Source organism: Micromonospora sp. DT201, from assembly GCF_049841575.1.
Classification (GTDB): Bacteria; Actinomycetota; Actinomycetes; order Mycobacteriales; family Micromonosporaceae; genus Micromonospora.
Map to the genome: position 1 here is coordinate 56,299 of NZ_JBNCKP010000011.1, position 56,811 is coordinate 113,109.

General features: G+C 72.0%; 52 protein-coding genes (2 of these 52 cut by a window edge). 20 read left to right on the top strand and 32 right to left on the bottom strand.

What is annotated here, in order from left to right:
* The 6 genes from ACLQ28_RS19220 to ACLQ28_RS19245 form a co-directional block, all read right to left on the bottom strand.
* Positions 1 to 1,414 carry the 5' portion of an L-aspartate oxidase gene (locus ACLQ28_RS19220; protein ID WP_425687658.1) on the bottom strand. 284 nt of this gene lie to the left of the window's left edge, so only the first 1,414 of its 1,698 coding nucleotides appear in the window; it begins with the start codon at positions 1,412 to 1,414; its stop codon lies beyond the left edge, outside the window.
* Between the two features lie 108 nt (positions 1,415 to 1,522).
* Positions 1,523 to 2,416, bottom strand: coding sequence for a septum formation family protein (locus ACLQ28_RS19225; protein WP_425687659.1), 894 nt, complete (start codon positions 2,414 to 2,416; stop codon positions 1,523 to 1,525).
* A gap of 98 nt (positions 2,417 to 2,514) precedes the next feature.
* The gene (gene panD, locus ACLQ28_RS19230; protein ID WP_425687660.1) at positions 2,515 to 2,943 is read right to left on the bottom strand and encodes an aspartate 1-decarboxylase; all 429 of its coding nucleotides are present in this window, start codon (positions 2,941 to 2,943) and stop codon (positions 2,515 to 2,517) included.
* 44 nt (positions 2,944 to 2,987) lie between these two features.
* The gene (panC, locus tag ACLQ28_RS19235; RefSeq protein ID WP_425687661.1) at positions 2,988 to 3,836 is read right to left on the bottom strand and encodes a pantoate--beta-alanine ligase; all 849 of its coding nucleotides are present in this window, start codon (positions 3,834 to 3,836) and stop codon (positions 2,988 to 2,990) included.
* 173 nt (positions 3,837 to 4,009) lie between these two features.
* A complete protein-coding gene (locus ACLQ28_RS19240; RefSeq protein WP_425687662.1) occupies positions 4,010 to 4,966 on the bottom strand; it encodes a Rossmann-like and DUF2520 domain-containing protein in 957 nt (318 codons plus the stop codon).
* A gap of 130 nt (positions 4,967 to 5,096) precedes the next feature.
* Positions 5,097 to 5,663, bottom strand: coding sequence for a TetR family transcriptional regulator (locus tag ACLQ28_RS19245; RefSeq protein WP_425687663.1), 567 nt, complete (start codon positions 5,661 to 5,663; stop codon positions 5,097 to 5,099).
* A 26-nt stretch (positions 5,664 to 5,689) separates the two neighbouring features.
* Here ACLQ28_RS19245 and ACLQ28_RS19250 point away from each other — a divergent pair, with 26 nt between their 5' ends.
* The 3 genes from ACLQ28_RS19250 to ACLQ28_RS19260 all read left to right on the top strand — a co-directional run bounded on the left by ACLQ28_RS19250 (position 5,690) and on the right by ACLQ28_RS19260 (position 9,062).
* Positions 5,690 to 6,691: an SDR family oxidoreductase gene (locus tag ACLQ28_RS19250; RefSeq protein WP_425687664.1), complete on the top strand. Its 1,002-nt coding sequence runs from the start codon at positions 5,690 to 5,692 to the stop codon at positions 6,689 to 6,691.
* A 155-nt stretch (positions 6,692 to 6,846) separates the two neighbouring features.
* The gene (locus tag ACLQ28_RS19255; RefSeq protein WP_425687665.1) at positions 6,847 to 7,878 is read left to right on the top strand and encodes an SAM-dependent methyltransferase; all 1,032 of its coding nucleotides are present in this window, start codon (positions 6,847 to 6,849) and stop codon (positions 7,876 to 7,878) included.
* Positions 7,875 to 9,062 (top strand): NADH-quinone oxidoreductase subunit D, encoded by a 1,188-nt coding sequence (locus ACLQ28_RS19260; protein ID WP_425687666.1) that lies wholly within the window; start codon positions 7,875 to 7,877, stop codon positions 9,060 to 9,062. Before ACLQ28_RS19255 ends, ACLQ28_RS19260 begins: the two co-directional genes overlap by 4 nt.
* 18 nt (positions 9,063 to 9,080) lie before the next feature.
* Here ACLQ28_RS19260 and ACLQ28_RS19265 read toward each other — a convergent pair whose 3' ends face one another.
* From ACLQ28_RS19265 to ACLQ28_RS19280, 4 genes are all read right to left on the bottom strand, one after another.
* On the bottom strand, positions 9,081 to 10,829 hold the full coding sequence (locus ACLQ28_RS19265; protein WP_425687667.1) for a hypothetical protein: 1,749 nt from the start codon (positions 10,827 to 10,829) through the stop codon (positions 9,081 to 9,083).
* Between the two features lie 105 nt (positions 10,830 to 10,934).
* Positions 10,935 to 11,939 carry a glycine betaine ABC transporter substrate-binding protein gene (locus ACLQ28_RS19270; RefSeq protein ID WP_425687668.1) on the bottom strand — a complete coding sequence of 335 codons (1,005 nt, stop codon included), beginning with the start codon at positions 11,937 to 11,939 and terminating at the stop codon, positions 10,935 to 10,937.
* Between the two features lie 201 nt (positions 11,940 to 12,140).
* Positions 12,141 to 12,881, bottom strand: coding sequence for an ABC transporter permease (locus ACLQ28_RS19275; protein WP_425687669.1), 741 nt, complete (start codon positions 12,879 to 12,881; stop codon positions 12,141 to 12,143).
* Positions 12,878 to 13,564: an ABC transporter permease gene (locus tag ACLQ28_RS19280; RefSeq protein ID WP_347662027.1), complete on the bottom strand. Its 687-nt coding sequence runs from the start codon at positions 13,562 to 13,564 to the stop codon at positions 12,878 to 12,880. The genes ACLQ28_RS19275 and ACLQ28_RS19280 overlap by 4 nt, the downstream gene beginning before the upstream one ends.
* Positions 13,565 to 13,566: 2 nt before the next feature.
* Between ACLQ28_RS19280 and ACLQ28_RS19285 the strand changes: the two genes are divergently transcribed.
* The gene (locus ACLQ28_RS19285) at positions 13,567 to 14,571 is read left to right on the top strand and encodes an ABC transporter ATP-binding protein (RefSeq protein WP_425687670.1); all 1,005 of its coding nucleotides are present in this window, start codon (positions 13,567 to 13,569) and stop codon (positions 14,569 to 14,571) included.
* 14 nt (positions 14,572 to 14,585) lie between these two features.
* On the opposite strand, the gene ACLQ28_RS19290 is transcribed toward ACLQ28_RS19285, so the two are convergent.
* The 7 genes from ACLQ28_RS19290 to folP form a co-directional block, all read right to left on the bottom strand.
* The gene (locus ACLQ28_RS19290) at positions 14,586 to 15,017 is read right to left on the bottom strand and encodes a hypothetical protein (protein WP_425687671.1); all 432 of its coding nucleotides are present in this window, start codon (positions 15,015 to 15,017) and stop codon (positions 14,586 to 14,588) included.
* Positions 15,018 to 15,142: 125 nt separating this feature from the next.
* On the bottom strand, positions 15,143 to 15,451 hold the full coding sequence (locus ACLQ28_RS19295; protein WP_425687672.1) for a hypothetical protein: 309 nt from the start codon (positions 15,449 to 15,451) through the stop codon (positions 15,143 to 15,145).
* Positions 15,452 to 15,504: 53 nt separating this feature from the next.
* The gene (locus ACLQ28_RS19300; protein WP_425687673.1) at positions 15,505 to 16,719 is read right to left on the bottom strand and encodes an ABC transporter permease; all 1,215 of its coding nucleotides are present in this window, start codon (positions 16,717 to 16,719) and stop codon (positions 15,505 to 15,507) included.
* A 120-nt stretch (positions 16,720 to 16,839) separates the two neighbouring features.
* Positions 16,840 to 17,379, bottom strand: coding sequence for a DUF3180 domain-containing protein (locus tag ACLQ28_RS19305; RefSeq protein ID WP_425687674.1), 540 nt, complete (start codon positions 17,377 to 17,379; stop codon positions 16,840 to 16,842).
* A gap of 19 nt (positions 17,380 to 17,398) precedes the next feature.
* Complete coding sequence (gene folK / locus ACLQ28_RS19310) at positions 17,399 to 17,926, bottom strand: 2-amino-4-hydroxy-6-hydroxymethyldihydropteridine diphosphokinase (protein ID WP_425687675.1); 528 nt, start codon at positions 17,924 to 17,926, stop codon at positions 17,399 to 17,401.
* The gene (gene folB, locus ACLQ28_RS19315) at positions 17,923 to 18,291 is read right to left on the bottom strand and encodes a dihydroneopterin aldolase (RefSeq protein ID WP_425687676.1); all 369 of its coding nucleotides are present in this window, start codon (positions 18,289 to 18,291) and stop codon (positions 17,923 to 17,925) included. Before folB ends, folK begins: the two co-directional genes overlap by 4 nt.
* Positions 18,292 to 18,293: 2 nt before the next feature.
* Positions 18,294 to 19,163, bottom strand: coding sequence for a dihydropteroate synthase (gene folP / locus ACLQ28_RS19320; RefSeq protein ID WP_425687677.1), 870 nt, complete (start codon positions 19,161 to 19,163; stop codon positions 18,294 to 18,296).
* 356 nt (positions 19,164 to 19,519) lie between these two features.
* On the opposite strand from folP, the gene ACLQ28_RS19325 reads away from it, so the two are divergent.
* The 7 genes from ACLQ28_RS19325 (at position 19,520) to ACLQ28_RS19355 (ending at position 28,212) form a co-directional block, all read left to right on the top strand.
* Positions 19,520 to 19,834, top strand: coding sequence for a hypothetical protein (locus ACLQ28_RS19325; RefSeq protein WP_074315118.1), 315 nt, complete (start codon positions 19,520 to 19,522; stop codon positions 19,832 to 19,834).
* A gap of 13 nt (positions 19,835 to 19,847) precedes the next feature.
* Complete coding sequence (locus ACLQ28_RS19330) at positions 19,848 to 20,210, top strand: hypothetical protein (RefSeq protein ID WP_007466101.1); 363 nt, start codon at positions 19,848 to 19,850, stop codon at positions 20,208 to 20,210.
* Between the two features lie 184 nt (positions 20,211 to 20,394).
* Positions 20,395 to 23,835, top strand: coding sequence for an ATP-binding protein (locus tag ACLQ28_RS19335; RefSeq protein WP_425687678.1), 3,441 nt, complete (start codon positions 20,395 to 20,397; stop codon positions 23,833 to 23,835).
* Between the two features lies 1 nt (position 23,836).
* The gene (locus ACLQ28_RS19340; RefSeq protein WP_425687679.1) at positions 23,837 to 25,873 is read left to right on the top strand and encodes an MFS transporter; all 2,037 of its coding nucleotides are present in this window, start codon (positions 23,837 to 23,839) and stop codon (positions 25,871 to 25,873) included.
* Entirely contained in the window at positions 25,870 to 26,427 is a 558-nt protein-coding gene (locus ACLQ28_RS19345) for a hypothetical protein (protein WP_425687680.1), read from the top strand. Before ACLQ28_RS19340 ends, ACLQ28_RS19345 begins: the two co-directional genes overlap by 4 nt.
* Positions 26,424 to 27,599, top strand: a complete 1,176-nt coding sequence (locus ACLQ28_RS19350) for a M23 family metallopeptidase (RefSeq protein WP_425687681.1) — start codon at positions 26,424 to 26,426, stop codon at positions 27,597 to 27,599. Before ACLQ28_RS19345 ends, ACLQ28_RS19350 begins: the two co-directional genes overlap by 4 nt.
* 13 nt (positions 27,600 to 27,612) lie before the next feature.
* On the top strand, positions 27,613 to 28,212 hold the full coding sequence (locus ACLQ28_RS19355) for a hypothetical protein (RefSeq protein WP_425687682.1): 600 nt from the start codon (positions 27,613 to 27,615) through the stop codon (positions 28,210 to 28,212).
* 2 nt (positions 28,213 to 28,214) lie between these two features.
* Here ACLQ28_RS19355 and ACLQ28_RS19360 read toward each other — a convergent pair whose 3' ends face one another.
* A complete protein-coding gene (locus ACLQ28_RS19360; RefSeq protein WP_425687780.1) occupies positions 28,215 to 28,772 on the bottom strand; it encodes a hypothetical protein in 558 nt (185 codons plus the stop codon).
* 194 nt (positions 28,773 to 28,966) lie between these two features.
* Here ACLQ28_RS19360 and ACLQ28_RS19365 point away from each other — a divergent pair, with 194 nt between their 5' ends.
* Both ACLQ28_RS19365 and ACLQ28_RS19370 read left to right on the top strand, forming a co-directional pair.
* Positions 28,967 to 31,528 carry an FtsK/SpoIIIE domain-containing protein gene (locus ACLQ28_RS19365; protein ID WP_425687683.1) on the top strand — a complete coding sequence of 854 codons (2,562 nt, stop codon included), beginning with the start codon at positions 28,967 to 28,969 and terminating at the stop codon, positions 31,526 to 31,528.
* A 28-nt stretch (positions 31,529 to 31,556) separates the two neighbouring features.
* On the top strand, positions 31,557 to 32,276 hold the full coding sequence (locus tag ACLQ28_RS19370; RefSeq protein WP_425687684.1) for a hypothetical protein: 720 nt from the start codon (positions 31,557 to 31,559) through the stop codon (positions 32,274 to 32,276).
* An 88-nt stretch (positions 32,277 to 32,364) separates the two neighbouring features.
* On the opposite strand, the gene folE is transcribed toward ACLQ28_RS19370, so the two are convergent.
* The 4 genes from folE to ACLQ28_RS19390 form a co-directional block, all read right to left on the bottom strand.
* Positions 32,365 to 33,030: a GTP cyclohydrolase I FolE gene (folE, locus tag ACLQ28_RS19375; protein ID WP_425687781.1), complete on the bottom strand. Its 666-nt coding sequence runs from the start codon at positions 33,028 to 33,030 to the stop codon at positions 32,365 to 32,367.
* Between the two features lie 35 nt (positions 33,031 to 33,065).
* Positions 33,066 to 35,081, bottom strand: coding sequence for an ATP-dependent zinc metalloprotease FtsH (gene ftsH, locus ACLQ28_RS19380; RefSeq protein WP_425687685.1), 2,016 nt, complete (start codon positions 35,079 to 35,081; stop codon positions 33,066 to 33,068).
* A 473-nt stretch (positions 35,082 to 35,554) separates the two neighbouring features.
* The gene (gene hpt, locus ACLQ28_RS19385; protein ID WP_425687686.1) at positions 35,555 to 36,130 is read right to left on the bottom strand and encodes a hypoxanthine phosphoribosyltransferase; all 576 of its coding nucleotides are present in this window, start codon (positions 36,128 to 36,130) and stop codon (positions 35,555 to 35,557) included.
* A 100-nt stretch (positions 36,131 to 36,230) separates the two neighbouring features.
* A complete protein-coding gene (locus ACLQ28_RS19390; protein WP_425687791.1) occupies positions 36,231 to 36,476 on the bottom strand; it encodes a hypothetical protein in 246 nt (81 codons plus the stop codon).
* A gap of 42 nt (positions 36,477 to 36,518) precedes the next feature.
* Between ACLQ28_RS19390 and ACLQ28_RS19395 the strand changes: the two genes are divergently transcribed.
* A complete protein-coding gene (locus ACLQ28_RS19395) occupies positions 36,519 to 37,481 on the top strand; it encodes a GlxA family transcriptional regulator (protein WP_425687687.1) in 963 nt (320 codons plus the stop codon).
* Between the two features lie 138 nt (positions 37,482 to 37,619).
* On the opposite strand, the gene tilS is transcribed toward ACLQ28_RS19395, so the two are convergent.
* From tilS to dacB, 3 genes are all read right to left on the bottom strand, one after another.
* Positions 37,620 to 38,612 (bottom strand): tRNA lysidine(34) synthetase TilS, encoded by a 993-nt coding sequence (tilS, locus tag ACLQ28_RS19400; protein ID WP_425687688.1) that lies wholly within the window; start codon positions 38,610 to 38,612, stop codon positions 37,620 to 37,622.
* A gap of 10 nt (positions 38,613 to 38,622) precedes the next feature.
* Positions 38,623 to 39,693, bottom strand: a complete 1,071-nt coding sequence (locus ACLQ28_RS19405) for a zinc-dependent metalloprotease (RefSeq protein ID WP_425687689.1) — start codon at positions 39,691 to 39,693, stop codon at positions 38,623 to 38,625.
* A gap of 91 nt (positions 39,694 to 39,784) precedes the next feature.
* Positions 39,785 to 41,182 (bottom strand): D-alanyl-D-alanine carboxypeptidase/D-alanyl-D-alanine endopeptidase, encoded by a 1,398-nt coding sequence (dacB, locus tag ACLQ28_RS19410; protein ID WP_425687690.1) that lies wholly within the window; start codon positions 41,180 to 41,182, stop codon positions 39,785 to 39,787.
* Positions 41,183 to 41,860: 678 nt separating this feature from the next.
* Between dacB and ACLQ28_RS19415 the strand changes: the two genes are divergently transcribed.
* Entirely contained in the window at positions 41,861 to 42,367 is a 507-nt protein-coding gene (locus ACLQ28_RS19415) for an inorganic diphosphatase (protein ID WP_425687691.1), read from the top strand.
* 31 nt (positions 42,368 to 42,398) lie between these two features.
* Here ACLQ28_RS19415 and eccD read toward each other — a convergent pair whose 3' ends face one another.
* Positions 42,399 to 43,802 carry a type VII secretion integral membrane protein EccD gene (eccD, locus tag ACLQ28_RS19420; protein WP_425687692.1) on the bottom strand — a complete coding sequence of 468 codons (1,404 nt, stop codon included), beginning with the start codon at positions 43,800 to 43,802 and terminating at the stop codon, positions 42,399 to 42,401.
* Positions 43,803 to 43,903: 101 nt separating this feature from the next.
* On the opposite strand from eccD, the gene eccCa reads away from it, so the two are divergent.
* From eccCa to ACLQ28_RS19440, 4 genes are all read left to right on the top strand, one after another.
* Positions 43,904 to 47,887: a type VII secretion protein EccCa gene (eccCa, locus tag ACLQ28_RS19425; RefSeq protein WP_425687693.1), complete on the top strand. Its 3,984-nt coding sequence runs from the start codon at positions 43,904 to 43,906 to the stop codon at positions 47,885 to 47,887.
* Between the two features lie 74 nt (positions 47,888 to 47,961).
* Positions 47,962 to 49,302 (top strand): type VII secretion-associated serine protease mycosin, encoded by a 1,341-nt coding sequence (mycP, locus tag ACLQ28_RS19430; RefSeq protein ID WP_425687694.1) that lies wholly within the window; start codon positions 47,962 to 47,964, stop codon positions 49,300 to 49,302.
* 52 nt (positions 49,303 to 49,354) lie between these two features.
* Entirely contained in the window at positions 49,355 to 50,146 is a 792-nt protein-coding gene (locus ACLQ28_RS19435) for a phosphatase PAP2 family protein (RefSeq protein ID WP_425687695.1), read from the top strand.
* Positions 50,147 to 50,183: 37 nt separating this feature from the next.
* Positions 50,184 to 50,888, top strand: a complete 705-nt coding sequence (locus ACLQ28_RS19440; RefSeq protein ID WP_425687696.1) for a phosphatase PAP2 family protein — start codon at positions 50,184 to 50,186, stop codon at positions 50,886 to 50,888.
* Between the two features lie 13 nt (positions 50,889 to 50,901).
* Here ACLQ28_RS19440 and ACLQ28_RS19445 read toward each other — a convergent pair whose 3' ends face one another.
* From ACLQ28_RS19445 to ACLQ28_RS19470, 6 genes are all read right to left on the bottom strand, one after another.
* Positions 50,902 to 52,080, bottom strand: coding sequence for a MarP family serine protease (locus ACLQ28_RS19445; RefSeq protein ID WP_425687697.1), 1,179 nt, complete (start codon positions 52,078 to 52,080; stop codon positions 50,902 to 50,904).
* A 63-nt stretch (positions 52,081 to 52,143) separates the two neighbouring features.
* Positions 52,144 to 52,836, bottom strand: coding sequence for an NUDIX hydrolase (locus ACLQ28_RS19450; RefSeq protein WP_425687698.1), 693 nt, complete (start codon positions 52,834 to 52,836; stop codon positions 52,144 to 52,146).
* Complete coding sequence (locus ACLQ28_RS19455) at positions 52,833 to 53,480, bottom strand: TlpA family protein disulfide reductase (RefSeq protein WP_425687699.1); 648 nt, start codon at positions 53,478 to 53,480, stop codon at positions 52,833 to 52,835. Before ACLQ28_RS19455 ends, ACLQ28_RS19450 begins: the two co-directional genes overlap by 4 nt.
* Positions 53,477 to 54,265, bottom strand: a complete 789-nt coding sequence (gene nth, locus ACLQ28_RS19460) for an endonuclease III (RefSeq protein ID WP_425687700.1) — start codon at positions 54,263 to 54,265, stop codon at positions 53,477 to 53,479. The genes ACLQ28_RS19455 and nth overlap by 4 nt, the downstream gene beginning before the upstream one ends.
* 41 nt (positions 54,266 to 54,306) lie before the next feature.
* Complete coding sequence (locus ACLQ28_RS19465) at positions 54,307 to 55,476, bottom strand: CapA family protein (RefSeq protein ID WP_425687701.1); 1,170 nt, start codon at positions 55,474 to 55,476, stop codon at positions 54,307 to 54,309.
* Between the two features lie 56 nt (positions 55,477 to 55,532).
* Positions 55,533 to 56,195 carry an adenosylcobinamide amidohydrolase gene (locus tag ACLQ28_RS19470; protein WP_425687702.1) on the bottom strand — a complete coding sequence of 221 codons (663 nt, stop codon included), beginning with the start codon at positions 56,193 to 56,195 and terminating at the stop codon, positions 55,533 to 55,535.
* A gap of 143 nt (positions 56,196 to 56,338) precedes the next feature.
* Here ACLQ28_RS19470 and ACLQ28_RS19475 point away from each other — a divergent pair, with 143 nt between their 5' ends.
* A protein-coding gene (locus tag ACLQ28_RS19475; RefSeq protein ID WP_076467173.1) for a Crp/Fnr family transcriptional regulator crosses the window boundary here: on the top strand, positions 56,339 to 56,811 show its 5' portion. Its footprint extends 205 nt past the window's final position; 473 of the gene's 678 nt are visible here — the first part of the coding sequence; its start codon is at positions 56,339 to 56,341; its stop codon lies beyond the right edge, outside the window.

Genomic DNA, 56,811 nt, shown 5'->3' on the forward strand with positions numbered 1-56,811 from the left:
CCCGGGTCATCGCCCGTTGCAGGATCGGCGTCACCTCCGCAGGCAGCACCCAGCCCGCGCCCCCGCGCCAGGCACCGGTGTCCGCTGGCTGAACCTGCTCGGGCAGGCCAGCCGCGATGTCCTCGGCGATCCGCCGGGAGAAGACCAGCCCCTCCAGCAGCGAGTTGCTGGCCAGCCGGTTCGCGCCGTGCACACCCGTGCAGGCCACCTCACCGCAGGCGTACAGGCCGGGGATGGAGGTGCGGCCGCGCAGGTCGGTGCGGACGCCGCCGGAGGCGTAGTGGGCGGCCGGCGCCACCGGAATGAGGTCGGTCGCCGGGTCCACGCCGATCGCCAGGCAGGACGCCACGATGGTGGGGAACCTCCCGGCCAGGAAGTCCCCACCCAGGTGCCGCGCGTCGAGGAAGACGTGGTCCGCGCCGGTGGCCAGCAACACCCGGTGGATGCCCTTGGCCACCACGTCCCGAGGTGCCAGCTCAGCCAACTCGTGCTGGCCCACCATGAACCGCTTGCCGTCGGCATCCACCAGGTACGCGCCCTCGCCGCGCAGCGCCTCGGAGACCAGCGGCTGCTGCGCGTGCCCCGCCCCGGGCACTCCCGCGCCGGGCGGGGTGATCAGGGCTGTCGGGTGGAACTGGACGAACTCCACGTCGGTCACCGCCGCGCCGGCCCGCATCGCCAGCGCCACCCCGTCGCCGGTCGAGACGGCCGGGTTGGTGGTGGCCGCGAAGATCTGCCCCATCCCGCCAGTGGCGAGCACCACCGCCCGGGCCAGCAGCGCACCGACGCCGTCCTCGCTGCCCTCACCGAGCACGTGCAGGGTGATTCCGCAGGCCGGACCGAGGCCGTCCGGGCCATCGCCCGGGGCTCGCAGCAGGTCGAGAACCAGGGCGTGTTCGACAAGCCGGATCCACGGGTCGCGCTGCACCGCGTCGTGCAGGGCCCGCTGCACCTCCGCGCCCGTGGCGTCCCCACCGGCGTGCACGATCCGGTCCGCGCGGTGCCCGCCCTCGCGGGTCAGCATCAGGGAGCCGTCCGGGTGGCGATCGAACTCGGCGCCGATGCGCATCAGCTCCCGTAGCCGGGTCGGGCCCTCCTCGACCAGCACCCGGACCGCCGCCGGGTCGCAGAGCCCGACCCCCGCGATCTCGGTGTCGCGGGCATGCGCCGCCGGGGTGTCCGTCGGGTCGAGCACCGCGGCGATGCCGCCCTGCGCCCATCGGGTCGAACCATCGTCGATATTGACCTTGGTGACCACCGTGACGTGCAGGCCCGCCTCACGCAGGTGCAGCGCCGCGGTCAACCCGGCCACCCCGGAACCCACCACGATCACGTCGGTGGTCTCCACCCAGCCGGGCGCGGGCGCGGCCAGCAACGCGGGCAGGGCCGGCAGGTCGACGGTGGGAAGGTCCATTCCCCCAGTCAACCCGAACCATCCTCGCTCGGGGCGGCGGGGGCGGGACGAGTGTTTTCGGCGACCCCGTCCGGCACTGCCCGCGCCGTGCCGAGCGTCTGCCCGTGGTCACTTCGTCCGGACCGGTAGGCCAGCCGGGCCAGCGCCCTTCAGCGAGGCGGTCACCGTACGGTTGCTGAGCCACAGGTAGCAGCGGATGCCCCGGTCACCGACCCGCCAGCGCCCCGCACCCGGCGGGCGGACCACCACACCGCTACGAAAACGCAGATCGGCGTCGTCCGGCACACCCACGTACCGGCCGAGGATGCTTCGACAACCGTTGTAGAGCGGAGCCCAGTCGGAGTCCCGATTCGGGTACGCCATGTCCGGTGCACGCCACACCCCGACGAACTCGGCGTCGTGCTGTTGAGCGCACTCCACCGGAACCAGCGTCTGCACGCCCCCGGCCGCGCCACGGGTCTGTTGGCAACCGAGCCGCAGCCCGGCAGCCCCCTTCAACGCGTCCCGCAGACTGCCCGACCGGACCACAACGGTGGCCGCAGCTTCGACCGTGGTCAGCTCGGTGAGGTCGCACCGGAACCAACGGGAACCCGCCGCCCAGCCCGGCCCGGAGGGCAGCGCCACCGACAGCCGAAGCCGGCCGGCCCGCCAGTCGTCGCCCACGTAGCCGGTCGCCCGGGTGTCGCACTCGGCGAACGCGCCCCGCAACTCCGCCGAGCCACCCGCCGGGGCACTCGCCCGCTCGACCGGGAACGCCCCCACATGCACGGTCTCCACCCGGTGCGGGCCGGCGCAGTCCACCGGCTCATAGCTGGCCAGGGTGACCACATCCATGAAATCGGCGGCCTGACACACGCCGGCGGCCGGGGTGAACGCCGACGGTGGCGGCAGCGCCGCCCAGTCGTCGGTCAGGTCACCATCCAGATCACCGGAGCCGGCACAGCCCACCAGCAGCACTGCCGTCACGGCAGCGGCGAACAGGGTCGTCGTGGCACTGCGCATATAGCGGCCTCCCCCAGCCACCCGCCAGCTTCCGCCGGCGCGCCAAGGGTAACCGGAAATGACCTTCTGGTGACAGACCGGAATCGCGTCGCGCGAGATCAGACTCCGGACACAGCCAGCGGGCTGGGCACCGGGTCACCGACCATGCCGGGCGCCACCGCAGCCGCGTCAGCGCCCAACTCGATCACCCGGTTGTCGGCGTTCACGTGGACCACCCGCGGCCGGTACGACCGGGCCTCGGCGTCGTCCATCTGCCCATACGAGATCAGGATGACCAGGTCACCGGGGTGCACCAGGTGCGCGGCGGCACCGTTGATGCCGATCACACCGCTGCCCCGCTCGCCCGGGATCACGTACGTCTCCAGCCGGGCACCGTTGGTGATGTCCACGATCGCCACCTGCTCGCCGGGGAGCAGGTCGGCGGCGTCGAGCAGGTCCTCGTCCACCGTCACCGAACCGACGTAGTGCAGGTCGGCCTGGGTCACCGTGGCCCGGTGGATCTTCGACTTGAGCATGGTCCGCAGCATTGGGGTGGCCTTTCGCGGGAGTGGTGGAGGGTGGTGCGGCCCGGTCAGGGGCGAGGGGCGAGGTGGATCCCCGCGTTGTCGATCAACCGGGTGGCGCCCACCCATGCGGCGATCACCAGCCGGGCCGGCCCCGACGCCGGCGCCGCCCCCAACTCGGGGTCGGTGAGCACCAGGTAGTCGAGACGGGCACCGGGCGTACCGGCACCGAACGCGGCGCGCGCGGCGGTCAGCACCGCCCCCGCGTCCAGGCCGTCGTCGGCGGCCCGCGCACCGGCCCGCAGCGCGGCGGACAGACTCAACGCGGCAGCCCGCTCCGGCTCGCTCAGGTAGCGGTTGCGGCTGGACAGCGCCAACCCGTCCGGCTCCCGAACGGTCGGCACGCCAACCACCTCGACCGGCACGTCCAGGTCCCGGGTCATCCGCCGGACCAGGGTGAGCTGCTGGTAGTCCTTCTCGCCGAAGAACGCCAGGTCCGGCTTGGTGAGCTGGAGCAACTTCAACACCACGGTGAGCACGCCGTGGAAGAAGCCGGGGCGGCTCGCGCCCTCCAACTCGGCGCCGAGCGGGCCCGGATCGAGGCGTACGCGGGGCTGGCCGTCCGGGTACATGTCCGCCACCGACGGGGCAAAGACAAGATCTGCGCCCGCCCGCCGGCACACCTCCAGGTCCGCGTCGAGGGTGCGCGGGTAGCGGTCGAAGTCCTCATTCGGCCCGAACTGCAGCGGGTTCACGAAGATCGTCACCAGCACGTTGTCGGCCTGTTTCCGGGCCGCGCGCAGCAACGTCTCGTGCCCGGAGTGCAACGCGCCCATGGTCATCACCACAGCGACCGTGCCGTTCAGCCCGGCCCGAGCCTCGGCCAACTCGGCGCGCGTGTGCACAAGCTGCGTCACAGCGTCACCTCGGTTCGCGACTGCGGGGCTCGCAAGATCGGCTCACTCCTCACGCTCACAGCGCCACCTCGGTTCGCGACTGCGGGGCTCGCAAGATCGGCTCACTCCTCACGCTCACAGCGTCACCTCGGTTCGCGACTGCGGGGCTCGCAAGATCGGCTCACTCCTCACGCTCACAGCGCCACCTCCCTGTTGCCGTCGGCGAGCACGCCGAGCAGCGACTGTGCGTCCACCGGCCGCAGCCGGCCGGCGGCGATCGCCCGGTCGGCGGTACGCCGGGCCAACGCAAGGTACGCGGGGACGGAATCCGGTGCGGTGGCGGCCAACCGGTCCAGGTGCCGCTGGACGGTGCCCGCGTCGCCACGGGAGACCGGGCCGGTCAACGCGTCGTCCCCGAGCCGCAGCGCGTTCTCCAGAGCGGCCCGCAGCAGCGGGGCGAGCACCTTCTCCGGCCGGGCCACCCCGGCGTCACGCAGGCGGTCGGTCGCCTCGTTCACCAGGGTCACCAGGTGATTCGCGCCGTGGGCCAGAGCAGCGTGGTAGAGCGGGCGGTCCGACTCGGCCACCCACTCCGGCACACCGCCCAGGTCGGCGACCAGCCGGGCGGCAAGCGGGCGTAGCTCCGCCGGGGCCGTCACGCCGTACGAGATGCCGGCGAGCCGGGCCAGGTCGTCCGGCGTACCGGTGAAGGTCATCGCGGGGTGCAGGGCGAGCGGCCGGGCACCGACCTCGGCGGCCGGCGCGAGCACGGCCAGACCATGCGCGCCTGAGGTGTGCGCGACCACCTGGCCGGGGCGCAGCACACCCCGTGCGGCCAGGTCGGCCACCACACCGGCCAGGGCGTCGTCCGGCACCGCGATCAGCAGCAGGTCGGTGGCGGCGTGGGCGACGGCGGCGACCAGGCGGCGGGGCACCTCGGGCAGTAACAGGGCGAGTCGGGCGCGACTGGCCCCGGAGTCGCCGGTGACGGCGACCACCCGATGCCCGGCGGCGACGAGTGCGGCGCCCAGCACCGCTCCGACCCGACCGGCGCCAACGACACCGACGGTGAGCAGACGGGAGGTGGCGGGGTTGCCGAGAACGGCGGGCCCGTGCGGGGCGGCCGGACGCGGGCGCAACGGTGCGCTCATGACGACGATCCAGTCCTCGAGAAGGGGTACCGGTCGATCGCAAGTATGCGCCGGGCCTACCGAACCAGGACAAGCATGTGTGAAAACGTTCACCGCCGACGGAAGTGCCCCTTGTCACCGCCTCCGGGGCTCAGCCCTGGGCGGACGTCACCGCGCGTAGCTCGGTGGCCGCCTCGGCGATCAGGTCGGCGAGCGAGGCCTCGCTGTCGAGCGCGACCCAGCGGGCGTACGCCACGCGGAAGACCGTGCCACCGGACTCGGTGGCCAGGGTTGCCGTGGTCTCGCCGACGCCCTTGGCCCGCAAGGCGGCGGCGACCGCAGCCGCCAGTGCGCCTGTTTTTCGCAGCTCGCGCTCCTGCAGCTCGGGGCTGCTCTCGATGATGGACTGGCGCATCCGGACCAGCTCAAGACGGTCGGCGAAGATTTCCGCCGCCACCCGACGGAAGGCTGCGATGACCGCCTCGAAGGGGGCGGCGTCCGTCTCGGCCACCGCCTTGACCAGGACCTCCTCCAGCAGCTCGCCGCCGCTGAAAAGCACCTCGCGCTTGTCGCCGAAGAGCCGGTAGAAGGTGCGTTTGTCGAGGCCAGCACGGGCGGCGATGTCGGCGACTGTGGTCTGCTCGAAGCCGCGCTCGCGGAACAGCTCCAGGGCGGCCGCCTCCAGGCGGCCGCGCGCGTCCGGTTGCCAGCGGGCCATGCGGCCATCGTATCTGATGTCACATCGTGACATTCTTTCCGCCCGAAGGATGTCGCATCGCGACATCACGAGATATGGTCATGTCACAAGGCGACATCAGGACTCACGAAGGAATTACCATGCGTGTATTCGTCACAGGCGCATCTGGCCATCTCGGCTCCGCAGTCGTGCCGGCACTGCTCTCCGCCGGACACGACGTCGTCGGCCTGGCCCGCTCCGACACGTCCGCCGCCGCGATCGAGAAGCTCGGCGCCGAGGCACGCCGTGGCGACCTGTCCGACCTCGACGTGCTTTCTGCGGAAGCAGCTGCGTCCGACGGGATCATCCACCTGGCGTTCCGGCACGACCTCATGCTCAACGGCGACATGGCCGGTGCGGCCGAAGCTGACCTGGATGCCCTCAAAGCACTCGCCGCCGGCCTGGACGGCTCCGGCAAACCCCTGGTCGGCACGAGCGGGACAGCCATGCTCGCGAGGGGCGGCATCGTCGGCCGCCCCGGCACCGAACACGATGCCTTCCCAAGCGGCTACCGGATCGACGCGGAGAATTTCGTAGTCGGCCTCGCCTCGCGCGATGTGCGCGGCTCGGTCGTCCGGCTCGCACCCACCGTGCACAGTTCGCTCGACCACTACGGCTTCATCACCACCATCATCGCGGCGGCCCGGCAGCACGGGTACGCCGCATACGTCGGCGAGGGCGCCAACCGGTGGCCGGCAGTGCACACGCTCGACGCGGCTCAGCTCTACCGCCTCGCGCTGGAAAAGGCGCCGCCCGGTGCGCGCCTGCACGCGGCAGCCGACGAAGGAGTCCCCTTCCGGCAGATCGCCGCTACCATCGGCGCCAACCTCGACATCCCGGTCCGAAGCATCAGCGCCGATGAGGCGAACGGCTACTTCGGCTTCCTCGGGGCGTTCGCCCAGCTGGATAACCTGACGTCGTCCGCGATCACACGCGAACTGCTGGGCTGGTCCCCCACCCACCCCGGCCTGATCGCCGACCTGAACGACGGTCACTACTTCCGGGCCTGAACAAGTTTCCGGGAACCCATCTTGATCAAATGATGAAAAGTAGGTGCTGGGAGCTTTCCTGACCTACTTTTCAGCAACTGATCGCCGCGCGCCCCTCCGCTGTCGAACGGGACGGTGCGGATGATCGTGACGTGGGCAGGAATCGGAGGGCGCGGATGTCGATCGCCTGGCGGGACGCCATGAGCAGAGCCCTCTACGGGCCGGATGGCTTCTTCGTCGCCGGCACCGGGCCCGCCGACCACTTCCGCACCAGCGTGCACGCCTCACCCGCGTTCACGAGCGCCCTGCTGCGCCTGCTCACCGACGTCGACTCGACCCTCGGCCACCCGGACCGGCTCGACGTGATCGACGTCGGCGCCGGGCGCGGAGAACTCCTGCGCGGCCTGCTGCGATCGATCGAGGGCTCCCCCGGGCTCGCGGAACGGGCACGTCTCGCCGCCGTCGAGCTGGCGCCCCGCCCCGAACACCTGCCGGACCAGATCGAGTGGGTGCCCGAGATCCCCGCGGGGATCAACGGGCTGTTGATCGCCACCGAATGGTTGGACAACGTCCCGCTGGACGTGGCGGTGCACACGGCAGACGGCTGGCGATACGTACTTGTCGATCCCGAGATCGGCGCGGAGACGCTTGGGGAGCCGGTGAGTCCCGCTGATCTTGATTGGCTCAACACATGGTGGCCACACCCCGCGATCCCTCGCTCTGCGGAAACTCCCAGCAGTGACTACCTACGAGCCGAGATTGGCCGAAGCAGAGACGAGGCATGGGCCAACGCGGTGCAGAAGATCGAGCGGGGCCTGGCGCTGGCAGTCGACTACGGCCACCTGAGGGAGGCACGACCGGTCGGCGGGACGTTGACCGGGTACCGGGCTGGGCGGCAGGTGCCGCCGGTGCCGGACGGGACGACTGATGTGACCGCGCACGTGGCCATGGACTCGGTCGCCTCCGCTGGTGCGGCGGTCGCCCGGTGTGCGTACTCCCTGGTGTTGCAGCGGGAGGCGCTGCGGGCGCTCGGGGCCGACGGCGGCCGACCACCGCTGAGCATGGCCGGCACCGACCCGGCGGGGTACGTGCGGGCGCTGGCCGCCGCGTCGGAGGTGGCCGAGCTGACCGACCCGGTGGGGCTCGGTGGGCACTGGTGGCTGCGCCAACCGGTCGGCATCCCGCTCGGGCCGGCCGTGGCACGATGACGGGCATGACCACCGACGCCGGGGACCTCCGTGAACTGACCGTCGGCACCGGGGCGGGCCTGATCCCCGGCACCGGCGATCAGCAGCTCGGCACCGACATGGTGTTGAACATCGGCCCGCAGCACCCCTCCACGCACGGTGTGCTGCGGCTGAAGCTGGTGCTCGACGGCGAGCGGGTGGTCTCCTGCGAACCGATCATCGGCTACATGCACCGGGGTGCGGAGAAGCTCTTCGAGGTGCGCGACTACCGGCAGATCATCGTGCTGGCCAACCGGCACGACTGGCTCTCGGCGTTCTCCAACGAGCTGGGTGTGGTGCTCGCGGTGGAACGCCTGATGGGCATGGAGGTGCCGGAGCGCGCCACCTGGCTACGGATGGCGCTGGCCGAGCTGAACCGGGTGCTCAACCACCTGATGTTCCTCGGCTCGTATCCGCTGGAGATCGGGGCGATCACGCCGATCTTCTATGCCTTCCGGGAACGGGAGACCATCCAGGCGGTGATGGAGGAGGTTTCCGGCGGCCGGATCCACTACATGTTCAACCGGGTGGGTGGCCTCAAGGAAGAGGTTCCCTACGGGTGGACGGGCCGGGCCCGCGCGGCGATCGGCGAGGTGCGACGGCGGCTGCCCGACCTGGACCACCTGATCCGTCGCAACGAGATCTTCCTGGCCCGGACCGTGGGGGTGGGCGTGCTCTCCGCTGCGGACGCCGCCGCGTTCGGCGCGTCCGGGCCGGTGGCCCGCGCCTCCGGGCTCGACCTGGACCTGCGCCGCGACGACCCCTACCTGGCGTACGACGAGTTGGACGTGCCGGTGGTCACGCGAACTGCCGGGGACTGCCACGCCCGCTTCGAGGTGCTGCTGGACCAGGTGTACGCGTCGCTGGACCTTGCCGAGCAGTGCCTGGACCGGGTGGACCAACTGACCGGGCCAATCAACACCCGACTGCCGAAGGTGCTCAAGGCGCCGGAGGGGCACACCTACGCCTGGACGGAGAACCCGCTCGGCATCAATGGCTACTACCTGGTGTCCCGGGGGGAGAAGACGCCGTGGCGGTTGAAGTTGCGCACCGCCTCGTACGCGAACGTGCAGGCGCTGGCCACCCTGCTCCCCGGCTGCCTGGTGCCGGATCTCATCGCGATCCTCGGCTCGATGTTCTTCGTGGTCGGCGACATCGACAAGTGACGTCAGCCGCCTGACCGCTCAGCGCCAGCGGTCACCGGGTGGAGTCCCGCCGGCGCGCGGTACGTCGTCCTGGGGCGGGTAGCCGTAGCGCTCGTCGACTCGGCGTCGACCGGGCCGCTCGGGTGCGGGTTCCGCCTGGTGGCCGCGCTGGCGGGGTGGGCGCCACTCGTCCGGCACCCCGACGCCGCCGACCGGCAGCGCCGGCCGGTCCGCTAGCTCGGCCCGCCAGCCGCCGTCGCGCTCGTGCCGTCGCGCCGGCTCGTCCCGGTGGTACGACTCGCGCTCCTCATGGCGGCGCGGCTCCTCGTGGCGGCGCGGCTCCTGGTACGACTCGCGCTCCTGGTACGACTCGCGCTCCTCGTGGCGGCGCGGCTCCTCATGGCGGACGGCGGCCCAACGGTCGGCCATCCGGTACTCGGTGCCGGTGGCGTCGGCGTGCACCTCGGCCCGGCGTTCGCCGACCCGCAGCTCACGGCCGTTCTCGTCGTCGCGGACGGCGGCCCACCGGTCACCGGCCCGCAACTGCGACCAGTACTCGCCCGTGTCGTCGGCCCGCAGGGGCGATCCGGGCTGCGGGGCGGCGGCACCCGCCCGACCGCGCTGCTCCGACCGGGCGTGATCGTCCGGGTTGTCCCAGGAGGCCGCAGCCGGCCTTTCCGGTGCGCGGTGCGAACGGGCGGCCGAGCCGGGCTCCTCAGGCTGGGCGTACGCGTCGCGCGGATCGGTCCACTCCGGCTCGCCCCGGGCCGCAGGCTGTGCCCCCCAGGAGCGGTTGTCGCCACGGTGGGCCCGGTCGTCGCCGGAACGCCGGTCGTCGCCGTTACCGGCTCGGGGGCGCTCATCCGCCTCAGCCCTCGCTCGGCCAGCCGAGGGGGGTCGCTCATCCGCACCGCCACCCCGGGTCCAATCCTGTGCCGGCGGGTTCCACTGGCTGGCGTACCCGCCGCCGTAGCGCCCAGCCGGCTCGGCCGGCCCGCCATCCACCACGGTGTGTCGGGTGGTGACGTGCACGGTTTCGGTGTGCCGGACCACGCCTACCTGCCGGTGCGCCGGCTCGGGGCGGTCGTGCTCTCGAGGGCGGGCTGAGCCGTACGCGGTGGCGGCCGGCCGCTCCGCGCCGTAGGTCCCCGCGGTCGTCGGCGGCCCGGCGGCCTCCCGTGGGTACGCCCGCTCGTGGTCGTCCGCGTGCTCGGGGCGACCCCGCCGGGCCGCGTCGTCCGGGCCGGACACTCGGGGCCGGCCCGGTGGTGCGTCACCCGGCACCGCAGCCCGGCTACGGGCGACCGGCGCGTCGTCCACCGGAGGTTCGACCGCCGGCACCCGGGCCCGGCCAGCACCCGCCGGCTCTCCAGCCGGGGCTGCAGCGCCGACGGGGGCGGCACCGGCAAGGGCGGCACTGCTGGCGTCGAGACGGCGGCGGACCGCGACGATCCCCTCCTGTGCCCGGTGCGCCTGGTCGAGTGCCTGGTTGCCGCGCTGCGCGACAGCCACGATCTCAGTGCGCAACTCCCGGCGGAGCTCCTCGATCTCGTCCATCAGCTCGTCGGCTCGCGCTGCGGCGTCCTCACCGTCGGGCCGCAGCGCGATGGAGAGGCCGATCAGCACCACCGCGAGGATGGCGAGCACCGCGGCGAAACGCAGCGGGCCGTTACCGTCGGCAACCAGCAGGATCAGCGCCGCCACCGGCGCGAGAGCGACGCCCGCCCAGAAGAGCATGGTCAGCAGCGGTGGTTGACGCCTGGCGTCAGAGGTGGCCGGGGCCGACATGGATGTGCAGCCTACCGAGGTTCTCCACCGGAGGGAACGGGGTCCTGCGACGCGCGGACGCCCCCGCCCGATCGGGGCGGGGGCGTCCTCAACACTCGGGAAGGGTCAGCTGGTGGCGAAGGCGCCGTCCGAGGAGAAGATCAGGCCGACGCTGATCGAGCCGTCGCGCAGCCCGCTCTTGGTCAACGGCCCGCCCTGGTCCAGCGAGGAGAACTTGCCCACCGACAACCCGTACGTCTTCTCCAGGCCCGGCTTGCAGAACGGACGCTGCTCGCACTCCGGCGGGCCACCGAGCACGGTCGCGCTGCCGGAGCACTTCGCGGCCAACTCGGAGAGGGTCCGCACGCCGTACTTGTCGGCGAAGGCCTGGGTGACAGCGAAGGCGTTCTGGTCCTGGGCGGCGGCCGGGGCACCGAAGGTGAGGCCCGCCTTGTCGCCCTCGGCCTTGAGCGCGGTCACCGTCGTGTTGATGTCGGGCGAGGACACCGGCTGAGCATCCTTGCCGTTGACCTTGGTGTTGAGGAACTCGGCCATCGTCGCCGCGTACTCCGGGACGACCTGGATCTCGCCCTTCTCCAGCGCCGGCTCGTACAACTCGCGGTTGCCGATCTGCTGCACCTTGACCTGGTAGCCGGCGGCGGTGAGCGCGATCCGGTACAGCTCGCCCAGGATCTGACTCTCGGCGAAGTTGCCGGCACCCACCGTGATGTCGCCGCCCGAGCCCTTGGCGATGCCCGCGGTGAGGTTGTTCGCGCTGGCGAACTCCTCGGCCGCCACCTTGGCGGTCTTGCGGTCCTCGTTGACGGCCTTGTTGAGCTGGATCAGCTTCGGGGTGTCGAGCGCGGCGGAGACCTTGTCCAATGCGGCGATCAGCTGCGGGTTGGCCGCCTTGCTGTTGACCGCGGGGATGACGTTGTCGGAGTTCTGGAGCTTCTTGTCGTCCTGCAGAGCGACGAGTTGCTGACCGGCGACCGGGGCGCAACCGGCGCCGGAGGCGTTCGCCTGAGGCGCGTCGGTGCCGGACGAGCCGGCGTCACCGCACCCCGTGAGGAGTGCTGCCCCGGCGACGGCGCCGATAGCGCCGATCGCCAGACGTGTACGTGCGCGCATGTGCCCGCCTTCCGTGTCCCGGCGCGGCCCGTCCCGGGCCGGCCGCGTGTCCGACGGGCGATCCTGACTGTTGGTCGCCCGCGAATATCCACCCAACATGCTCCGCAACCGACCGACAACTTGGGACGGACTTCGTCACCGCATCGTCACCGATCGGCAGACCACTGGCCGCCGGCTCGACGCATGGCTCACCCGGACGGGTCAGGCGCTCCCGGTGGCGTCAGCGGGCCGGGGCCGCCCCGAGCGCTGCCGTCCGCGCCGCAGCGGTCGGGGTGTGACAAGCCGTTCGACGCCGCCGAGGACCACCTCGGCCAGCAGTGCGAGGCCGGCCACCAGCACACCGCCCGCCACGATCTGCCCACCGCCGGCCGCGATACCGATGCCGAAACCGGTCCGGATGATCTGGCCGAGGCCGCCGCCGTTGACGAACGAGGCAAGCGCGGCGGTCGCGATGACCTGGACCGCGGCGGTCCGGAACCCGGCCGCCAGGTAGGGCACCGCGAGCGGCAACTCCACGCGGCGCAGCAACTGCCCGCCGGACAGCCCCATCCCCCGGGCAGCGTCGAGCGCCTCCGGGTCCACCTGCCGCACCCCGGTGTACGCGTTGGCCAGCAGCGGCGGGACGGCGAAGACGGCCAGCGCCACCACGACCGGAGTCCGACCGAACCCGCTGGCGAAGACCACCGGCAGGATGGTCAGCAGTGCCAGGGTGGGGATGGCGAGGGTGGCGTTGGACACCAGCACCACCAGACCCGCGCCCCGGCCGACGTGCCCCAGCCAGAGACCCAACGGCCAGGCCACCAGGCAGCCGAGCGCCACCGCCATGGCCGAGATCGTCAGGTGCTCGCCGAGGCGGTCCAGCATGCCTCCGGGGTTGGTCCAGTTCAGTGGGTCGTTGATCCAGACAATCGCCTGGCCGATCGGGTTCGCCGCGACGGTCACCGTGCCCTCCGGGTGGACCAGGGGGTCACCAGGCGGGCGACCAGGACGAGCAGCAGGTCGAGTACGACCGCGAGCGCGACGCAGAGCAGAGCAGCGGTCATGATCTCGGCCTTGTAGAGGTTGTTCTGGAAGCCCGCGAAGATCAACTGCCCGAGGCCACCGTGCCCGACGAGCACCCCGACCGTGACCAACGCCACCGTGGAGACAGTCGCCAACCGCACGCCGGTCACGATGCCCGGCAGCGCCAGCGGCAGGTCGATCCGGAACAGCCGCCCCCACCGGCCGTACCCCATCCCCTCGGCGGCCTCACCGACCTCCGGAGGCACCTGGTTGAGCCCGGCCACCACGTTGCGCACGATCAGCAGCAGCGCGTAGAGGACCAGCCCGACCAGCACTGTCGTGGTCCCGGTGCCCAGGTAGGGCGCGATGAACGCGAAGAGCGCCAACGACGGGATGGTGTAGACGACACCGCTGACGGCGAGGATCGGGCCGGCGAGCGGCCGGAACCAGTACGCCAGCACGGACAACGGCAGGGCGATCAGCACCGCGATCAGCACCGCCCGCCCGGTGAGGGAGGCGTGTTCGCGCACGGCGGCGAGGATCGTGTCAGAGTTGTCCCGCACGTACTGCCAGGAGAACCAGGGGTTACCCGGGTCGGCCCGGTAGCTCAGGCGGAAGGACATACGTGGACGTTACCCCGGAGGCTGCCGACGTGACCCAATCCCCTCGCGCGGCGTCGATCTCCCTGAAGGGCATCCAGAAGCGCTACCCGAATGGCACCGAGGCTGTCCGGGAGCTCAGCCTGGACGTTCGGGCCGGCGAGCTGGTGGTGCTGATCGGCCCGTCCGGCTGCGGCAAGTCGACGGTGCTTCGCATGATCAATCGTCTGATCGAGCCCACCGCCGGCCGGATCACGCTCGGCGACGAGGACGTCACCGACGTCGACCCGGTGCAGCTGCGCCGCCGGATCGGTTATGTGATCCAGAACGTCGGCCTCTTTCCACACCAGACAGTTCGCACAAACGTGGCAACCGTGCCTGGCCTGCTCCGGTGGCCCAAGGCCCAGACCCGGGCCCGGGTCGACGAGTTGCTCGACCTCGTCGGCCTCGACCCGGCCCAGTTCGGCGGTCGCTACCCACAGGAGCTGTCGGGTGGCCAGCGGCAGCGGGTCGGGGTGGCCCGCGCGCTCGCCGCCGACCCGGTGGTGCTGCTGATGGACGAGCCGTTCTCGGCCGTCGACCCGATCGTCCGAGCCCGCCTCCAGGAAGAGTTCCTCCGCCTCCAGGCCGAGGTCCGCAAGACGATCGTCCTGGTCACCCACGACCTCGACGAGGCGGTCCGGCTCGGCGACCGGATCGCGGTGCTCTCCGAGGGCGGGCACCTGGAGCAGTACGACACGCCGGCCGCACTGCTCGGCGCACCCGCCACCCCGTTCGTACGCGAGTTCGTCGGAGCCGACCGGGGCATCCGCCGGTTGGCGGTCACCCCACTCGACCGGGAGTCGCTGGAACCACTACCCGGGAACGCCGCGGCCGACCTGCCCACCGTGACACTGGACGGCTCCGCGTACGACGCCCTGGCGGTGCTGCTCACCTCGGGACAGGACCAGCTCGTGGTGACCGACGCCGGCCGACCGGTGGGTGCGCTCAGCCGACAGCGCCTGCTCGACCTCGGCCGCCCGACGAACTGACCTGCCCGGTCGGGTCAGGCGCGACCGCCGAGGCTGGCGGTGCCGATGATCCACCCGGTGAGGAAGCCGTAGCCGGCACCGGTGCTGGCGTCCTGCAAGGCACCCAGCAGCGACGGGTCCGGGCCGAGCAGCGCCGCCAGCACCGCAGCGAGCCCGCCAGCCAGCACGTACGCGGCCCAGCCGGAGAAGAACTGACTGACCGAGCCGGGCACCCGGGCCACCTGCGCCGCAGGCAGCAGGTAGAGCAGAGCCACCGCGAGGACCACAAGCAGCACGGCCCGCAGGTCGGCGGCGAACAAGCCGCCAGCCTGCCCGTCCGCGTCGAGCCGCCAGGCCGGCCACGCGAGCAGGCGTACGTAGAAGGCACCCGCCGACTCCGGGTCGGTCTGCGTGGCAGCCCAACCGGTGAACGCCGGGCTGCCACAGATGCCGACCAGCAACAACACGGCGAGCGCGCCGGTGCCGGCGGCCGTACCGTAACGGCTGACCGGGCCGGAGCGGTGCAGGAGCGACGCGATCCGCCCAGGCCCCGAACGGGTCGTTCGAGCCGACCTGGGCTGCCCCGAGCGGTTCAGTGCTTCAGCAGGTAGTCGATGAAGGCGGCCCGCAGCAGCGGTGCGGACTCCTCGTAGCCGTGACCGGTCAACTCCCGCCACAAGGCGTTGGCCTCGTCGATGGTCGGGCCGATCGAGTTCGGTGCGCCGTCCAGCACCGTGGCCTCGTCCGCGTTCGGCAGGTGCCGCAGCACCGACCAGTAGAAACCTACGTCGCGGCGCTCCCGGGCCAGGGCGAACGCCCGCTCCCGCAACTCCTCGGTGGACAGCGCGTCAAGCTCCTCGAACGAGGTTCCGCCGGAGGTGGCGGCAGGTGTGTCGGTCATGTCGCCGAGCCTAACGGTCGAGATCAGCTCCGGCCTGTCGGACGCGAGGTCGGTCACCGCTCCTCGGTGTCCCACCGACGCGGGCCGTCCTCCCAGCGCGGATCCCGCCACGGGTCGACCGGTTGGGGCGCTGCCGGCGTCGGCAACGTCGGGGGCCAGTTGTCGACCGACCGCGACTGCGGCATGGCCCAACCGGTGCTGATCGCGCCGTCACCGACCGGCTCAGGCTTGTCGGTGCTGCCCGGTCGTGGCCGACCGAACGTCTCGACCAGCCGGGTTACCACCAGTCCGACGCCCAGCGCGGTGCCGCCGACCACCCAGTTGCTCAGCGTCCAGCCGCGCTCCGGCGCGTACGCCTGAAAGACGATGACCAGGCTGACCGCCAGCACCGTGCCGAACACACCGCCCCGACGGCCGTACGCGCTGGTGCCGGCCAGCAGGGCCGCCCCGATCGCCAGCACCGTCCAGTCCAGCCCCGAGGTGGGCTCGACCGCCCCGGGGCCGTTGGCTGCGAACAGCACCCCGGCGAGGGCGGCCAGCACGGTGGAGCCGACCAGCGCGACCGCGGTGACCACGGCGGCCCCCGCGCCCCGCCGATGGGCCGGATCAGCGACCGGCCGGTACCGGCCGACCAGCCGGCGAATCGCCCGGACCGCGCCGAACAGCCCGCCGAGGATGGCCACCGCGGCGAACCCAGCGAAGAGCCATCCACAGTTGCGCCCGGGGTCGTAGTCGCCCTGCACCAGCACGGGCGCGGTACGGCGCTCGATGAACACCACCACACCGGCCGCGGCGGCCAGGCTGGCGGCCCAGCCCGGCACGTGCAGCACCACCACGGCCAGCGCCAGCGCGAGCCCGCCCAGCGCGGCGACCGCCACGGCCGGGCCGACCGACGCCGGCAGACCCCGATCGCCCTGCTCGGCGTAGTGCAGGGCGCTGGCGACCGCGACCGGCCCGACGGCCAGGTTTGGTGCCGCCGTACGCAGGCTCAGCCCGGCGGCCAGGGCGAGCAACCCCAGCCCGACCGCGTCGATAAGCAACGTACGCAGGTTGTCGGCGCGCAGGGCGGCCGGATTTTCCTGCCAGAGCAGCCAGCCCAGGGTCGCCAGCCCGGCCAGCAGCACGAACTCCCAACCCAGATGCACACCGACCCGATCCCGGCCGGGCTCACCGTGCGTGGGGTCGTCGAAGACGTTCTCCAGAACGGCCGCAGGCACCCCGGATGAGGGCTCAGCCGAGCGGTCCCGGCCCGCTTCTTCGTACCCCATTACGCCGCCTCCCCAGTGGCCGGCCGTCCCCGGTCCGGCTCGCGGACGGACCGGTGGGCGGCCCTTGCTCCCCGATCGCAGGCACCGTACCCGCGCCCGGAGCCGGGCGTAACCCCATGCTCAGCGCTGGCCGGGGCGGCTGTCCCATGGGTCCGGCTCGCGCTCGTCGTCCGGGCGTTCCGGCACCCGGCAGGAGCGCTCAAGCCACAGTGCGGCGCCGACCAGAGCCAGTGAGGCGAGCAGGCCGCCGCCCGCGGCCGGTCGATCGTCCACGGCGGCCCGGGTGCTCTCCACGAAGAGCCAGCCGGTGAGCCCCGCGTAGAAACCGGCGAAGATCGCCGCCGCCAGCGACGATGCCTTGGCCAGCACCACGAAGCGGGCAACCAGCAGCGGGTTGACCGCGTCCCGACCGGGCTTGCGCTCGATCCGACCCTTGGTGTTGATCGCGGCGTACGCCTCAAGCACGGCCAGCCCGGCCAGCGCCACCACCGGAAGCCAGGGCAGCCGGGGGATGCCGCTGTAGTAGAGGGTGCTGATCAGCAGCCACGCCACCGCCGCCGCCGCCAGGGCGGCCACGACCAGGGTGGAGATCCGGGTGGGGCCCAACTGGGACCGATCCGGGCCCGACCCGCCCGGTGGTGGGGATTTCGCCTGCGTCATGCCGGCCGACTCCGCTCGGTCATGCCGTCGACTCTAACGCCAACTCCGGCCGGGGACGCAGTTCCAGCGCGTCGTCGGCCGCGGGACCGATGGTGAGCAGGTCGGTCAGCCAGCCGTGACCGGGCAGCCGCCCGTACGGTTGGATGTCGATCCACGGCCGCAACACGAAGGCGCGCAGGTGCGCCCGGGGATGCGGCAGAGTCAGCACCGGGTCGTCGCTGAGCACCGGCGCGTCGTCGTCGCCCCAGACCGCGATCACGTCCACGTCGAGAGTGCGTGGCCCGAACCGCCGCTGCGGGTCACGGACCCGACCGGCTGCGCGTTCCGCGGCCTGGGCCCGCTCCAGCCAGTCGCGCGGGGTCGCGGTCTCGTCCTGGGCAAGCAACACCGCGTTCAGGTACGCGGGCTGGTCGGCGTCGCCCCACGGTGGAGTCTCGTACACCCCGGAGAGCACGAGTACGGCGTCACCGAACGTTGCGACTGCCGTGCGCAGGTGACCCAGCCGGTCACCCAGGTTGCTGCCGAGCGACAGCACGGCCCTGGTCACCGGTCACGAGTCCGGGTCATGGTGACGGCCACATCGGTGAAGGTGTGCGGCACCGGGGCCTCCGGTTTGTGCACAGTGATCGTGGCGGTGCCAACCCGCTCGTCGGTCAGACAGACCGCGAGGAGTCGGTCCGCGAGGGTCTCGATCAGGTTGACCGGCTCGCCGGTCACCACCGCGACCAGTCGTTCGGCCAGCTCGCCGTAATGGACGGTGTCGGTGACATCGTCACTGGCGGCGGCCGGGGCCAGGTCCAGTTCGAGGACGGCGTCGACCACGAAGTCCTGCCCCTGTGCCCGCTCGAAGTCGTACACCCCGTGCCGGCCGTGGGCCCGCAGGCCGGTCAGTTGGATCCGGTCGGTCGTCATCGCTACACCTTCTGCTTGTGATCGTCGGGCGCGGCGGCCAGGCGAGGGCTGCCGGTCGCGGCCCAGACGGCGAGCGCGTCGGCGGTGGCCTGCACGTCGTGCACGCGTACACCCCAGGCACCTGCAGCGACCGCCAACACGCTGGTGGCCACGGTGGCCGCCTCCCGCTGGGCGGTCGGTCGCGCGGTGCCGTCCGGGGCGGCGAGCAGCCTGCCGAGGTACGACTTGCGGCTGGCCCCGAAGAGCAGCGGGTAGCCGAGGTCCAGCAGCTCCGGCAAACGGGCGCTGAGCTCCCAGTTGTGCGCGGCCGTCTTGGCGAAGCCGAGGCCAGGGTCGACGATGAGGCGGTCGGCGGCCACCCCGGCGGCCAGCGCCGCGTCGATCCGTTGGGCCAACTCGGTCCGGACGTCGGCCACCACGTCGGTGTAGTTGGCGAGCTCGCGCATCCCACGGGAGTGCCCGCGCCAGTGCATCAACACCCAGGGGCAGTGCGCGTCGCGGACCACCCGGGCCATGTCCGGGTCGGCCAGCCCGCCGGAGACGTCGTTGACCACCGCCGCCCCGGCGGCCAGAGCGGCCTCCGCCACCCGGGCACGGCTGGTGTCGATGCTGACCGCTACGCCGGCGGCGCTCAGCTCGCGGATGACCGGCAACACCCGGGCGACCTCGGTTGCGGCGTCGATCCGCTCAGCGCCCGGACGGGTCGACTCACCGCCGATGTCAATCAGGTGCGCACCGGCGTCGCGGAGACGGACGCCGTGTCCGACGGCCGAGTCGAGGTCGGCGTACCGTCCGCCGTCGGAGAAGGAGTCCGGTGTGACGTTGAGGACGCCCATCACCACCGGGCCCGAAGCCCGCACCAGATCGGTCACGACTAGACGGTACCGGTCGGGGCAGCGGGGACCACCGACCCGGGTCGGCTCGCACCACCATCCCTGACGTGCTCATTAGAACAGGTGTACGATCGGTCATCCGGGCAGTATCGGGCGGCCCCTTCGCGGCTTGTCGCAATCCGGGGCGGCCCGTACGCTTTGGAATTGGCCAGCATCGAGATGGCGAAGCTTGGAGGGAGGGCCGAAGCGGGGAAAAACCGCCCAAACCTCGCCACGCTCCGTGGTGAGTAACGAACACAGGGTCAAGATCGCTGCGCCCCGTGGGGCACTTTTTCCGCCAGGCTCGCCTATTGCACCGCCGCGGCACCGCCGGCCGCGCTATGGGGAGGTTTCCAGTGATCGCCTTCGAGCTCATGGAGACGGCGTCGTCAGGCGTCGCCCACGCGCTCTCCACCCTGGCGTCGACTCCGCTCGCCGAGCCGGCACCGAAGGGGATCGACACCAACAGTGTGGTCACCTTCTTCGCCAGCAAGATCGCGCCGATCCTGCTCGCCGTCCTGGGCGTCATCTTCATCGGCCGTGCCAGCCGGGGCGAAATCTCCAAGGTCCTGACCAGCTCCGCGATCGCCATCGTCGGGCTCGCCTTCATCGCTGGCGCGGCAACACTCTTCTTCGTCGGCGATTACCTGATCGACCTCATCTTCGAATAGGCGCGTTCACCAGATGCGGCTACGCACCGACGACGACATCTACCGGGCCCGCCTGGTCTACCTCGGGCCGCCCGGTTACACCCTTCCGGTCCACCTGCCCTACGCCCAGTACGGGCTCTTCATGCTGCTGGTCCCCCTCTACATGTTCATCCACTGGCTGTTCACGTTGACGGTCGAGCTCTTCCCGGCCTGGGAGATCGCGCTCGCCATCGTGACCACGTCGTTCATCTTCCGGCACGTCGACCCCGATCGACCGGCGCGGGTGGTCATCCGCACCGCGCTGACCGACTGGCGACGCACCCGGGAGCCGGCGATCGAGCAGCGCGACCCGCGCCTGGTCGGCAGCCGGATCAGGATCCGGGAGGAGCTGGCATGACCGGGCGTACGCCGATCGGTCCGTCACACGGCGCGGGTGAGAGCCTGCCGCCAGTCGCTACGGCCTGTTTCATGAGGGCGGTCGAGCCGAGGCGGAGTCCGGGCGGCGATCCGGCAAGGCGCGGTTTCCTCCGGGCCGGCCGCCGGCCGGCCAGTTCTTATGAAACAGGGCCTGAGGCGGTCGCATGAGTCGCACCCCCACGCCGGGATCCCCGGCCGGCCACCCGGCCGTGCCGGCAAGTCACCGTGCGCAATCATTCAGCTACACCGACCCCGAGGACGAGGACGAGGTGGCGCTCGATCCTGCACTGGTGACGTCGCCCGGGCACGGTGCCGTCGGCGTGTTCCAGGCACCCCGGCCGGTCCCCCGCCGGACGCCACCCGCCGAGCCCACCGCGGTGTCGGCAGGCGAGAACGCCGACATCGACTCACCCTTCCTGGACCTCTTCGGCGGGGCACGGCCCGGCGCGGCTCGAGCCGTTTCGGCCGGCCCGAGCACCCGGGAGCAGCCGGCGGTCGGACAGCAGCCGCAACCCGCGGCCGGCCCGGCAGCAGCCCGTCCGATCCCCGAACTGGAACCACCGTGGACGCCCGACGACCAGCCCGGCAGGGGTCGCCGGCCCGTCGAGCCACGACACGGCGACGGCCACCCGACAAACGAGTCCCGGGTGCCGCACCAGGCTGGCGATCGACTGCCGATGCTCCGTCCACCGGCTCAGCCCCACCCGACCGCCGCCGCGCCGCCCTCCGCTCCCGTCAGCCGGCCAGCCAGCACCGCACCGCAGAGCCCTCCCACGGCTCCGCCAGCAGCCCGGCCAGCGCCTCAGCCCGGCCGACCGCCCGCTCAAACGGCTCGACCCACGGCTCCGACGGAGCAGTTGGCCAATACCGCACCCCCGGATCGGCCGGCACTGGAGAGCACCGCGCGCCGCGCTACCGAAACGGAACGACCCAGAGGCGCCGACACCGCGCCGGTCGGGCGGGAGGTCGCCCCACCCCGACAGCGTTCCGCGAGCCGACAGGACCGACCGGCCAAACCGACCCGGGTCCGCGCCCCGAAGATCAAATTCGGAGATCGTGACCCGTCGGTCGAGCTCGCCATCACCGAGATCGCCGGTCACCTGACCTTCACTCCGAACACCGTCACCGCCTGGTATTGGCTGCCCGAGGTCCGCTGGGCATTCCGGCCGGACGCCGAACGCGAAGCACTGCTGTCGGCGATCTCCGAGCAGTACGCCGGCCTGGCCGGATTCCGGCTGCACCTGCGCCGCACCACCCGGCCGTTCCCCGCCGACGAGTGGGCGCGCACCATCGACGCACACACTCCCGCACCGCTCGCCGACGTGCCCGGCACCACCAGCTGGGCAGATCACCTGGTCGCCGCCCAGCGACACCTGATGGCGGTCAACCACGCGGAAGGACAGACCTACCTGGGCGTCACCTTCGCCCGCCGGTCCCTCGGTGACTCGCTCACCGAACGGTTGCTGCGCACCTTCGGCCGGGGCACCGCCGATGGCGAACGCCGCAAGCTGGGTCGCACCGTAGAGCAGTTCGACGAGGTCCTCGGCGCGTTCGGCATGCGTGGCCGGCGGGTCACCGCGCAGGAGCTCGAGTGGTTGCTCTACCGCTCCGTGGCCCTCTGCATGGCTCCCCCGGGCGCACTCTCCCCGGTGACCGAGGGACGCTGGGAACGCGGTGACCTGCTTGCCTTGACCGAGCAGGTCGAGCGCTACCGCACCCCGTACGGCTCGACCGTGAAGCTGGTCAACCGGATGACCGGCGAGGAACGGCACGTGGCCGTGCTCGCCGTCGGCCGGATGGAGCCGCTGGAGATCCCGGAACGCCACGAGCCCTGGTTGCACTTCCACGAGCGGCTGCCCTGGCCGATGGAGATCTCGACCCGCGTCGACATCCTCGGCTCCAACGACTCCTTCCGTAATCTCGAACACCGGCTGCGGATGATCCGCTCGCAACAGCTCGACTACGCCGAGCACGGCATCGACGCACCGCCGGAGCTGGAGCGCCTGGCCAAGCGCGCGCTGGTGATCGGCGACGAGATGACCACCGGCCTGCCGGTCGACTCGGCCCGGGCACACGGCTGGCACCGGATCGCCGTCGGCGGCCGGACCAGGGAGGAATGCCTGGAGCGGGCCCGCCGGCTCATCCAGCTCTACTCCCGGGAACTGCGCATCTCGCTCCAGCACCCAAAGAACCAGGACTGGCTGGCCCGCGAGTTCATCCCCGGCGAACCGATCGCCAACACCGGCTACGTCCGCCGCATGCCGGTGCCGTTGCTCGCAGCCGCGCTCCCCCAAGCCGCATCGAACGTGGGTGACCGGCGGGGCGACCTGATCGGCCGGACCGCCGGCACCTGCCGCCGCCCGGTCTTCCTCGACCTGCACTTCCCCATGGAGGTCCGGGAGCGCTCCGGGCTCGCGGTCTTCGTCGCCGAGCCAGGCGGTGGCAAGTCGACCTTGCTCGGCGCACTGGGCTACCTGGCGGCACGCAGAGGCGTCCAGGTGACCCTGCTTGACCCATCCGGGCCGCTGGCCCGACTCTGCGCGATGCCCGAGCTGCGGCCGTACTCCCGGGTGTTGAACCTGACCGGCTCGGAGCACGGCACCCTGGCGCCCTACTCGCTCATCCCCACGCCCCTGCGTACCGAATTCGCCGCCGGGGCCGCCGGGGACCGCGAGTTCGAGATCGCGGTCTCCAACGCCCGGGCCGAGCGGCGGATGCTGGTCCAGGACATCTGCATGATGCTCGTTCCACCGCAGGTGGCCCGGGAGGCGTCGACCGCCACCCTGTTCCGGCACGCGGTTCGCCAGGTCCCCGCCGAGGAGACATCCACTCTGGACGACGTGGTGAGCTGCCTCGGTCGTCTCGACGACGACGCCGGCAAGGAGCTGGCCAACCTCCTGCTGGACACCGCCGAGATGCCACTGGCCATGCTCTTCTTCGGGCGGCCACCAGAAGGGCTGCTCGGCGCCGACGCCGCACTCACCGTCATCACCATGGCCGGGCTGCGGTTGCCCGACCTCAAGATCGAACGGGAGTACTGGTCGGCTGAGGAGTCACTGGCCCTGCCGATGCTGCACACCGCGCACCGGCTCGCCGTCCGCCGCTGCTACGGCGGCTCGATGTCGTCCCGCAAGCTCGTCGGCCTGGACGAGGCGCACTTCATGGAGGGCTGGCGGTCGGGGCGCTCGTTCCTGGTCCGACTCGCCCGCGACTCCCGCAAATGGAACCTTGCCGCGCTTGTCGCCTCGCAGAACCCCCGCGACATCCTCGGCCTCGACGTGCAAAACCTGGTCTCCACCGTCTTCGTCGGCCGGATCGCCGAGGACGCCGAGATCGCCTCCGAAGCGCTACGGCTGCTGCGGGTGCCGGTCAACGACGGATACGAGGCGACTCTCGCCTCACTCTCCGCCGCCGACACCAACTCGGCCACCCGCCTCGGCTTCCGCGAGTTCGTGATGCGCGACGTCGACGGCCGCGTGCAGAAGGTCCGAGTCGACGTCTCGTACGTCGAAGGGCTGCTGAACCACCTCGACACGACGCCCGCCGCGATCGCCGCAGCGGCCGGAGTGCTGCCGAGCATCCCCCTGCCGGATCTGGAGGCGTGACATGGCTAGGGCCTGGGTCAGGGTCCTCGGTCGAGCCGAGGCGGAGTCCAGGCGGCGCAGGCCGGCCGGGGGTCATGACCCAGGCCCTGGGCCCTGGGCAAGGATCACGTCGTTCCTGCTCGCCCTCGGCGTACTGGCCGGGGCCACCCTCAGCTGGCCGCTGATCGGTGCGGAAGCCGCAGCCGCCGCACCCCCCGCCGCTCAGGCCCGCGCCGAACTCTGCACGACCGCCGAGTGGCAGGCCGACTTCCGGGCCTGCGTCGGAAAACTGCAAGCGGTCAGCGAGGACGAGGTCACGTGCCGAAACGCACCAACCCCGGGTACGCCAGACTCCGGTCTCGCCGGCTGGTTCGCCGCCGCACCACCAGCAGAGGCAACGAATGGAGTAGCTGGCCGGTACAGCCTCTATGGCTACGGGGGTTACAGCTACAACACGTACGACATCGACGGCGGCTGCGCATCGAGCGTGCTGCATCCGGACTACAAGTTCACCACCACGATCGCCAATGGCGAATTCATGGCCGCGACGGCCATCATTGGCGCGTCGAACGCGCTCAGAGAGCGCGCCTGGGATCCCGGCTCGATGTGGGGTTGGGCGGATCCGCTGGTCGAGCAGGCGACCAAGGCCGTCTACGAGAAGGTGTTCAGCGTCTTCGGGATAGTCACGCTGTGCGTGGTCGGGCTCTACCTGCTCTGGCGGTCCCGCCAGTCGGACATGAGCAACGCGATGACCACCGCGGGCTGGGCGCTACTGGTGATGGTCGCGGTTACGGCGTTGGCCGCCTGGCCGGTCAAGTCGGCGAACGTCGCCGACGGTGTACTTGTCACCAGCCTCGGGGTGGTGCACGACGCAGTCGGCCCGCAGGCAAAGGAGTCCGCTCCGGGCCGGTGCATCGATCCCGACCCCAATCGTTGTAAGGATCTCCGCACCCCTGCCGTGCGGGCCAGCGACACCGCTACCGAGACCATGCTCTACCGGAACTGGCTCCGCGGAGTGCTGGGTTCGGCCGACAGCGAGACCGCCCGCAAGTACGGCCCGGCGCTCTACGACGCCAAGGCGTTCACCTGGGACGAGGCCGAGAAGCTGCGCGCCAACCCGGCCACCCGGGAGGCGACGATCAAGGCCAAGCAGCAGCAGTGGGCGCGGGTGGCCCAGCAGATCCAGACCGAGGATCCGGAGGCGTACGAGTACCTCCAGGGAGTCCGGGACATGGACCGGGTCGGCGCGGGGTTCATCGCGGTGCTGGCCTCGGTGCTCTTCGCCATGTTCGACCTGACGGCGTCGTTGCTGGTCCTGCTGGGCTTCCTGATCTTCCGGTGGGCGGTGATCGCGGCGCCCATCCTGGGTACGGTCGGTCTGCTCCGGCCGGCCAGTGCCGGGCTGCGCCGGTTGGCGAACGCCGTGGTCGCCGCGATCTTCAACATCGCCATCTTCGGCACCGGGGCCGCCATCTACCTGTTCGCCGTCGACCTGATCATGAGTACCCCCACTTTGCCGGGCTGGCTCCAGGTCGTGCTGGTCTGGCTGTGTGGAGTGGTCGGCTGGCTGCTGCTGCGGCCCTACCGGCGGATCACCCAGCTCGGCGGTAAGGACAGCAGCGAGGCGGTCAGCTCGGCCGGATCCTGGCACCGCCGGTTCTTCCGGGACATGCGGGCCGCCGCGCGACTGGACGTGGCCGAGCCTGGCGGCACCGCGGAGCCGGTGGGCGGACGTCGCCGGTCGCCGGACGCCGAGCAGACCCGGCTGCGCCCGGAGGCGCGGAGGGAAGATCCGGTCTCGGCTCCCACCGCACCGGTCGAGGGCGAACGCACCGGCAGCGGTCGGCCGGACGGCCAGGAACGCCCCGATGAGGCGCCGACGGAGAAGACCGGCGGCCGTGGTCGCGCAGTCCCGCCCCAGCCACGGCGGCGAAAGCCGGCGACCTGGACCGAGCCGGACGTGCCAGCTGAGAACCCGTCGTTCGTGGTCTACCGGCCGGGCTCCACTGAACGTGCGCCGGACCGCACCGGACCGCGGGTGCGCTCAGAGGCTCGGTGACGGCGATGCGACGGGCCCTGGAGTTCCTCTTCACCCGGGCACTGCGGTCCCGGCTGGGGGTGGCGCTGGTGATCGCGGTGCTCATCTTCGGCGTGATCGGAGCGGCTCGGCTGGTCTCGGACCCGGCCGACCCAGCGGACGGATTGAGCGGCCGGCCGAACCGCCCGATCACCACCGTGGACCCGACCGCCGGTGATGATGGCGTGACCTCCACCGAGGCTCCGCCGTCGCCGGTCACCTCACCGGGTGCCCGCACACCCGAGCAGACGGCCGACCGGTTCACCGCGGCCTGGCTGGGCCGCCCCGGGATGACGGCCGCGCAGTGGCAGGCGGGTCTGCGGCCGTTGTCGACCCCGGCGCTGGCCGAGAAGCTGGCCGGCGCCGAGCCTGGCGGCGTGCCGGCCGAGGAGGTCAACGGTCCACCGTCCGTGCGATCGCGCACCGAGACGTTCGTCGAGGTGCTGCTGCCGCTCGACAGCGGTCGACTCCGGCTGGAGATGGTCGCCGCGCAGGACGGCTGGCTGGTCGACGTGGTCGATTGGCAGCGGCAGTGACCACCGGTCGAGCATCCGCCGCAGTCCGCCGGCCAGTGCGGGTGGGCGTGATCGCCGCGATACTCACCGGCGTGCTGGTCCTGCTCTGCTGCACCGGCGGCACCGCCGCGTTCTTCCTCAGTGGGCTCAGTGGCGACCCGGAAAACGGGGACACCCTCGCCGGCTGGGGCTGCGGCCCGGTCCGTCCGGTGGACATCGCCGCCGAGCTGCCACGGTTCACCGAGTACGGCGACGCGCAGGTCCGCAACGCGGCGATCATCATCAAGGTCGGCCAGGACCTGGGGGTGCCCTCGCGCGGCTGGGTGATCGCGCTGGCCACCGCGATGCAGGAGTCCGCCCTGCGCAACCTGGCGAACAGCACGGTCACCGAGTCTCTGTCCCTGCCACACGAGGGCGTCGGCGCCGACCACGACTCGCTGGGCCTGTTCCAGCAGCGGCCGGGATGGGGTTCGGTCGCCGAGCGATTGACCCCCGCCTACGCGGCCCGGAAGTTCTACGAGAAGCTGGTCAAAGTGCCGAGCTGGCAGCATCGTCCGCTGAGTGTGGTGGCGCAGAAGGTGCAGATCAGCGCGTACCCGGATGCGTACGCTCAGCACGAGGAACTGGCGAGCAAGCTCGTGGACGCGCTGGCCGGCGGTGCGGCCCGCACCGTCGAGATCAACGGTAAGGCGGTGTGCAACGCGGCCGAGCGCGGTGAGATCGCCGCATCCGGCTGGACCGCGCCGATCTCCGGCGACGTCGGCTCCGGCTTCCGGACCGCCGACCGGCCCAGCCACAACGGGGTGGACATCGGCGCGGCCAAGGGCACCGAGATCCGTGCCGCCGCCGCCGGTCGGGTGCTTGTCGCCCGCTGCGACCCGGACGACCGCGGGCGGCGGAACTGCGACGTGGACGGGTACCCCGGCAAGGGCGGATGCGGCTGGTTCGTCGACCTGCTGCACGCCGGCGGTTACATCACCCGCTACTGCCACATGGTGGTCCAGCCCCGGGTGACACCCAATCAGATCGTGCCGGCTGGCGAGGTGATCGGGCAGGTCGGCAGCAGTGGCAACTCGTCCGGCCCGCACCTGCACTTCGAGGTGCACCTGCGCAACGACCGGTCCAGCCGGGGCGCAATCGATCCGATTCCGTTCATGCGCGAGCGGGGCGCCCCGCTGCGCGCCGCGGAATGAGACCGCGACGCACATGACCGGACCGTTGCCGGACCCGTTCGCCGACCAACCCGACTGGGCACCTCGGCCACCCCGCCCGATGGCCATCGTTCCCGCCACCGAGCGCGTGGAGTTGCGTGGGCGCCGCGTACTGGTCGGTCTGCCCGGGCTGGGTTGGCGGGGCGACCTGCGCGCGGACGACCGGGTGGTGCAGGGCGCCCGGACCTATGTGCCGGTGATCCCCGAGCACGAGTGGTACCGGGCCGAGGCCGATCAGGTCGAGGTGTTCGCGCCGCTGGTGCCGGTGGAGCGAGTCTGGGTGGAGACGGTCGGCAGCCGGTCAGAGACGGAGGGCACCCGCGAAACCGGCATCCGGTTGGTCTCGCTGGACGGTCCGGCACACCGAGCCCCCACTCCCGTCTTCGAGGCGGACGCCGTCACCGGACGCCGGGTGGTGCACGTCGAGGGCGGTCTGGAGCACCGCGACCTACGAGCAGTCACCGAGACCTACTCGGGCGCCGAGGGCGACATCTGCGTGCGGATCACGCCCGAGGTGGAGTGGTACCGCTGGGCCTGGCGCGGCCAGTCACCCACCACGTTGGAGGTCCCGGTTCACCTGCTGTGGATTGAATGACGTCAGCTGACCTGTGTAGCGCCACACACTCGCCAGCTATCATGCTCTTCCACATCAAATCGCCACTTATCTGTCAGGCTCTGCTGAACTCCATCTACCGTGGCACTGCGCCGAATGACCGTCACGACAGTGGTGGTATTGCCCTGATCAATGACGTCCAGGCTGCCCCAGCTAACCATGATGGCGACACCGAGTTGTTGCTCACGCGCGAGCAGATCGGTCCTTAGGGACCGTAGCGCCTCCAACTGCGACCCGCCCTCGCAGGCGAAGAGGTTTGCTCTCACGTCGTTGCGATCCACGAGAAACGCACGCAGATAGTTGTCCACCACCACGTCGGGTGCACTGCGATCGGGGGCTGACGCGCGGTTGTACAGCACAAAGCCCACAGCGAGCCCGCCGAGGCAGAGCAGGGCGAGCACTGCGGCGACGACCGTGAGCACCGTCCGCGTGCGGCGGCGCGGCGGCTGCGGCTGTGGCGTTTCCGAGGCCGGCGGCAGTTGCTCGGACGGTGTCCGTTGGGCCGGTACGCGGGAGACCTGGGAACCGGCGGGGGGCTGCACTGATTCCACCTCCTGAAGCTATCGGCTGGACGCCCCGGAGCCAATGCCTCAGATCGAGCGGATCGTGACGGACCCCTCCCCACCAGTGAGATCCACGACATCACCGGCGCATTGCCGTGGCACCTCCCGGAGGAGCGGCCTCGGCTGGGATACCGTTCTGCTCGGGGAGGGGTTGCCAACCTCAGGCAGAGGGGGTGGATGCGGTGGCCGGTCCGAAGGCTCGCACGAACCGCGCCGCAGCCCTGCATCGCCGCGCAGCGGCTGTCGCGACCGCTGCCGCCGGGATCCTGGACGAGACCCGGCCGGCTCCGGCCGACCAGCGCCGCCAGTACGAGCTGGCCGATCGCCTCCGGGCGGTCGCGGCGCGGCTGGCTCCGGGCTGGTCAGGTGCCGCGTTGGACTCCCTCACTGTGGACTCTCCGGCGGGTGACGGCCCGCCGCCGTTCCTCCGGGTCGGCACGGCGGCGCCATTGGACGACGCTCGCTTTCCCGCGTTGGTGCCGCTGGTCGGCACCGGTCATCTCAGCGTGGACGCTGACGCTCGGGAGCCGCGGGTGGCGGGGTTGCTCCGGGCCGTACTCCTGCGGTTGCTGGGTGCGGCACCGGCGGGTGCCCTGCTGGTCCGGGCGGTGGATGCCACGGGTACGGCGCTGACTCCGTTTGCAGCGCTCGCTGATGCTGGCCTGCTGCCGCCGCCGGCGGTGGACGTGGCGGGTCTGCGCGCGGTGCTGACGGAGGCGGAGCAGTGGGTCACGCCGGGGGCGAGTGGGCGACGCCGCCACGACCGCACGCTGTTGCTGGTGGTCGCCGCGTTGCCGGAGTCGACCGGCCTGACCGATCTGGCGCGGATCGAGGCGCTGGCTGAGCAGGGGCCGGCCGCGGGGCTGCACCTGGTGGTGGCCGGGTGGCCTCCCGCCGGCCCGTACGCGACCCGGGCACCGCTGCCGCACACGACGTCGCTGGCGCTGCGCAACGCGTACGCGCTGCTCGGCGACCCGCCGTCGGCGTCCTTCGCCAGCCCGGGCGCGGATCCGCCGGGCGGGTTGAACTCACCGGTCTTCGTCGAGTCGGACCCGCCGGCCGAGCTGGTCGACGCGGTTTGTCGGCGGCTCGCCGAGCAGGTGGAGGCCGGCTCGCGGTTGGCGTTGGCGGCTCTGCTGCCGCCGACGGGTGAACGGCTGTGGGAGTCGGATTCCGCGGACGGGCTGACCGCGACGGTCGGTGATGCCGGGGGCCGGGCGGTGCCGCTGGGTTTCACGGAGCTGACTCCGCACTGGCTGGTCAGCGGTCGGTCGGCGGGGGGTCGTGCGGCGTTCCTGACCACCGCGCTGCTCGGCCTGGCCGCCCGGTACGGCCCGGACGACCTGGCGCTCTACCTGGTGGATCTCGGCGACGGTGAGTCGTTCGTGGAGTTTCTGCAGACCGAGCGGGACCGGTCGTGGATTCCGCAGGTGCGTGCCGCTGCGATGGCGGCCGACCGGGAATATGTCCGGGATCTGCTCGACGAGTTGACGGCCGAGGTGCAACGCCGGGCGCAGGCCGGGGCGCGGGCCGGCGGGCAACGCTTCGCGGAGTTACGTCAGCACCAGCCGCTGCCCCGGATCGTCTGTGTGTTGGACAATGTGCCGCTGCTCTTCGCCGAGCGGGACCGACTGGCCACTGAGGTGGCCGCCCAGTTGGACGCGCTGGCTCGGGCCGGTCGGGCGTACGGCGTGCACCTGGTGTTGGCGGGCGCGGGCGAGTTGGGGTTGAGTGCCCGCGCGGATGCCGGCCATCGGGATTCGGTGCTGGGGCAGTTCCCGGTGCGGGTGGCGCTGCCAGGCGGAAGTCCGGTGTTGGAGCCGACGAATGACTCGGCTGCGGGCCTGCCGGTGGGCAGCGCGGTGGTGAATACCGCCGGTGGCCTCGGCGGCCCCCGGGGTGCGACACGAGGTCACGAGCGGCTGATCCGGCACCCCGATCCGCAGGACCACCCGGCGGTTGTGGAGGCGTTGCGGCACGAGCTGTGGGCGGCCCGGCCAACCGGGTCGGTGCCGCCGGTGGTCTTCGCCGGGTACGCCCGCCCTCTGCTCGGCAACGATCCGCGGCACCGGGCCGCCTTGGCGGGGCAGGCACACGGGCCGGCCGCCCTGCTGGGCCGCGCGGTGGACGTGGCCCGCTCGACGGTCGCCGTGCCGTTGGGGCCGGCGGCTGGCCGCAACCTGGCAGTGCTCGGGTCGGGCGCTGCGGCGGGTGGGCTGCTGGCGACGGCGGCCCGGAGCACCGCGGACCACCATTCGGCGGGCACCGCCCGCTTCCTGGTGGCGGCACCGGACCCGGGCGCCCGAGCGCTGGCGGAGACATTGACTGCCGAGTTGGCGACCCGGCATTCGGCCGAGTTGGTGGATTTGCCGACGCTGCTCGCGGATACGGCCGACGAACTGCCGACGTATCTGGTGGTCTTCGGGCTGGACCGGCCGGGCCCACGGGAGCTGCCGATGGACCGGCTGCGTGCGCTGCTGCGGGACGGGCCACCGGCGGGCAGACATCTGCTGGGCTGGTGGCGCGCGGTGCCGCCGTTCGCCGCGCTGCTCGAGCCGGAGGGCGAGGTCGACAAGTTGGCCGCCGTGGCCGTGCTGGACGTGCCGGTCGCGCAGCTCGCCGCAGTCTTCGGCCGGCCGGTGGAGTGGCGGGCTCGCCCCGACCGGGCGGTGCTCTGGGACGGTCCGGACGAGCGGGGCACGGTCCTGGTGCCGTTTGCCGATGAGGCCGGGTGATCCGGTGGCGCTGGCGGGGGGTGTCGAGATGGTTCCGAAGGCGACGGTGACCGGGCCGGGGCGGCAGCGGGTCGTTGCGGCGAGCGGGGACGCCACGCCAGCGACGGTCGAGCCCAGCACAGCCTGGTCGGAATACTTGGCCGCCGCCCGTCAGCTGGACGGGGTTCGCCGCAGCGCGGCTGCCGCGGCCGGTGAGCAGGCCCGGTCTGCCCAGGCCGCCCGCGAGGAGCTGACGGTGGTCCGTACCGGGCTGGCGAGCCAACAGGAACGGCTGCGTGAGTTGGGCGTACCCGCGATTTCCCTGGTGCCGTCGCCGCCGGAGCTGACTGAGGCGTCTCGGTCGATGGCGGGCGGTCCGGCGGCCGTGCTGGCGGCGCTGCGGGCCGCGCGGGGCCGGGCCGAGATGGCGGATGCGGCTCTGGCCGCGCGCCGCCGGTTCCGGCCGGGGTCCTGGCCCACGCGGGCGCGCAACCTTCTGGTGTACGGGCCGTTGGCGCTGTTGGTGCCGCTGATCCAGATCGTGGTGTACGTGGCGACGGGGGTGGGGCCGGCCAGTGTGGCGGCGCTGATCTGCGGGCTGCCGATGCCGGCGGTCGCGTTCGCCGCCGGTTGGGTGGGCATTGGGCGGTTGTTCCGCGTCAGCCCCACGGAGCGGCTGGACCGTACGGTGCGCTTTGGCGCGCTGGTGTGCCTGGTGCCGGCGGTGCTGGTCACGGCGGGCCTGCTGCTGGCCCTGCTCGCCGGCTGACCTGCCCCCGGTTGTTCGGGGGGACGGGCCGGAACGAAACGGCCGGCCGTCCCGGGAGGGAGTCGGCCGGCCGTGGTGCAGCGTGGTGTCAGCGGGGGATGATCAGCGCCATCGCCTCTGCGCGGGACTTGGAGTCCGTCTGGAGGATGCCGCGTACCGCTGAGGTGATGGTCTTGGCACCGGATTTTTGGATGCCGCGCATCGCCATGCACATGTGCTCGCACTCCAGCACGACGACGACGCCGCGTGGGGCGAGTTTGCTCATCAGCAGGTCGGCGACCTGGGAGGTGAGCCGTTCCTGCACCTGGGGCCGGCGGGCGAAGACCTCGACCAGCCGGGCCAGCTTGGACAGGCCGGTGATCCGTCCGTCCGGGCCGGGGATGTAACCGATGTGCGCGCTGCCCCGGAACGGCAGCAGGTGGTGCTCGCAGAGGCTCATCACGTCGATGTCCCGGACGATCACCAGCTCTTCGTGGTTGGCCTCGAAGGTGGTGCTGAGCACCTGAGCCGGGTCGACCCGCAGGCCGGCGAACAGCTCGGCGTACGCGCGGGCGACCCGGGCCGGGGTCTGCTGGAGCCCGTCGCGGTCCGGGTCCTCGCCGACCGCGATCAGGATCTCTCGGACGGCCTTCTCGATGCGGCCCAGGTCGACCGCGTCCTCGACCGGGCGACCGGTCAGCTTGCCGCTGATCAGCCGTGCGGCCACGTAGTCCAGCCCGTCGTCGCCGTCGGGCTCGGTTGCGGAGACGGCCAGCTCCCGGTGCGGGGAGCTGGCCGTCGGGTCGTTGCTCAGTGCGTGCCGTCCGAGTTGTTGGACGGCGCCCCACCGACCGACGCCTGCGCGCCGTCGGCCTGGGCCTGCACCTTGAGCTTGTCCTTCTCCGCAGGGGTGAGCACGGGCGGCTCGGTGGAGGGTTGGCGCTTGCCGAAGCCGTTGTACGGTGCCAGCGGCGGGCGCTTGACCACCCGGGAGCAGATCCGCGCCATGTCGGCCGTGGAGAGAGTTTCCTTCTCCATCAGCTCGAGCACGATGTTGTCCAGGACATCCCGGTATTCCACCAGGATCTCCCAGGCCTCGTCGTGCGCCAGCTCGACAAGTGCCCGCATCTCGCCATCGATCTCGGCGGCCACCGAGTCCGAGTAGTCCCGCTCGTGGCCCATGTTGCGGCCGAGGAACGGCTCGTCCCCGCTGGTGCCGTACTTGATCGCGCCGAGCTTGGAGCTCATGCCGTACTGGGTGATCATCGCGCGGGCCAGTTGGGTGGCCTTCTCGATGTCGTTGCCGGCACCGGTGGTGGGCTCGTGGAAGACCAGTTCCTCGGCGGCCCGACCGCCCAGCGCGTACGCCAGGGTGTCGATCATCTCGGCGCGGGTCTGGGTGTACTTGTCCTCGGTCGGGAGCACCAGGGTGTGGCCCAGCGAGCGGCCACGGGACAGGATCGTCACCTTGTGCACCGGCGCGGCGTGCGGCAGCGCCCAGGCGACCAGCGCGTGCCCACCCTCGTGGTACGCGGTGATCTTCTTTTCCTGGTCGCCCATCACGCGGGTCCGTCGCTGCGGACCGGCGATCACCCGGTCGATCGACTCTTCCAGCGAGTCGTTGGTGATCGCCCGCTGGTCCTTGCGGGCGGTGAGCAGGGCCGACTCGTTGATCACGTTGGCCAGGTCGGCGCCGCTGAAGCCCGGGGTGCGTCGCGCCACCGCGTCGAGGTCGACGTCGGGGGTGAACGGCTTGCCCTTGGCGTGCACCCGCAGGATGGCCTTGCGGCCCTCCATGTCGGGGGCGTCCACCGGGATCTGCCGGTCGAACCGGCCCGGGCGCAGCAGCGCCGGGTCGAGGATGTCCGGCCGGTTGGTGGCCGCGATCAGGATGACCCCGCCCTTGGTGTCGAAGCCGTCCATCTCGACGAGCAGCTGGTTGAGCGTCTGCTCGCGCTCGTCGTGACCGCCACCCATGCCAGCGCCGCGGTGCCGGCCGACGGCGTCGATCTCGTCGACGAAGACGATCGCCGGGGCGTTCGTCTTGGCCTGCTCGAACAGGTCACGGACCCGGCTGGCGCCGACACCGACGAACATCTCGACGAAGTCGGAGCCGGAGATGGAGTAGAACGGCACTCCGGCCTCGCCGGCGACCGCGCGGGCCAGCAGCGTCTTGCCGGTGCCGGGCGGGCCGAACAGCAGCACGCCCTTCGGGATCTTGGCGCCCAGAGCCTGGTACTTCGCAGGGTTCTGCAGGAAGTCCTTGATCTCGTACAGCTCCTCGACGGCCTCCTCGGCACCCGCGACGTCCGCGAAGGTCGTCTTCGGAGTGTCCTTGGTGATCATCTTCGCCTTGGACTTGCCGAAGTTGAGCACCCGGGAGCCGCCACCCTGCATCTGCGACATGAAGAACAGCAGCAGGAGAACGAGCAACGCGATCGGCAGCAGGTTGACCAGCAGGCTCACCCAGATGCTGTCCGACGAGACCTTGGCGTCGGCCGGGCCGGTGACCCGGTTGGCCGCCTTGGCGTCCAGCACCTCGTTCCAGATCTGGTCGCCGACCTGGTACGGGAATTGGGCCTCGATCTTGTTGGTCTCGGTCTTGCCGAACTTGGTCTTCTGAGCCAGGTCCAGCTGGAGCGTCTGCTCCTTGTCCTGGAAGACCACCTTATTGATCTTGGCGGTGTGCAGCTGATCGAGCGCAACGGAAGTGTCCACGCGGTGGTAGCTGGGACCAGCGGTGAACAGCTGACTGAGCACAACGGCGCCGAGGATGACCAGGATGATCCAGACCACCGGTCGGCGGAAGAAACGCGTACGTTCCATACTGTTGTCGAGCGCCGGAGCGCCCGCATCCTCCTGATCGACGTCCTGACCGTCTGATGGTGTCGCCGCGTGAGCGGCGGCCGAAGCCGCCCTACGGGCCGGCCTCGACCCCGAAGCGCGAAAACTGCCGCGCCGCGGTCATTCGACGGTACACCGTGTACGCGAGGTGCGAGCTTGCGAGCCCCGCACTCGGCACACCTTCGAGATCGACGGCACGCACTGCGGGCAGGCCCACCAGCCCCGCAACGAACGTACGACGGGTCCGGGTTGAAACCGGCGTGGCGGGGAGTCCGGCCCAGCCACCTGAACGCCCGGTCACGCGATCGAGGGGGTCGGACCCGGAACAACCTCCAAGCCACCGGGGTCCACCGTAACCGCAACAGCTGAGAGCGCGCTGAACGTCGGCTTGATGAACGCCGATGCGAATCGGCCTCACGCCGCCACCGGGTCACCCCGACAGATCGGGTCCGGCGTCAGGAGCGGGCGTAGACCTCGGGCTTGAGCACCCCGACGTACGGCAGCTCCCGGTAGCGCTCACCGAAGTCCAGGCCGTAGCCGACCACGAACTCCGTGGGGATGTCGAAGCCGACGTATTTCACCGGTACCGGCACCTTGACCGCGTCCGGCTTGCGGAACAGCGCGACGACCTCCACGCTCGCCGCCGAGCGCGACTCCAGGTAGCGCAGCAGCCAGGAGAGAGTGAGCCCGGAGTCGACGATGTCCTCGACGACCACCACGTGCCGACCGGCGATGTCCCGATCCAGGTCCTTGAGGATGCGGACCACCCCGGAGGAGGTGGTGCCCTGGCCGTAGGAGGAGATGGCCATGAAGTCGAGCTCGGCCGGCGGGCCGCTGCGGCCCAGCGCCCGGGCGAAGTCCGCCATGAACATCACCGCACCCTTGAGTACGCATACCAGCAGCAGTCCGTCGTCCACGTGGGCGTAGTCGGCGGAGACCTGCTTGGCCAGTTCCGCCGTCTTCTCGCGGATCTGCGCCTCGGAGATGATCACGTGGTCGATGTCGGCGTCGTACCAGGAGCCGTCAGCCATGACTCCTAGCCTGCCGTACGTCGGATGGCCTCCGTCGGCGGGGCCGCACCTTTTGGCGCGGTCCCGCCAGGGTTTTTTTGGGCAAACTGCGCTAATCGCATCAGTTGGTGCGTGACCGCCAGCGGCGGCCGTCGTCGCTGGGCTTCCAGTCGGCCGAATCGTGGCTGTCGGTGGTGAGGCCGGCCGCCGAGGCGGCGACGAGCAGGACGAGGAACAGGAGGAAGAACAGGAACTCCATGGCGGCGCTCGCTTTCGCATGTTTGCTGTCGGTTTCGCCGCCGGTGCGCACCGGACTGGAACCAGTTTGCGGCCACTCGCATCGACCGGACAGTGGCAGGAATGCCATTGGGCATCGATTTACTGCCACGTGTCGGGTTACCCTCGTCACATGCTCCGGTCCGTCGCCGTCCTCGCCCTCGACCAGGTCGCCCCCTTCGAGCTCGGCGTGCTCGCCGAGGTGTTCGGCACCGACCGGACCGCCGACGGCTTCCCCGGCTACCGCTTCCAGGTCTGCAGCCCCGACGGTGCCCCCGTGCGTACGTCGTCCGGCTTCCACCTCACCCCGCACGCCGACCTCGGCCCCGTCGACGAGGCCGACCTGGTGGCCATCCCCGCGCACGGCCAGGGCGTCACCGCTCCCGGCCCGGTGCTCGACGCGCTGCGCCGGGCCGACGCGCGCGGCGCGCACCTGTTCAGCGTCTGCTCCGGCGCCTTCCTCCTCGGCGAGGCCGGGCTGCTCGACGACCGGGAATGCACGACCCACTGGCGGTACGTGGACGAGCTGCAACGCCGGCACCCGCGCGCCCGGGTGCGCTGCAACTCGCTCTACGTCCAGGACGGTCGGCTTCTCACCAGCGCCGGCACGGCGGCCGGCATCGACGCCTGCCTGCACCTGATCCGCCAGGAGCACGGCTCGACCACGGCGACCCGGCTGGCTCGGCGGATGGTTGTCCCGCCGCACCGCGACGGCGGCCAGTCCCAGTACGTGGAGGCGCCCATCCCGAAGGCACCGGAGGCGCCCACCCTGGAGCCGGTGCTGGAGTGGCTGATGGGTCACCTGGACCGGACGATCACCGTGGAGGAGCTGGCCGCCCGCGCCGGCATGGCACCGCGTACGTTCGCCCGGCGGTTCCGCGCCGAGACCGGCACCACCCCGCACGACTGGCTCACCAACCAGCGGGTGCTGCTCGCCCGGCGGCTGCTCGAGGAAACCCCGTTGAGCGTGGAGGCGGTCGCCGACCAGGCCGGCTTCGGCGACGCTGCGGCGCTACGCCACCACTTCAGCCGCCGGGTCGGCGCCACCCCACACAGCTACCGGACCACCTTCCGGGACCGGACGCACAGCAACTGAGCCCAGCCGTCCCGGCGGAGCACCACCACCCACACGGCCTTTGCTCTGCTTCACTCCAGGAAACACCCGAGGGCCCGCGGTGTTGCGTGGGTTGAAGCAGAGCAAAGGAGGCCGGTAGAGCAAAGGAGGCCGGTCAGGTCAGGTGGGGCGCACCGAGGCCAGCCGGCCGTCGCGGCGGAGCACCCGGACACCGCCCGGCAGATCGGTCGGGCCCTGACCGCGCCAATCGGTCACCAGGGCGTCCAGGGCAGCGACGTGCCGGTGCGACAGGGCACCGGGCAGCGCGCCCAGCTCGCGGGCCCAGGAGTGCAGCACCCGGCCGCGTACGGCGGGGACCAGGCCGAGCAGCGCCGGCACGGACAGCCCTCCATCGGGGCACCGGGCCGCCGCCAGCGCCGTCGCCGCCAACTCGTCGAGCGCGGCGTTGTCGGCCGCCACCAGCCGGGCGGTGCGCGCGAGGTTGTCCACCACGCCGGGCCCGAGCGCCCGCACCAGCGCCGGCAGCAGGTCGGCCCGTACCCGGGACCGGGCGTACGACGGGTCGGTGTTGTGCGGGTCCTGCCACGGAGTCAGCCCGAGCACGGCACACGCGGCGCGCGTCTGTTCCCGACCGACCTCCAGCAGCGGACGCAGCAGCGGCACCCCGTCCAGGTCCCGCCCGGCGGGCATTCCGGCCAGCCCTCGTGGCCCGGCGCCCCGGGCAAGCGCGAGCAGCACCGTCTCCGCCTGGTCGTCGCGGGTGTGCCCGGTCAGCACCGCGACCGCGTTCTGCTGCCGGGCCGCCTCGGTCAGCGCCTGGTAGCGGGCCTCCCGGGCGGCCGCCTCCGGCCCGCCCGGACGCCCGGCCACCTCCACCCGCGCCACGGTCGCCGACGCGAACCCGACCCCACGGGCCCAGTCGGCCACCGCCTCGGCGCGCTCCGCGGAGCCGTCCTGCAAGCCGTGGTCCACGCTGACGAGCACTGCGGTGCGGCCCAGCCGAGGCGCCACGAACACGGTGGCCGCCGCGAGGGCCAGCGAATCGGCACCACCGGAGCAGGCGACCAGCACCGGCCCGCCGGGCGACAGACCGGTCAGGGCGCGACGGACCGCCACCCGGATCGCGGCCACCGGTGGGGCGAGCGCGGCCACCGGTGGGTGATCAGCCAGCGGCCGGGATGGGCCCGGCCGGGCCGTGCACCCGGGCCACCCAGGCATCCGGGTCGCCCAACTCGGACAGCCGGGGCAGGGTGAGCGGCGAGTTGAAGATCGAGTTGAACCCGTCCATGCCGACCCTCTCCACCACGCCGTGCACGAACTTGCGCCCCTCGGCGTACTGGCGCATCTTGACGTCCACCCCGAGCAGCCGGCGGATCGCCTTCTCCAGCGGGTTGCCCGCCTCCCGGCGACGGTTGAACGACGCCCGGATGCGCTCCACGCTCGGGATCACCTGCGGACCGACGCCGTCCATGACGAACTCGGCGTGCCCCTCCAGCAGGGTCATCAACGCGGTGAGCCGGTCGAGCACCGCCCGCTGCGCCGGGGTCTGCACGATGTCCAGCACGCTGGTGCGGCCCTCCGGATCACGGACCGCGTCGGAGAGCGTCGCCACCCCGCGCCGCAGCCGCTCGACGAGATGCTCGCTCCCGCTGGACGAGGCGTCGACGAAGGCCTGCACCTCGCTGAGGAAGTACGCCCGCATCCACGGGACGGCGGTGAACTGCGTCCGGTGGGTGACCTCGTGCAGGCACACCCAGAGCCGGAAGTCCCGTGGGTCGGCGCCGAGCTTGCGCTCCACCTCGACGATGTTCGGTGCGACCAGCAGCAGTTGGCCCGGGTCAGCCGAGAAGACCTCGTACTGGCCGAGCACCCGGCCGGAAAGGTAGGCCAGCACGGTCCCGGCCTGCACCCCGGTCAGCCGGGACCCGATCGCCTCGGTCAACGCGCCCGGCTGCTTGTCGCCGGAGAGCCGGCTGACCAGCGGAGTGATCACCTCGCGAAGACCGGCGATGTTGGTCGCCGCCCAGTCCCGCCGATCGACCACCCGGACCGGCGGGTGCGCCACCTGCGACCGCAACCCCGTGTAGTCGGCCACGTGCCCGGCCGCCTCATCGGTCAGCCGGCGCAGGTCGCCGACCACGTCGGTGGCCTCGGCGTACGACACCCGGGGGCCCGACTTGCTCAACGCCCCCGCTGTGGCGGCGGCCAGATCCCAGTCCACGAACTGCGCCATGGACCCACCGTACCCGCGCCGCGACACCCCGCCCGGGCTCGCGCACGCGATGGACGCCGATGGCGGCTCCGGTTGGGGCCGGAAGCCCTCGTCAGCGGCAGCCGCAGCCGGCCAACGCGGCGGTGATCCGATCCAGCGCCGGTTGGGCGGTCTCCTTCCCGCCAGGCACCTGGTCGGTGAGCACCGCGAACGTGAGCAGCCGACCATCGGCGGTGGTGACCAGGCCCGCAATGGAGTGCACGGCGCTCAGCGTGCCGGTCTTCGCGCGGACGCTGCCCGCCCCGGTTGCGGTGCCGGCGTTGCGGTAACGCTCGTCCAGAGTGCCGGACCAGCCGCCCACCGGCAGGCCGCCGAAGACGCCGGCCAATTCCGGATGGTCCGGGCTGGCCGCCAGTCGGACCAGGTCGGTCAGCAACGACGGGCTGATCCGGTTACGTCGGGACAGCCCACTGCCGTCGGAGAGAGTGATCTCGTCGGCGGGCAGGCCCAGCTCGGCCACCTCCGCGTCCATCGCGGCAGCGCCCCCGTCGAACGAGGCCGGCTGGTTGCGGGCCAGCGCGACCTGACGGGCCAGCGCCTCGGCCACCAGGTTGTCACTTTCGTTGATCATGATGTCGACCAGTCGGATCATCGGCGGAGACTGCACCACACCCAGCTCGGTACCCGGTGCCGGGGTGCCACCGGATGCGGCCGGCGCCGGGGCCGTGCCGACCTTCACGGCGTTGGTCGGCACGCCGAGCAGCCGGGCGAACGACCGGCCGGCGGCCAGGTCCGGCTCGGCGAACCGAGCGGCAGCCCCGTGCTCGACGCCCGGGTCCCTGCGCCCGCCGTCGGTCATCAACGCCGTCACCGCGCCGCCAGAACCACCGGTGGGGATGTCGGGGTCCCAGCCCGGACCGTAGACCGGGCCGGAGTAGACCGAGCCGTCGATGGTGACACTTGTCGGGGTGGTGCCGCCGAGCGCGGTACGCACCTGGGCGGCCAGATCGTCGAGACGCGCCGCCCCCGGGTAGTAGCCTTTCTTGCCGACCGCGAGCGTGGGATCGCCGCCACCGATGATCACCACCTCGCCGGCCTTCGCGCCGGCCACCGCGCGAGTCGGGATCCGGTAGCCAGGTCCACGGGCCGCCAGCACGGTCACCGCGGTCGCCAACTTGGTCACCGAGGCGGGCACGGTGCCGTCGTCAGCGCCCTTGTCGAACAACGTCTGGCCGGTGATGACATCGGCCACCGAGACGTTCACCCGATCGCCCAGGGCGGCGACCCCGACCAGCGGGTCAAGTGCGGCACGAACCCTGTCGGGGGAGGGCACCGGGGCGTTCGGGTCCGGGCCGGGCAGCACGTCCGACGGGTCGGGCTCCGGGGGCACCCCAATGGCACTCGGCGCGGACCCCGCGTCGTCGCCCAGCCAACCGGCGACCGGGCCGGGCCGGGTGACGACGACTCCGACGCCGGCGAGCACCAGCAGCAGCACGACGGCCAGCACCACCGGCAGCCGCCGCCGGCGGCGCGGTGCGACGGGCTGGGGTGCCGGCGCGGCACCTGCGGGCGGGGGTGCCGGCGCGGCACCTGCGGGCGCGGGCAGCGCGGAGATCGGCGGACCAAGCGGCGGGACACCGGTGGGGTTGGGGGCGGCCGGCCCGTGACCGGACGACGGGCGGGACGGGGCCGGGCTGACCGGAACCCCAGCGCTTCCGCGCGGCGGGCCGCCCCGGGCTGGGCTGGTGGGAACCGCGGCACTGCCGCGCGGCGGGCCGCTCGCCGGCCGATCACCGCCGACTACCGGGAAGCGACCGATGTTCGGGCCGGGCGGGGCTGACCCGGCCGGCGGGCGCCAGGGCGCTGGCGGGGGCCTCTCGGGCACCGTCTCCGGCGCGGGCGTCGCTGGCTCGGGAGCCCGTGGAAGGTGGGCCTCGGGCACCGGGACCCGACCCGTGGCACCGCCGGGGCCGGATCGTCCGGTACCGTGCGCGGAGCCCCCGTCCGGGCGGTAGTGTGAATCTTCCCTCCCCACGACCCCCTCCTCCCCCAGCGAAAATTGGCTTGGGTGACACTACTTCGGTCCGAAGACTATGCGGCGGCCGGAGTCGGCGGGTGGGCATTCACCTGTCCGGAGGGGCCGCCAGTGGTTCCGTTAGCCAGCGTGGGCAGACGAGGGAGCGTGCAGATGGATTTCGACGTGACGGTTGAGATCCCCAAGGGTCACCGGAACAAGTACGAGGTGGACCACAAGACCGGCCGGATCCGGCTGGACCGCACCCTCTTCACCTCCACCCAGTACCCGGCCGACTACGGGTTCATTGAGGGCACGCTGGGCGAGGACGGCGACCCGCTGGACGCGCTGGTGCTCGTCCCCGAGCCGACCTTCCCGGGCTGCCTGATCCGCTGCCGCACCATCGGCATGTTCCGGATGACCGACGAAAAGGGCGGGGACGACAAGGTCCTCTGCGTGCCCTACGAGGACCCGCGCCAGGAGCACCTGCGCGACATCCACCACCTGGGCGAGTTCGACCGGCTGGAGATCCAGCACTTCTTCGAGGTGTACAAGGACCTGGAGCCCGGCAAGTCGGTGGAGGGCGCGACCTGGGTCGGCCGCACCGAGGCCGAGGCCGAGATCGTCGCCTCCTACCAGCGGGCCAGGGACGCCGAGGCGCGCGGCGAATCCGCCCACTGACGACCGCTGACGCACCGGGCCCGGGAGCCGCTCAACCGAGCAGCCCTCGGGCCCGGTCGTACAGGTCGAGCACCGCGCAGGCGATCGGCACCACGGCGACCACCAGGGCCGTGTCGGTGAGATCCGCGACCCTCCCGAGGTACGGCGAGACCGGCCGGCGGGCGTACCCGGTGCCGCCGGCAGCCGCCACCAGGGCCAGTGCCGCACCACCCAGGACCAGCACCAGCCGCCCGGCGTCGTCGGCCCGGCCGACCAGCACCGCGCCCAGCACCGCGTAGCCGGCCAGCCCGGCGAGCACCGTCGGCACCCGGTGCCGCAGTGCCACGAACAGCCGCGACCGCAGCAGCAGCACCGCCGAGGTGACCGCGACCAGCACCCGACCGGCCGTGCCGCCAACAAGACCGAGTACGACCGCCGAGGCCACCGCCAGCAGGGCGTGCCCGATCAACATTCCGGTGAGCATCTCCTCGGTGCGGGTCACCGCGGCGTGCACCCGGCTTCGGTCCGGCAAGTCCCGGGCCCGCTCGGGCCCCTCCGCCGGGGTCGAGGACGGCAGGGTGATGGGCGGCAAGGGCAGCTTGCCCAGCCGGATGGCCAGCAGCGGAATGACGCCGACGGCGAAGACCAGTGCGCTGAGCAGCACCGCCGCCGTCCCCGCCGGGGTCAGCAGCAGCCCACCGAGCGCGGCACCGGCACCGATCAGGCCGACCGTGACACCGGCCACGAAGACCCGCAGCCGGCTGGCCACCCCGAGCAGGCCGGTCAACGCCACCAGCAGCAGCGCCACCGAGCCGGCCAGCAGTTCGGGTGCGCCCACCCAGCGGGCCGGGCCGAACGGCCCGACCGGGTCGCCGGACCCGACCGCGAGGGCGCCTGCCATGAACGCGTACGGCAGCGCGTAGCCACCGAGCGTCGCCCCGGCGGCACCGTCGCCGTTTGCGCGGGACGCCACCGTGCCGGCCACCGTGAGCACCAGCGCCACCACGGCCGCCGCCAGCCAGCCAGCCCGATGGGTCGGGCCGCTGGCGAGCAGGGCGAGCAGCCCGACGGCGAGCGGCACGCCGGCACCGGCCAGGCCGGCGGCCCGGGTGGCGGTGGGCGACCAGGCGCCGCCCCGGCGGCGGGCACCGTCGGCGATCGCTTCGACCACGTCGTCGTACTCCAGCTCGGGCCAGTGCGCTCGGGCCGGCACGAGGTGCAGCACCTCACCGTCGCGGACGCCCTGCGGCAGCAGTGCCTGCGCGGTCGCCAGCAGCGCGCCGTCGGTGCGGCGGAGCACCCACCCGCCGTGCTGCTCACCGTCGTCGGCCAGCCCGACGCCAGCGTGCCGGAGCACGTCGGGCAGCAGCTCGGCCAGGGGCACCTGCTCCGGCAGGGCGACGTCCACCCGTCGTTGCGGCGCGCTGATGGTGACGCGGGCCAGCCCGGTTGTCATCGACTGGTCTCCATATCGAGGGGGATCGGAGGCTGCGCGGACGACAGGACTTTACCTACCATGAGCCAGGCTCGGGTTACCCAGCGCTGTCAGGAGGCCGAGTGTCCACCGTCGTCATCAAGCGCCCGCCGCGTCGACCAGCACCGGAGATCCCCGCCGGCGAGCTGCCGGTCGAGGCGCCGCCGGAGATCCCCGTGGCGACCGGCGGGCGGTGGCAGCAGATGCTCATGCTGCTGCCCATGCTCGGCGGCACGGTGGCGATGGCGATGATGTTCGGCCGGGGCGGCGGCGCCTACTCGTACGTGGTGGGCGGGATGTTCGGGCTGTCCTCGTTGGCGATGCTTGTGACGTCCTGGGGCAGCGCCTCCGGCACCCCGAAGAAGTCCGAGATGATGGCCGCCCGCAGGGAGTACCTGCGCCACCTGGCCACGCTGCGGCGGAGGGTCCGACGGACCGCTGGGCAGCAGCGGGCCGGGCTCTACTACCGGCACCCGGACCCGGGCGGGCTCTGGTCGACCGTGGACAGCCACCGGGTCTGGGAGCGGCGCCCCGCCGACCCGGACTTCGCGGTGGTGCGGGTCGCCGTCGGGCCACAGACCCTGGCAACCCCGCTCGTCGCACCGGTCACCCGGCCGTTGGAGGAGTTGGAGCCGATGACCGCCGGCGCGCTGCGCCGCTTCCTGGACGCGTACTCCGTGGTGCCGGACCTGCCGGTGGCGCTGTCGCTGCGCAGCTTCGCCCGCGTGCACGTGCGGCCGGCCGGCCGCACCGGCGGCGGGGCGCCGACCACCGGCGGACCACACACCGGTGACCCGGCGGCGCAGGCGCTGGTCCGGGCGGTGCTGACCCAACTGGCGGTCTTCCACGCCCCCGACGAGTTGCTCGTCGCGGTCTGCGCCGGGCCGGAACGCCGGGCCTGCTGGGAGTGGGTGAAATGGCTCCCGCACGCCCACCATCCCGGCCGCACCGACGCGCTCGGCCCGGTACGTCTGGTCACCAGCTCGGCTGCCGAGCTGGAACGACTGCTGGCCGACGTGCTGGCCAGCCGGTCCCGGTTCAGCCCCGCCGGGCCGGCCACCGACGGCCCCCATGTGGTGGTGGTCCTCGACGGCGGCGACCTGACCGGCGCGAGTGATCTGACCGGTGACGGCGGTATCGACGCGGTCACCGTGCTGGACCTGGACACCCCGCCGCCACGGCTGCTCGACCGGTACGCGCTGCTACTTGAATTGCACGGCCGACGGCTGCACTCGTGGTCGTCCGACGGGCACGCCGAGGTGGGCGTTGCCGACCAGCTCGATCTCGCCGACGCTGAAGCGGTCGCCCGACGGTTGGCGCCACTGCGGCTCGCCGGCACGGCGCGCGGACCCGACGCCCCGCTCCAAGCCGACCTGGGCCTTCCCGAGCTACTGGGTCTCGGCGACCCGGAGAGCTTCACGGCCGAGCAGGGCTGGTTGCCGCGCTCGGCACGCGACCGGCTGCGGGTGCCGATCGGGGTGGGCGCCGACGGCGGTGCCATCGAGCTGGACCTCAAGGAGTCCGCCCAGGACGGGATGGGCCCGCACGGCCTGCTCATCGGGGCGACCGGTTCCGGCAAGTCCGAGCTGCTTCGCACGCTGGTGCTGGGGCTGGCCGCCACGCACAGCTCCGAGCAGCTCAACTTCGTGCTTGTCGACTTCAAGGGTGGGGCCACGTTCGCCTCGTTCGACCGGCTGCCGCACACCGCAGCCGTGATCACCAACCTGGCTGACGCGTTGCCCCTGGTCGACCGGATGGTCGACGCGATCAACGGGGAGCTCGTCCGCCGCCAGGAGCTGCTGCGGCGCGCCGGCAACTTCGCCAGTGTGCGCGACTACGAGCGGGCCCGGGCGGCCGGCAGCCCACTCGCCCCGCTGCCGTCGCTGCTGCTGATCTGTGACGAATTCTCCGAACTGCTCTCCGCCAAGCCCGACTTCATCGACCTGTTCGTGCAGATCGGCCGGCTGGGCCGGTCGCTCGGCGTACACCTGCTGCTCGCCAGCCAGCGGCTGGAGGAGGGGCGGCTCCGCGGGCTGGACACCCACCTCTCGTACCGGATCGGGTTGCGTACCTTCTCCGCGCTGGAGTCCCGCACCGTGCTCGGGGTGGCGGACGCGCACGAGCTGCCCCGTTCGCCGGGCCATGGCTACCTGCGTGCCGGCACCGACCCGTTGGCCCGGTTCAAGGCCGCGTACGTCTCCGGTGCCGTCCGGCGTCGGGCTGCGACGGCCGGCGTCCGGGCCGACGGGGGCGCACGACTGCTCACCTTCACCACCCACGTCGTACCGGTGCCCGAGCCGGCGACCCCGGTCGTGCCCGTCGTGGCGGAGGAGGAGGGCAGGGAGACGCTGCTCGACCTGCTGGTGGACCGGCTCGTCGGGCAGGGCCCGCCCGCGCACCAGGTCTGGCTCCCACCGCTCGGCCAGCCACCGGCTCTGGACGAGCTGCTCGGCCCCGTCGAGGTGGACCCGAAGCGCGGGCTCACCGTCGGCAACCCGGAGCTGCACGGCGCGCTCGGAGTGCCGCTCGCCATCGTGGACAAGCCGTTGGAGCAGCGTCGGGACCTGCTCTGGCTGGCGCTGGACGGCGCCGCCGGCCATGTCGCGGTGGTCGGTGCGCCGCAGAGCGGCAAGTCCACCGCGCTGCGTACGCTGATCTGCGCGCTGGCGCTCACCCACACCCCGGCCGAGGTGCAGATCTACTGCCTCGACTTCGGTGGCGGCGGGCTGGCCGCCCTGCGCGACCTCCCGCACGTCGGCGGGGTGACCGGGCGGGCCGACCCGACCGCCGTACGGCGCACCGTCGGCGAGATGACCACCCTGCTGGCCGATCGGGAACGCCGCTTCGCGGAGTTGGGCGTGGAGTCGATGGCCGCGTACCGGCAGCGCCGGAACGCCTCGGCAACGACCAGCCAACCAGGCCCCGATCCGTTCGGTGACGTGTTCCTGGTGATCGACGGTTGGAGCACGGTACGCGGCGAGTACGACGACCTGGAGCCACTGGTCACCGACCTGGCCACCCGGGGCCTGTCGTACGGGCTGCACGTGGTCGCCACCGCGCTGCGCTGGCTGGACTTCCGTCCGGCGATCCGGGACCTGTTCGGGTCGCGTTTGGAGTTGCGCCTCGGCGACCCGTCCGACTCGTTGGTGGCCCGGCGGGCGGCCGCGAACGTGCCGGAGCGCTCCGGCCGAGGGGTGACCGCGGAGGGCCTGCACTTCCTCACCGCGCTGCCCCAGCTCGCTGCCGCCAGCGGGGACACCGCCGATCTGGTCAAACGAGCCGCTGACGGGTGGGCGGGTCATCCGGCGCCCCGCGTCCGGCTGCTCCCGCCGGTGCTGCCGTACGCAGATCTGGACCTCGCCGCGACGACCGGGCTGCGGTTGCCGATCGGGATCGCGGAGGCGGACCTGCGTCCGGTGCTGCTCGACTTCGCCACCGAGCCACACTTCGTCGTCTTCGGGGACTCGGAGTGCGGCAAGTCCTCGTTCCTGCGCGCGCTGGCAACGTCGATCATCACCCGGTTCACCCCCGAGCAGGCCCGGGTGATCCTGGTCGACTACCGGCGCAGCCTGCTCGGCGCCATCGAGACGCCACACCTGATCGGGTACGGCACCGCCGCGGCCCACACCGCCGACCTGGTCGAGTCGGCTGCCGGGTACCTGGAGCGGCGGGCACCCGGGCCGGAGGTCACCCCGCAACAACTGCGGGACCGGTCCTGGTGGACCGGGCCGGAACTGTTCGTGCTGGTGGACGACTACGACCTGGTAGCGGCCGGGCCGGCGAACCCGTTGCGTGCGCTGGAGGAGCACCTGCCGCACGCTCGGGACGTCGGGCTGCACCTGGTGCTGGCCCGCCGATCCGGTGGTGCGGGCCGCGCCCAGTACGAGCCGATCGTGCAGCGGCTACGGGAGCTGTCCACCGCCGGCCTGGTGATGGCGGGCAGCCCCGACGAGGGCGCACTCGTCGGGCCGGTGCGACCTGGGCCGCTCCCGGCGGGGCGTGGCCGGTTGGTCACCCGACGCGAGGGCGTACGCCTCGTCCAGCTCGCACAACTGCCGCAACAATGACCCGACTCGCCAGTTCTTCCCGTGACGGGTGAGGAAACCGGTAATCTCCGATCGTCATGGTTCCGTCGGGATGAATGGCTGGGGATGTGACAGGGGTGCGGCACAGCGGTTCGTCTGCGGCCCGAAGGGCGACCGTCCGGGCGCTGCTCGGTGCGGCTGCGGCGCTCGCCGTCGTGGCGCCGACTGCGGCGGCCGTGCCCGTCGTCGCGCCCAGCAACGGCGGGCAGCTCGCTGGCCTGCCGATGGCGTTCGCCCCCGGCGACAGTGCCGCCCGCACCGACCAGGTCCGCGACGAGCAGTGGCAGCTCGACGAGTTGCAGGCTGAGACGGCCTGGCGCACCTCGACCGGCCGGGGCGTGACCGTCGCGGTGGTCGACTCGGGAGTGGACGGCGCTCATCCCGACCTGGTGGGCCAGGTGCTGCCCGGCCAGGATCTGGTCGGCCCGGACGGGGGTGCGGGCCCGGACCCGGTGGGGCACGGCACCACGGTCGCCGGCCTGATCGCCGGGCGCAACGACGACAAACGGGGCGCGGTCGGCCTCGCGCCGGACGCCCGGATCCTGCCGGTCCGGGTGCTCGACGAGGACAACCGCTACGACGACGCTCTGATCGTCGCCCAGGGGGTCCGCTGGGCGGTCGACCACGGCGCCCGCGTGATCAACCTGTCGCTGGGCGGCAGCGGCGACAGCCCGGCGCTGGCCGCGGCCTTGGACTACGCGTTCGTCCGGGACGTGGTCGTGGTCGCCTGCACCGGCAATCTGGCCACCTCCAGCAGCACCAAGGTCTGGTATCCGGCCCGTGAGCCGGGAGTTATCGCCGTCGCCGGCCTCGAACGCAGCAGCGACAACCTGTGGTCCGGGTCGATCACCGGCCGGGCGACGGTGCTCACCGCACCCGCCACCGGGCTGGTCGGCGCCAAATCCCCCGACGGTTACTGGCGGGTGCAGGGCACCAGCTTCGCCGCGCCGCTGGTGGCGGCTACCGCCGCGTTGGTCCGGTCCCGTTATCCGGAGATGCCCGCGGGCGAGGTGGTCAACCGGTTGCTGGCCACCGCCCGTGATCTTGGCCCGACCGGGCGGGACGACCGCTTCGGGTACGGGATGGTCGACCCGGTGGCCGCGCTGACCGCTCAGGTGCCGCCGGTGACCGCCAACCCGCTGGACGATCAGACGTCCCCGGGCGTGACTGGTTTCGGCTCGGCCCCCGGCGCGGCGGACGACGAGCCGGTGGCCGGTGCCGGCGGCGATCCGCTTGGTCTCGCCGCGCCCCGTCGACACACCCAGTGGACGGCCCGGGCTGCGGGCGGCCCGGACACCTCGGCGCCGGAGCAACTCTGGACCGGGGTCGTGCTTCTCGTCGCCCTGGCCGGCAGCGCCGCATTGTTGGTGCGCCGGTTCCGTCAGCGGGCCCGTTGATCACGATCCACCGGCAGGTCTGACCGGCCGTCCCGTCGGGTAGAACCGAGCCATGAGCACGCAACGGCCGCCCACCCTCGCTCCCTCCGGCCAGCCGTCCTGGCGGCGCCGCCGACTCGACCCGGACCATTCGCTGGGTCTGCGGCTGACCCTTGCCGCGACGGCGGCGTTCCTGGTGCTGGTGCCTTTCGCGCTGCTCGCGCTGCTGGTGCTCGGCGCCTGGGCGCCGCTGCACCGGCTGGACATGGCGGTCACCGACGCGCTGCACGGCTACGCGGTCCACCACCCGGCCTGGGTCGTGCTGATGCGGATCTGGAGCGACGTGTTCGCGCCGCTGCCGCTGCGGGCCGTCGCCCTGCTCCTGGTGATCTGGCTGCTGCGCCGGGGAGCCCGCCGGCTGGCCCTCTGGGCGACCACCACCATGGTGGTCGGCGGGTTGTTCGGTCCGCTGCTCAAGTTGCTCGTCGGCCGGGACCGGCCGGACCTGCTGGACCCGGTGGCACGGGCCGCCGGCTATTCGTTCCCCTCCGGGCACGCGCTGAACGCCACCCTGGCCGCAGGTGTGCTGCTGCTGGTGCTCCTGCCGTACACCGGGCGGGGGGTGGCACGGGTCGCACTGTGGGTCACCGCAGTGCTGCTCACCGTGGTGACAGGGCTGAGCAGGGTGGCGCTCGGCGTGCACTTCACCAGCGACGTGCTGGGCGGCTGGCTGCTCGGTGTGGCGGTGATCGCGGCGACCACCGCCGCGTTCACCAGTTGGCGCGCACACGTCGGCCTCCGGCCGGTCCAGCCTGCCCGCGACGGCGTCGCTCCCGAGGTCGAGCGGCACCCAGGGGCGACCTGAGGCGTGATGACGAGTGCGGCTGGGTACTGGCCCACCCATGTCCGACACCGTGGTCCAGATCCTCCGGCGGGTGCTGCTGCCGGTGTCCCTCCTGCTCGGCATCATGATGCTGCTCGGGGTGCTGGTCACCCAGGTGTTCCCCCGGACCTGGCCGTTCACCGTCGAAGACGCGGTGAACCGGGAACTGGCCGGCGACCGCACCGGCGGCTGGAACGACGTCTCGTTGGTGTTCAGCACGCTGGCGAGCACCCAGATGATCGTCGTGGTCACCGTTGTGGTGGCGCTGGCGCTACGACTCTGGCTGAAGCGCTGGCGGGAGCCGCTGTTCCTGTGCGCGGCGGTGACCGCCCAAGCGTTGGTGTTCCTGCTGACCACGCTGGTGATCGACCGGCAGCGACCTGCGGTGGAGCACATGGATGTCTCGCCACCCACGTCGAGCTTCCCGTCCGGGCATACCTCGGCGGCAGTGGCGCTCTACGTCGGTATCGCCGTGCTGATGGCGCTGCGGGTGCGGAGCGCCGGGGCGAAGGTCGCCTGGTGGACGCTGCTGCTGATGGTGCCGCTGGGTGTAGCGGCGGCCCGGATGTATCGGGGAATGCACCACCCGAGCGACGTGCTGGCGTCCATCCTCAACGGCAGCACCTGCGTCGCGATCATGGCCCGCGCGGTGCTCGACCGAGGGCTGCGGTGGGGGCGGGCGAAGCTGCCGATCGGGCGGCCCGCCGTGCCGGCTCAGAGTTGACCCCGAGCGACGCTCAGGTGCACTCGCCGGTGGCGACCTGCCGGTTGCGTTCGGCGCCAGCCAGGGCCACCGGGCGGGCCTCGGCCGCAGTCACCGCGAAGCCGGTGTTCGGGTCGTCGGCCGCCGCCGCGAAGATCACGCCGAGCACCAGGCCATTGGCGGAGAGCAGCGGCCCGCCGGAGTTGCCGCTGCGCACCAACGCTCGGATCGTGTAGATCTCCCGGGTGACGTCGCCGTCAGAGTAGATGTCCGGACCTTTGATCCGGTCGACGTCGCGGATCCGCGCCGACTGCGCGTTGTAGGGGCCGTCGAGCGGAAAGCCGAGCACGATGGCATCGGAGCCGCTGCCCGCGTTGCCGGCGGCGAACCGCAGGGACGGACCGGGCAACCCGGGCACGAGCAACACGGCCAGGTCCCGGTCCGGGTCGTAGACCACCACTTTGCCGTCGTACCGCTCGCCACCCAACTCCACCGAGACCGACCGGGTGCCCGCGACGACGTGCGCGTTGGTCATCACCCGATCGTCGGCGTACACGAAGCCGGAACCCTCGATCCGGCGCGAGCAACTGGGCGCGGACCCGAGAACCTTGACCACCGACCGCTGGCCGCTGACCACGATCTCAGAGCCGGCCAGCGCCGGGTCGGGCGGCTCGACCTGCCGGGCCCGGGTGGGTGCGAGGCCACCGAAGACGTCCGGGAAGCCGTCGACGTCGACGGTGTCCTCCAGCGCGGTGGTGAGCTGGTGGGCCTGCTCCGGCAGGACCTGGTTCACCGCCGTGACAAGCGCACTGTTGCGTACGGCAGCGGCCAGCCAGGGCACCGAGGACGAGCCGAGGGGCACGGCGACCAACCAGGCGAGCAGCAGCACCGCGAACAGTGAGACGAACACACCTCCGACGTCGTCGGCCCGTTTGCCCACCGCACTCGTGATCGTCTTGCGCAGATGCGAGCCGAGCCAGCCGGCGAGTGCCTGCCCCACCACGGCCAGCCCGAAGATCGCCACCAGCGAGATCAGCACCCGGGTGCCGGCGTCCACGAACTGCCGGGCGAACAGCGGCCCGAGCTGGAGGCCCAGCAACAGACCCAGGAAGAAACCGGACAGCGACGTGATGCCGATGACGAAGCCCTGGCGGTATCCGCTGATCGCGAACACGAGCATGAGCAGCAGGAGGGCGAGATCCACGACGGACACGGGTCAAGCGTACGGGCAGCGCGCCCGCCAGATGACCATCGCTTGCGGAAGGTGACCGCGCGATCAGCGCAGGGCGGTCTCGTCGGCCTCGTCGGTGCCGGCCGACGGTGCCGGAGTCGCCCCGGTTGGCGGCAGCTCGACCACCCGGTCGTGCCGCCATGGCCGGGCCCACCCGCCCATCTCGAGCAGGGTGGCCAGGACCCCGGCGGTGAAGCCCCAGACCAGCATCCCGCGCGCCGAGAACGCCGGCCCGATCCAACCGCTGGGGTGGCGGACCCGCAGTCGGTTTGCCGGGTCGACCAGCTCACTGACCGGCAGCCGGGCGACGTGCGCCACCTCCGCCGGCTCCCGGGGGTGCACCGGGTGCGGGTCGTGCCACCAGGCCAGCACCGGCGTGACCACGAAATCGCTGACCGGGATCCACAGTTTCGGCAGTTCGGCGAGCACTGTCACGCTGGCCGGGTCGAGCCCGACCTCCTCGTTCGCCTCACGCAGGGCGGTGGCGCGCACGTCGGCGTCCTCCGGGTCGGCCGCGCCCCCAGGGAAGGCCGGCTGGCCGGCATGGGTACGCAGAGTGGCAGCCCGTTGCAGGACCAGCACGTCGGGGCCGGCGCTGGGCTGCTCACCGAGGAGCACCAGCACCGCGCTCTCCCGGCCACCCTCGGCCGGGGTGGTCAGCCGGGTGAAGTCCTCGGCGCGGGCGGTGCCCAGCCGACTCAGCAACGGCTCGATCCACTCCGGTGGTCGGCGGGTCACGCCGGCACCGCAAGGCCGAGGTGCTGGCGGACCAGCTTGGCAAGTTGGGCATCGTCGAGCGCTCCGCTGGCGTCGATGTGCCGGATCCGACCGTCGGCGCCGACGAAGATGGTCATGGGGAAGAAATTGCGCTTCAGCTCCCGTTGCAGCGCCTCACCCTGGTCGACCAGGATCGGGAACCGGATGCCGATGTCCTCACCTGTGGACTGGGCCGCACTGCGGGTGTCCCGGCTGTTGACTCCGATCACCTGGAGCTGACCGGCGGCCCGCACGCTGAGTCGTTGGAAGGCGGGCAACTCCTTCTGGCACGGCGGGCACCAGGAGGCCCACACGTTGATCACGGCCGGCCCGGCCACGTCCCGCAGAGCGATGGGGGATCCGCCGGTGAAGCAGGCCAGGGTCAGCTCCGGCAGCTCCTGCCCGCCGGTCGTGGACGTCGCCGTTGCGGAGCCGGGCGACGCCGCGGTGCCCGCACCCGGCGAGGCGGCCGTGGGCGCCGTGCTCAGGCCGGCGCAGTCCCGGAATGGCGACGGACGCTCGGCGGCGGCCGGCCGAGGAGCGGGCTCGTCGTCGGCCGTGCCGCTTGTGCAGCCGGCGACGGTCAGCAGCAGCGGCACGACCAGGAGGGCGAGACGGCTGTTCATGGCACCTCCGCGGCGACCGCCTGGGCGGGCACCAGTTCCGGGTCGACCCCGGCCGCCACCGCGAGGTCGCGTGCCCGAGGGCCCTTGAGCAGCTTGGCGGCGGCGGCCGGCTCAGTCGGGCCGGTGCCGTACGAGGGGCAGAGCTTCGCGAGTGTGCACGCGCCGCAGGCCGGTTTGCGGGCGTGGCAGACCCGTCGACCGTGGAAGATGATCCGGTGCGACAGCATGGTCCAGTCGCGTTTCTCGTACAGCGCGCCGATCGCGTGCTCGATCTTGACCGGGTCGGTTTCGGTGGTCAGCCCCCAGCGGTGGACCAGCCGCTGGAAGTGCGTGTCGACGGTGATGCCCGGGACGTCGAAGGCGTTGCCGAGGATCACGTTGGCCGTCTTGCGGCCGATGCCGGGCAGCGTCACCAGGTCGGCGAGCCGGCCGGGGACGTGGCCGTCGTACCGGTCGAGAAGAGCCTGGCCGAGCTTGAGCAGCGAGTCGGTCTTGTTGCGGTAGAAGCCGGTGGGCCGGATCAGCTCCTCCATCTCGCTACGGTCGGCGCCGGCGTACGCGGCGGCGCTCGGGTAGCGGGCGAAGAGCTTCGGGGTGACCTCGTTGACCTTCTTGTCCGTGCATTGGGCGGAGAGAATGGTGGCGACGGCCAACTCCAGGGCATTGGAGTGGTCCAGCTCACAATGCGCGTCGGGGTGCGTCTCTGCCAGCACCCGGCCGATCTTGCGAGCACGGCGTTTGCGCCCGAGGTCGGTCTCACTGGCACCGGGAGGGCTACTGGTCACGACGGTCAGCCTACGTCGCGCCCCGGACCTTCCTCCTCGGGTCAGCCGGCGGTCGGCGGCGAGATCTTGCCCTGCCCGTCGAGCCGGGCGCCGCCCTTCGGGAAGTCGCTGCGGCTCAACTCGGTGACCAGACCCAGACCACGGTCGTCCCGGTCCAAGGTCGGCTTGCCGGCGTCGTTCATGTACGTCGAGGTGAACGAGCCACCGGCCCAGGTGCCGTCCGGCTTCAGCGACACCTTCAGCACCCCGCCCCAGCCGAGGCGGCCGTCGTTGTTCAGCGAGTTGCCGCCGCCGGCGAAGTTGCCCAGGCTGTACGCGATCAGGCGATCCTTGTAGAACTCCATGCCCCGCAGCACGTGCGGCCCGTGCCCGACGATCAGATCCGCGCCGGCGTCGATCATGGCGTGCGAGAACTTGATCGGGTCGCCCCGGTTTTCACCGAGGAACATCTCCGTGCCCGGCTTGACCCGGGTCTGCGCGGCGCCCTCGCCACCCATGTGCACCTGCACCACGACTATGTCGGCCATCGTGGCGGCCTTGGCGACCACCGCCTTCGCCTCGTCGATGTCGACAAGGCTGTTGGACCAGACGTACGACGAGAAACCGGCCACCGCGACCTTGACGCCCTTGACGTCGACAACGGTGATCTCGTCCGGCGCGCCCGTGTGCTCCAGGTCGTACTTCTCGAGCGCCTTCTGGGTGTTCTCGTAGCCCTTCGGCCCGTAGTCGTAGCCGTGGTTGTTGGCCTGGTTGAGCACGTCGAAGCCGGCGTCGCGCAGGTGTGCGGCGTACTCCGGTGGGGCCCGGAACTGGAAGCAGCGAGTGGAGTTGGCCCCGCACTTGCCGGTGCCGGTGTCCACGGTCAGCGGCTCCTCCAGGTTGCCCATCACCAGGTCGGCCTTGAGTGCCTCGGTGACGGAGGTGAAGAAGCCCTTACCCCCGGCGGCGGGCAGCCGGCTCGGCGCGTTGCCCATGATGATGTCGCCGGTGGCGGAGAGTGAGATCGCGCCGCCCTCGTCGGAGGCAGCCGACCCGGTTGCCTGCGGGCCTGCCGTGGCCACCGGCGCGCCGGTGCCACCGCCGCCGGCACCGGGCTGCCAGACGGGGGCCTCGCCACCGGAGTCGGAACAGCCGGCGGCGAGCAGGGTGGCCAGCAGCGCGGCGAGGCCGAGGGCGACGCGGCGACGCGGGCGGGACGCGAGAGAATACATCGCTCGCGACCCTACCGGGCCGTATACGCGCCGACGACAGCCGATCGGTTGGAAATTCAGCTGGTGAGCTGCTCTGACCAGGGCACGACCGCCTGGGCACCCCCGGCGAGCACTGCCGCGTGCACCGCTCGGGCGAGCGGGGCACCCCAGGTGGAGCGCGGCCCGCCGTATGCGGCCTCCGGCCCGTCGACCGGGCAGAGCACGGTGACCGCGTCGGTTGGGGTGCCGGTCCCCGGCAACCCCAACTCGGTGATCGCCTGGGTCTTCGCCTCGGTCGCCGTGGCCACCGCGTTGACAAGTGCCGAGTCGGCGAGCCGGGCCGGCACGTACACCACGATGTTGACCGTGCCAACGCGCTGGGCGAGCGCGGCCGCAGCCGGCGCGGCCGCGAGCACCGGCGTGCCGAGCCCGACCGTCGCCCAGGCCCGGACGCCGGTGTCGGTCCGCGCCACCACCTCGGTTACATCGACGCCGGTCAGCAGACCAACCCCGGGCCCGTCGAGGGTGAGGTCGGCGGCGAGCGCCGCCAGGTGTGCGGCGGGGTCGTCCCGGGCGTACGACATGGGTACGGTCGCATTCAGCACCCAGCGCCGGACCCCGATGCCGCCGCCCAGCGGGCCGCTGCTGACCGCCCGCAGGGGCACGTCCGTGCGCCAGACGAGCAGTGGAATGTGCCGCCCATCCTCGGCGCGGCTGGTCAGACTCGGCTCGCTCAGCACGTCGGGCAGGTTACGCCCAACGATCAAGATTCCAGGGGCGACCTCTGATTCAAGCTCACGTGCGCCTAGACTTGGCGGCGCGCGAGGGGATCAGCGGACGGCGGACCCGGCCGACGGACGGCACGCGTAAGCGGAGGTGCGCGATGGACGAGGTACTGGCCCGCAGCGGGATCTTCCAGGGTGTTGACCCGGAAGCTGCCGAGGCGCTTGCCAAGGAGATGGAGACGATCGAGGTCCGCAAGGGCGAGGTCGTCTTCAATGAGGGCGAGCCCGGCGACAGCCTCTATATCCTGCTGTCCGGGAAGATCAAGGTTGGTCGTCGCGCTGCGGACGGCCGGCAGAACCTGATCGCGGTGATGGGGCCGTCGGACATGGTCGGTGAGCTGTCGCTCTTCGACCCTGGCCCGCGTACGGCGACCGCCACCGCAGTGACCGACACTCGGCTCGTACGACTGCGCAAGCAGGCGCTGCGGCCATGGCTGGCCAACCGCCCGGAGATCGCCGAGCAGTTGCTCCGCGTGCTCGCCCGGCGGCTGCGCCGGACCAACGACTCGCTCGCCGACCTGATCTTCACGGACGTTCCGGGCCGGGTCGCCAAGAACCTGCTCCAGATGGC

Excerpts from the sequence above, each read along its gene's own strand:
- ACLQ28_RS19225 (WP_425687659.1), bottom strand. The coding sequence starts at position 2,416 with ATGCGCAGTGCCACGACGACCCTGTTCGCCGCTGCCGTGACGGCAGTG.
- panD (WP_425687660.1), bottom strand. The coding sequence starts at position 2,943 with ATGCTGCGGACCATGCTCAAGTCGAAGATCCACCGGGCCACGGTGACC.
- ACLQ28_RS19240 (WP_425687662.1), bottom strand. The coding sequence starts at position 4,966 with ATGAGCGCACCGTTGCGCCCGCGTCCGGCCGCCCCGCACGGGCCCGCC.
- ACLQ28_RS19245 (WP_425687663.1), bottom strand. The coding sequence starts at position 5,663 with ATGGCCCGCTGGCAACCGGACGCGCGCGGCCGCCTGGAGGCGGCCGCC.
- ACLQ28_RS19255 (WP_425687665.1), top strand. The coding sequence starts at position 6,847 with ATGTCGATCGCCTGGCGGGACGCCATGAGCAGAGCCCTCTACGGGCCG.
- ACLQ28_RS19260 (WP_425687666.1), top strand. The coding sequence starts at position 7,875 with ATGACGGGCATGACCACCGACGCCGGGGACCTCCGTGAACTGACCGTC.
- ACLQ28_RS19265 (WP_425687667.1), bottom strand. The coding sequence starts at position 10,829 with ATGTCGGCCCCGGCCACCTCTGACGCCAGGCGTCAACCACCGCTGCTG.
- ACLQ28_RS19270 (WP_425687668.1), bottom strand. The coding sequence starts at position 11,939 with ATGCGCGCACGTACACGTCTGGCGATCGGCGCTATCGGCGCCGTCGCC.
- ACLQ28_RS19280 (WP_347662027.1), bottom strand. The coding sequence starts at position 13,564 with ATGTCCTTCCGCCTGAGCTACCGGGCCGACCCGGGTAACCCCTGGTTC.
- ACLQ28_RS19295 (WP_425687672.1), bottom strand. The coding sequence starts at position 15,451 with ATGACCGACACACCTGCCGCCACCTCCGGCGGAACCTCGTTCGAGGAG.
- ACLQ28_RS19300 (WP_425687673.1), bottom strand. The coding sequence starts at position 16,719 with ATGGGGTACGAAGAAGCGGGCCGGGACCGCTCGGCTGAGCCCTCATCC.
- ACLQ28_RS19305 (WP_425687674.1), bottom strand. The coding sequence starts at position 17,379 with ATGACGCAGGCGAAATCCCCACCACCGGGCGGGTCGGGCCCGGATCGG.
- folB (WP_425687676.1), bottom strand. The coding sequence starts at position 18,291 with ATGACGACCGACCGGATCCAACTGACCGGCCTGCGGGCCCACGGCCGG.
- ACLQ28_RS19330 (WP_007466101.1), top strand. The coding sequence starts at position 19,848 with ATGCGGCTACGCACCGACGACGACATCTACCGGGCCCGCCTGGTCTAC.
- ACLQ28_RS19335 (WP_425687678.1), top strand. The coding sequence starts at position 20,395 with ATGAGTCGCACCCCCACGCCGGGATCCCCGGCCGGCCACCCGGCCGTG.
- ACLQ28_RS19340 (WP_425687679.1), top strand. The coding sequence starts at position 23,837 with ATGGCTAGGGCCTGGGTCAGGGTCCTCGGTCGAGCCGAGGCGGAGTCC.
- ACLQ28_RS19355 (WP_425687682.1), top strand. The coding sequence starts at position 27,613 with ATGACCGGACCGTTGCCGGACCCGTTCGCCGACCAACCCGACTGGGCA.
- ACLQ28_RS19370 (WP_425687684.1), top strand. The coding sequence starts at position 31,557 with ATGGTTCCGAAGGCGACGGTGACCGGGCCGGGGCGGCAGCGGGTCGTT.
- ftsH (WP_425687685.1), bottom strand. The coding sequence starts at position 35,081 with ATGGAACGTACGCGTTTCTTCCGCCGACCGGTGGTCTGGATCATCCTG.
- hpt (WP_425687686.1), bottom strand. The coding sequence starts at position 36,130 with ATGGCTGACGGCTCCTGGTACGACGCCGACATCGACCACGTGATCATC.
- ACLQ28_RS19390 (WP_425687791.1), bottom strand. The coding sequence starts at position 36,476 with ATGGCATTCCTGCCACTGTCCGGTCGATGCGAGTGGCCGCAAACTGGT.
- ACLQ28_RS19395 (WP_425687687.1), top strand. The coding sequence starts at position 36,519 with ATGCTCCGGTCCGTCGCCGTCCTCGCCCTCGACCAGGTCGCCCCCTTC.
- ACLQ28_RS19405 (WP_425687689.1), bottom strand. The coding sequence starts at position 39,693 with ATGGCGCAGTTCGTGGACTGGGATCTGGCCGCCGCCACAGCGGGGGCG.
- ACLQ28_RS19415 (WP_425687691.1), top strand. The coding sequence starts at position 41,861 with ATGGATTTCGACGTGACGGTTGAGATCCCCAAGGGTCACCGGAACAAG.
- eccD (WP_425687692.1), bottom strand. The coding sequence starts at position 43,802 with ATGACAACCGGGCTGGCCCGCGTCACCATCAGCGCGCCGCAACGACGG.
- mycP (WP_425687694.1), top strand. The coding sequence starts at position 47,962 with ATGGCTGGGGATGTGACAGGGGTGCGGCACAGCGGTTCGTCTGCGGCC.
- ACLQ28_RS19435 (WP_425687695.1), top strand. The coding sequence starts at position 49,355 with ATGAGCACGCAACGGCCGCCCACCCTCGCTCCCTCCGGCCAGCCGTCC.
- ACLQ28_RS19440 (WP_425687696.1), top strand. The coding sequence starts at position 50,184 with ATGTCCGACACCGTGGTCCAGATCCTCCGGCGGGTGCTGCTGCCGGTG.
- ACLQ28_RS19455 (WP_425687699.1), bottom strand. The coding sequence starts at position 53,480 with ATGAACAGCCGTCTCGCCCTCCTGGTCGTGCCGCTGCTGCTGACCGTC.
- ACLQ28_RS19465 (WP_425687701.1), bottom strand. The coding sequence starts at position 55,476 with ATGTATTCTCTCGCGTCCCGCCCGCGTCGCCGCGTCGCCCTCGGCCTC.